Below are 57,671 nucleotides of genomic sequence, written 5' to 3'. Positions count from 1 at the left end.
TATTGGTGCACTGCTGATATAGGATGGATAACAGGACATAGTTATATTGTTTATGGTCCTCTATGCAACGGAGCTACTACGGTGATGTTTGAAGGCGTGCCAAGCTATCCTGATTTTGGTCGATTTTGGAATATAGTAGAAAAACACAAAGTCAATCAGTTTTATACGGCTCCAACAGCGATAAGAGCCCTAGCTAAACATGGAACTGAGCTTATTGAGAAATATGATTTATCATCACTAAAAGTTCTTGGTTCAGTTGGAGAGCCTATAAATGAAGAGGCTTGGCATTGGTATAACGATAATGTTGGTAAAAAGAAAAGTCCAATTGTAGACACATGGTGGCAAACCGAAACTGGAGGTATTATGATTACGCCAATACCTTTTTCAACACCCACAAAACCAACCTATGCAACCCTGCCATTCATAGGCATTCAGCCAGCTTTAATGGATGAGAATGGTGAAGAAATCAGAGGTAATCAAGTGGACGGTCGTTTGTGTATTAAATTTCCTTGGCCATCCATGGCTCGAACTATTTGGGGCAATCACCAACGTTATAAGGATACATATTTTTCAGCTTTTGAAAATATGTACTTTACAGGTGATGGTGCTCTGCGAGATGAGGTAGGCTATTATCGTATTACAGGCCGTGTAGACGATGTTATAATCGTCTCTGGCCATAACCTAGGTACAGCACCAATTGAGGATGCTATAAATGAGCATAATGCCGTTGCGGAATCGGCTATTGTCGGATTCCCGCATGATGTTAAGGGTAATGCGCTTTATGGCTATATAACCCTTAAGGATGTTGGTGAAACAAGGATGCACGATAATGTGCGGAAAGAAATTAATCAGTTGATTACAGACCGTATCGGTCCAATTGCTAAGCTTGATAAAATACAATTTACATCTGGCTTGCCTAAAACACGATCAGGTAAAATAATGCGACGGATTCTTAGAAAAATAGCATCTCACGAAACGGATAATTTAGGCGATACAAGTACTTTGCTCAATCCAGAAGTTGTTCAAGAAATCATGGATAATGTCCAATAGCTCTTTTGATTAGTAGTGTAAATCCGGATTCAACTCGCATTGTGAGAGTCTAGAATTCGGATTTTTTAATTTTAAAACTTATAGCATTGTTGAATTAAATTTATCTTCGTCCTAAAATTAAGGCTATGCTCAAAGCTGTTTTGTTCGATATGGACGGTGTGATTGTTGATACTGAACCATTACATCACAAGGCTTACCATCTTATGTTCAAAGATGTGGGTATTAATGTCGGTGAAGCTTTGTATGATTCTTTCACTGGGCAATCCACTATAAATATTTGTCGTCGGTTAGTTAATCATTTTCAATTACGCAATCGAGCAGAGGAGCTTGTCGCGCTAAAACGACAGCACTTTAAGTATTTGTTTGATAATGACGAGGCGTTGACATTAATACCTGGAGTGTTGGATTTAATAAAAGATTTCCATGCCAACAATGTGACCTTGGTGGTGGCCTCTTCAGCATCCATGCCTAATATAAACCGAATCTTCGATAGGTTTGACTTAAATCAATATTTTAATGGTAAATTCAGCGGAGCCGATTTAAAGCAATCTAAGCCGCATCCAGAGATTTTTGTAAAGGCTGCAGCACATACAGGCTATCACAAGACTAATTGTATGGTGATAGAAGACTCCACTAATGGTATAATCGCTGCCAAATCAGCAGAAATATTTTGTGTTGGTTATAGGAGTCTCCATTCTCACGGCCAAGATTACTCAAAAGCAGATTTAGTTATCTCGGATTTTAAAGAGCTTCATTACGATAAGGCAAAATTACTGCTGTAATTACTTACTGTATTTTTTTTGGATGTCTTCAACGACCTTTGCTGTATCCATTTCTTTTTTCCGTTTTTCTAAGATAATTGGGTCAGCCTGTCTTTCACTACAATTAATTATAGAGCAGCGTTCACAAGTAACACCAACATCTACAGTTTTTAAACTTCTATGATCCAAAAAATTGGTTTTGCGTTTCAGTTGCGTATTCAATTCAATACCAATTGATATGCTACGATATTGATTGGCTTTGAAAGGGTCTGGGGTTGCCGAAGCTAATACTAAATATTGTCGTTCTTCTACAGGATAATTAGAAATCTGAATATCAAATTCATGGTCTGAGCCAGATTTACTAATTGCGTTTAAAGTTTTTAATGACACCCATCGTTGGCAATAGTGTTCATTCGTTTCCCTAGCTCGTGGCGATTGTTGTTTTGCTAAATGTAACTCTTTATTTAACACAAATTTACTGGAGTCTTTCTTGTGTGAAAACCTTAGAAAGAAAAGATTCTTTAAGCTAAAATCTTTGGGGAGAATATTAGTGAGTCGCTGGTAAACTGATTCTGGAGATGCATTGTAATGATTGAGCAGGGACTGAAATTCTTTCTCGTTAAACCGTTTTTTGGCGAAAAGTTTCTTAAGCTGCTCGACTAAACTTTGTCTTGGAATAATCAGAGCACCTGAGAAATAAGAGGCATAAAAATTGTTGAGGACTTCATCAAAGTTATCGAATGCGATCCAAGAAAAGGTGTACAGGCGATCTTTTATTTTAAGGTAGTTGTATGCTAGCTCCTTACCATAGATAAATGCGCGTTGGGCGTCGTCCATGTTTTTGGTTATTAGCAATGTTTTAGATTTCGGGATGAAAATCGACCGGAGCTTATCGAGCTCACTGTGGGTTTCTAGTTCATCATAATTTATGGTATAGCCAAACTCCTCTACAAGTACTTCTTCCAATTCTTGAGCTCTGATTTGTTGAGTTAAGTCTATTTGGTAGGTTTTTGCAAACTTTACTACCGCTTCCTCTAATTCATCAATGTAATTATTGTTAGCTTCTTGAAAGGAGCGCACAGAAGCGAGGTAGAAGTTCTCTTTACTGAAACTGTAATTTTTCGCAATTTCAATAATAGTACTTATAAATGCTGTGATTTTTTGTGGAGCATTTGCGACTATGTCGATTAAAGTGCTTTCTTGAATTCCCAGCAGCTCTAAAGGGATCTCTTTTAATAATTTAGATTGCAAAATTTCACCAATAGGCGCAAGGTTTTTATCTAGTTTTAGGGATACCAAATCATCGTATGGTACGTCTAAATGTTCTGATAGTGCGGCGATTTTATCGGGCTTAGGATATTTTTTTCCTTTTTCAATCTCATTTAAGTAAGACTTTGAGAGGCCAGATAATTTTGACAGTCCAAACAGCGAGAGGCCGCGTTCTGTGCGTATTTGCTTAAGTTTTAAGCCAAAAATCAACTTAATATAGTCCTGTTCCATAAAAACAAATATAACACTATTTGCGAACTATCATAAATAGCGAAAAATAAAAAATAGCGAACGTTCGCTTGTTTTTTTCAAAAATAGATTGTAACATTGTATCACTAAATCAGATAATTATGGAATACACTGTTGCCACACCAAACAAAATGACCTTTTCCGAAGATGTTACCAGTTACTACCCAAACATATTAACCGAGGAAGCATTAGAGTTTATAAAACAGCTTCATAAGAGGTTTGATAAACAACGCTTAGAATTATTAGAAAAGCGCAATCAACAACAAACTTTCTTTGACGCAGGTAATTATCCTTCTTTTCCAGAGGAAACAACGGCTATAAGGGAAGGAGATTGGAAAGTGGAATCAATTCCAGATGATTTGTTAGATAGACGGGTTGAAATTACTGGGCCTGTGGACCGAAAAATGGTAATCAATGCTCTCAATTCTGGGGCAAAGACATTTATGGCAGATTTTGAGGATAGCAATGCACCAAGTTGGACAAATACTTTGGAAGGACAACAAAATGTATTGGATGCTAATAAAAGAACAATTGAACTCATTGATGAAGCAAGGGGCAAACACTATAAATTAAATGATAGAACAGCGGTTCTTCTTATACGACCAAGAGGGTTACATCTCAACGAAAGACACGTATTAGTGAATGGAGAAGAAGTGTCTGGTAGTTTGTTTGACTTTGGGCTATATGTGTTTCACAACACCAAAACACTTATGGATAAGGGTTCTGCACCATATTTCTACCTGCCTAAATTAGAACATTACCTCGAGGCGAGATGGTGGAATGCAGTTTTTGAATATGCACAAGCATACTTAGGTGTACCTAACGGGACATTTAAGGCGACTCTGCTCATTGAGACCATTACAGCAAGTTTTCAATTGAATGAATTTATTTACGAGCTAAAGGACCATATAGTTGGGCTCAACTGTGGACGATGGGATTATATTTTCTCCTATATTAAGAAGTTTAGAAATCATAAGGGCTTTGTTGTTCCTAATAGAGATCAAGTAACCATGACAACACCTTTTATGGCGGCATATTCCAATTTGGTAATAAAAGTGTGCCATAAAAGGGGAATACACGCCATGGGAGGAATGGCGGCACAAATTCCAATAAAGAATAACCCAAAGGCAAATGCTGAAGCCTTAGAGAAAGTGAGAATTGATAAAGAACGTGAAGCTAAAAATGGACACGATGGTACTTGGGTAGCACATCCCGCACTGGTTGAGGTGGCTATGAAAGAATTTGATAAGTACATGCCTACACCAAATCAAATATTTAAAAAACGAGACGATATTGAAGTAACTGAAGCAGATTTGGTTGAGTTACCTATGGGTACAATTACCGAAGCTGGAATTAGAAAGAACATCAATGTAGGTATATTGTATATGGAAGCTTGGCTCAGAGGATACGGTGCAGTGGCTTTATACCACCTTATGGAAGATGCTGCTACTGCAGAAATTTCAAGAACTCAAGTTTGGCAATGGCTTAAGAATGAGGCTTTTTTAGAGGATGGTCGTCAATTTGACCAGGCACTCTTTGAAAACTTATTTTCAGATGAGGTTGAAAAACTTATTACTGAAGTAGGTGAAGATAAAATTGAATCTACAAAATTCCCTCAGGCTATTGATTTATTTAAGCGTTTGGTAACACAGGATGAGTTTGAGGAGTTTTTAACCATCTCAGCTTACAGACAATTATAAAAAACTAATCCCGCTTATGCGGCAACATAATACGGGACTAATATTTAATCAATATAACATTTCAAAATTATGAAAAATTTACAACTAAACAATTACAGCTCGGCTTTAGAAACTGTAAAAAATCTCAAGAAAAAATATGGCAATACTTGGAATGCCATACAACCAGAAAATGCTGCAAGAATGGCATTTCAAAACAAATTTAGAACAGGATTAGATATCGCTAAATACACTGCTGCCATTATGCGTAAGGATATGGCAGAGTACGATTCAAATCCCGAAAATTACACACAATCATTAGGGTGCTGGCATGGATTTGTAGCCCAGCAAAAGATGATTGCTGTTAAAAAGCATCACAAAACCACGAATAAGCGGTATCTCTACCTTTCTGGCTGGATGGTAGCAGCATTACGCTCGGAATTTGGACCATTGCCAGACCAATCAATGCACGAAAAAACAGCTGTTCCGGCTTTGATAGAGGAGATTTATGATTTCTTGCGTCAAGCAGATGCTATTGAATTAAACGACTTGTTTAGAAGACGTGCTGAAGGCGAAAATGTTCAATTTCAAATAGATAATTTTGAAACTCATATTGTTCCCATTATAGCTGATATCGATGCAGGATTTGGTAATGAAGAGGCCACGTATCTATTAGCTAAAAAGATGATACAAGCTGGAGCATGTGCTATTCAAATTGAGAACCAAGTATCAGATGCCAAGCAATGCGGACATCAGGATGGAAAAGTAACCGTTCCGCACGAAGACTTTATTGCTAAGCTAAATGCGGTGCGTTATGCCTTTTTAGAATTAGGTGTTGAGGATGGAATTATAGTCGCTAGAACAGATTCTGAAGGCGCTGGGCTCACACAAAAATTACCGGTTAGCCAAGAGCCTGGAGACTTAGCTTCTCAATATTTAGCCTTTGTTGATGCTGAAGAAATAACTATTAAAGAAGCCAAGGAAGATGATGTGCTATTGAAGCGTGACGGTAAATTAATGCGACCAAAACGATTACCTAATGGACTTTACAAATTTAAGGAAGGTTCCAACATAGATAGGGTAGTGCTGGATTGTATTACAAGTCTTCAGAATGGTGCCGATTTACTTTGGATAGAAACACCGACACCTAATGTTAAGCAAATTGCACACATGGTAAATCGTGTGAAAGAAGCCGTGCCAAATGCTAAATTGGTATACAATAATTCGCCTTCATTTAATTGGACGTTGAATTTCCGCAATCAGGTTTTTGAAGAAATGGTATTAAATGGTGAAGATGTATCGGCATATGACAAGGATAATCTTATGGATGTTAAATATGATACATCAGATTTAAGTGTGCGTGCAGATGAGAAAATTAAAACATTTCAATTAGATGGTGCTAAAGAAGCTGGTATCTTCCACCACCTTATTACTTTACCGACTTATCATACTACTGCTTTGCACATGAATGATTTATCTGAAGGCTATTTTGGTGAAGAGGGAATGCTGGCTTATGTAAGAGGTGTTCAACGTCAGGAAATAAGAAAAGGCGTGTCTTGTGTGAAGCACCAGAGAATGGCCGGTTCTGATTTAGGAGATGACCACAAAACTTTCTTTGCAGGCGAAAAAGCGCTCAAAGCAGGCGGTGCTAAAAATACCTCAAACCAGTTTGAATTAAAGTCAGGGCCTAAGAAAAAACAGAAATTAGCTGTAGTAGCATAAAGTAGAAAAAGAAGAATTTAGTATTCGTAATCTGTTATAATTGTTTATTAGTTTTGTTAGTAAAAACACACCCAAAAAGGGTGTGTTTTACTTTAAAATCTATAGTTAAAAACAAATCGACCATAAATATGCCTTACACGTTGATTGACTTTACCGAATGTAAAAATATGGTCAAAACTGGCAGAAAAGCGATTGCCAGAATAAAAAACACCATGACTCATTGATGTATGAAAATGGCTTAAATCATCAATGCGATAGGCATAGTCAGTGCTAAAAATATTTCCCTGTGCGGTGCCATCAAATAACGATGCAGTTGCCGAAAACGAGCTCCTTAAGTAGAGTTCCTTTACTTTTCGCGGTGCTACAAGTCCATTACCGAATACATTTGATTCGCCCAATGATGCAAACTTACCTAGCCTAACGCCTATGCCTGGTGTAGCGTCAATATATAAATTTCCAAATCTTGCCTGGCCGTCTGCATATAGTTCAAACCACTTGTTATTTGAATAAAGAACCTGAGCAGCTGAAAAGTTGAAATTGATAATGGCTTGATCAGGGATTTGAAACTCCCATCCATTAATTAGGTCATCGTCAGTAATGTTTTCATGGATCCAGTCTTGTATCTCGCGACTATAGGCCGAAGGCCCCATTATTCCGAGATATAATTCTGCTTTTGCAAAAGCGTTTTTAAATAAATAATTGACATTAAAAGTCCCAAACAAAAGTCCTGCAAAGGGTCTTTCAAAATTAAAACCCTCTTCAGAGAATTCTTGAACCGTAAAGGTTTCTTTCGTGGGAGTGTAGCCTTCGCTTCTAATTCCTGCACTGAAGAAATAAGCAGACTTATCCTGAAATAGGTTTTCTAATCCTAATAGTCTTTTCGCCTTAAAATTGAGTTTAAACCCAGCTCCATAGGTGTAATAGCGGTCAAAATTTTCCCAGATTATAAAGGCATCATTATCGGTAGATATTTCTAGTTGGAATTTAAAATCTTTATCCTCCTGTGCGAACCCATATGATTGGCAGAATAAAAAAAGAATGGTATAATAGACAAGATGATTTATTTTCAAAATAAATTGGTTTAGAGAAGTCCTATACGTTTTATGTTTCTTAATAAATCCTTTAATTGAATGGTGTTGTTTTTATTTAATTCAGATACAAGTTTAAGAAATAATAAACTAGTAATAAAGGCATCTCCTGAGGCTGTATGTCTATCGTGCAAAGGAATATTAAAGCGATTGGCCAATTCATCGAGACTAAAATGTGGTTTTGATAGGTCTAATTTGGTTTTCTGAAACAAAACACCTGTGTCTAAGACTTTATTTTTGAGTTTTGGAAGTCCCATTCTTTTTAATCCTGCATTTATCATTCCTACGTCAAATGCAGCGTGATGCGCTACTAAAACTGCATTTTCAATGTAACCTAAGAAGTTTTGTAAGGCTTCTGCCTCTGTAATTTTATTTAGTGACCCTTCCTTTAAAAGCCCATGAATTTTTACGGTGCTAGAATCGAATAGGTCTTGGGTTACATACGATTCAAGTTGATCTGATATTTTAATTCTTAAGTTCTGAATCCCAACACAACCAATGGATAAGATTCTATCGTTCTTAGTACTAAGACCTGTTGTTTCCGTATCAAAAACTACAAAACGAATAGCCCTTAAATCTTGATCTTGGGAATATTTAAAATGGGCAATATAATCTTCCCAGAATTTTGAATACACTTTTCGCTTAAACCACTGCATTACAATAATTGTGTAAGTTTGAATCTTGTTTGAAGCAATTCTTGGACTAATTTAACAGCTTTAAAACTGCGCTTTAATTTTAAGCGATCACCTTTTGAAAGCGACTTTAAGTCTATAAAACGACCAGAGTCATTTTTTGAAATGCCCTGTTCGGTTCTAAAACGTAGCAAGTCTTTATAAGACTCAATACAAAAAAGGTAAGTGTCCTTATTTTGAGGTTCAATCTCTACGAGCTTTTCAAAACGTTCAATAGTATTGTTGATGGATTTAATGTTATGAGACAAAATCAATAATCGTGCGGCATCAACTAGTGGCATCATAGCTCTTGCCTTAATGTCAAAATGGTCTTTGTGCTCTCCGCTTTCTTCGACTAAAAATTGCCTAAAAAAGCTTAAGGGTGGCGGATTTTGTAGTGCATTTCTGCCCAGGTAGGTGAGAAAAATATCATGTTTATTTATGCTTTTAAAAATTCCATCGGACAATTCTTCAACCAAGGCCTTGTGTCCATAAACATATTCGTAATCAAAGAATATGGTACAGAGCATTAAATTGTCTTGGTCTGGAGTAGCAATCCATCTGTGAAATTGTTGTTTCCATTGATTTATAGATAGGCACCATTTTGGATTATTGCCCATCATTTCAGCAGGGCAAAGTTCAAAGCCTACAATCGCTAATCCCTGATTTATTTTATTCGCTAAACGCAGAAAATAGGATTTAGTTTCTTCATAAAGAGTATCCGAAACTGGTTCAAAGACTAAGGCATTGTCTTGGTCAGTAAGAAGTAGCTGCTCCTGTCTGCCTTGGCTACCAATGGATAACCAAGCGAATTTACAAGGTGGCTTATGATTCATCTCGTCAATAGAGCTAACAATAATTTTTTGAGTGATAGCATCATTTATTGCAGATATAATCCTAGCTGTAAAATCTATTGGTATATCCTGGTCTAGATAGCCTTCAATTAATTTCTCGGCACGTTGACGTATAGACATTAATTGTTCAGTAGTCTTAGAGCGTTTTATTTCTTTTAATAGGCTAGAGGCATTATTTTCCCTTAAAACTATAATATCATGTTCTGATAATAAACCTGTTAATTCAGTTTCAGAAGTGCCATCCTTGGTTATACATAAGTGGGTTATCCTATTTTTAAGCATCGCAATTTGTGCTTCTGCGACGGTTAAGGATTCTGGGTAGGTAATCACAGGAGATGACATTATTTTTGTGACCTTATCTGAAATTGCATGCTCACCAGTTGCTATTTTTGTTCTTAAATCCTTATCCGTAATAATACCAATCGGCTTTTTATTTTCAACAATAACTATTGAGCCTACATGTTTGGCGGTCATTTTCGTGGCTGCGTCTTGTATAGTAGTAGTTTTGCTGCAGGTTACTGGATTTTTTGAGTAGTCTGCGGATTGAAGCTCTGAAAGGTCTTTGCTTAATTCTATAGTACTAATAGACTCCCTATCATTTATTTGTGAAGGTCTGGTATTGGAGATGAAACTAGACATTAAAAACTGACTGGCTTCTGTATTGCTAGTAATATAGTTGTCAAATACTTCTGAAGAAATGCTATAGACAATGCTTTCTTCAATGGCTCTTGCGTGCAGCTTATAGTCACCTTTTCGCAATAAGGCCCTTAAGCCAAAAATGTCACCTTCATCACATTCATCTACCAAGACCTCATTAGCTCTAAAGAGGCCAACAGCACCATCCTTAACTACGTAAAAGTGATTACCAATAGGCTTACCAATATCAAAAATGGACGTGTTTTTTTCTAAATAAATTACTTCAACAGTTTTTGCTACCTCAAAGAGTTGCTCACGTGTTAACACATTGAAAGGAGGGAAGTGCTTTAGGAAATCATAAATGCGTTCTGCAATTGTGTTCATTTTTTAAAAGTACAGTTTCTTTAAAAATGGAATTATGAGAAATGTCATGATCTTGGTCTAGGTGAGATTTAGTAACTTTAATAAAAATTTAAAATATGATACGAAACGCTTTTATTCTCGTACTGCTTTGTTTTTTTGGATGTAATCAGAACCAATCACCATCTAAAGATACAGAATCTACTTCGGTTATTAACACTGACTATTTAGATTATTCTGGAAAGGATGATCAATTTACAGGTGGAATTAAAATGATACCAATTGAAACTCCAAAAGGGGAATTTAATGTATGGACCAAGCGGGTAGGGAATAACCCAAAAATAAAGGTCTTGCTCTTACATGGAGGACCTGGATTTACGCATGAGATATATGAGTGTTTCGACGGTTATTTTCCGCAAGAAGGTATAGAATATTATTATTATGATCAGTTAGGTTCTTATTACAGTGACCAACCAAAGGATTTGTCCTTATGGAAATTAGATCGGTTTGTAGAAGAGGTAGAGCAGGTAAGGGTAGCCTTAGGGTTGAATAAGGATAATTTCTATTTGATGGGGCAGTCTTGGGGTGGAATTTTAGGAATGCAATACGCATTAAAATATCAAGATAATTTAAAGGGACTAATTATTTCTAACATGGTAGCATCTATAGAAGATTACAACACCTATTCTTCCGAAGTGCTTGCCCCAAAATTACCCAAAGAAGTACTTGAAACAATTATGGAGTACGAAGAAAAAGAGGATTATACAAATGAAGAATACCTTACTCTTGTTATGGAGCATTATTATCCCAAACATGTTTTGAGGATGCCATTAGAAGAATGGCCAGAACCGGTGAATAGGTCTGTGAAGCATATGAATCCAGATGTTTACATAACTATGCAAGGACCAAGTGAATTTGGTATTAAGGGTAACGCTAATCTGTTACAGTGGAATGTAAAAGACCGTTTGAAGGCAATAAAAGTGCCAACATTAACTATTGGTGCAACGCACGATACAATGGATCCAGAGCACATGAAATGGATTTCGACTGAGGTGCAAAATGGACGCTTTTTACTTTGTCCGGATGGCAGTCACTTATCTCAATTCGATGACCAAAAGGTTTACTTTGAAGGGGTAATTGATTTTATAAAAGATGTAGATGCTGGCGAAATCTAAACAGTGCTTTCTAGATATGAATAGCATGGTGTAGATTCACCTAAAAATTTATAATTAAAAAAATCCCTTTATTTAGAAGGGATTTCTCTATTATTATGATTTCTTCTTTTTCTTCTTCTTTTTCATGGCTTTTACAGCCGCCTTCTCATCAAATTTGCCATTGACAAATTCCTTGATTTTTTTCATGTCGTTTTCAGAAATGATATCTTCCAAATCTTTGAAATGCGTATCGTCTAAGTTTTTAATGGCGCTTTCACGTTCAATACTGTGTTCATACTGTGATGTAAAAATCACTTTTTTGGCATCATAGTAGGTGTAAAGACGCTGTTTAACTAATACTTTCTGAAATTCGTCACCTTCAAGCGTAAATAAAAAGTTGTTGACATATTCTTCTTTGCGCTCTTCCATTTTTTCATCTCTTCTTTCCAATTCTTGTTCTGTAGGGTCTCTATAGTTATTAGGAACGCCATTGGGATTTCTAATGACCTGACTAAAGGAACTCAGTCCTATAAAAAGCAGAAGTAAGGTTACTAGTGTTTTCATTCTTACTAAATTATTTAATTATACTTAAAATTAACTCTGAGGGTCTTCCCACCACAGCTTTGTTCTTATGGATTACAATAGGTCGCTCAATTAACTTAGGATGCTCAACCATTGCTGTAATCAATTCATCATCTGACATTGTCTTACTCTTGTAATTTTCTTTCCAGATGGCTTCCGATTTTCTGATAAGGGCTTTTGGGTTAATATCAAGTTTGGAAATTATTGTTTTGAGCTCATCTTCACTTAATTTATCATCTAGATATTTTCTAATTTCAAATTCCTTTCCTAAATTCTCTAAAACAGAAAGGCCTTCTCTAGATTTTCTACATCTTGGGTTATGGAGTATTGTTATCATAGTTCTGTCGTTTCAAATATTATGCCGTATCTTTTTGACCCATCATCATAAGATAAGATTTTAAAAAAGGCTCTATATCACCATCCATAACAGCATCAACATTACCGGTTTCATGGTTGGATCTAACATCTTTTACTAATTTATAAGGGTGCATCACATAATTTCTAATTTGACTTCCCCATTCAATTTTCATTTTTCCAGCTTCGATATCTTCACGTTGCGCCATTCGTTTTTGAAGTTCAATCTCATAGAGCTGTGATTTCAACATTTGTAAAGCTCTTGACCTGTTATCGTGTTGGGAGCGTGTTTCTGAACACTGAATTTGGATACCGCTTGGTTTATGCAATAGTTGAACCTTAGTCTCCACCTTATTTACATTCTGCCCTCCAGCACCACTTGAACGTGCGGTGGTTATTTCGATATCTGCTGGATTTATTTCTATTTCAATAGAATCATCTACCAAAGGATAGACATAAACCGAAGCGAAACTAGTATGCCGCTTGGCGTTACTATCAAAAGGTGAAATACGAACTAATCGATGCACGCCGTTTTCTCCTTTTAACCATCCAAAAGCATAATCACCTTCTATCTCTAAAGTTACCGTTTTTATACCAGCTACATCGCCTTCTTGGAAGTTGAGTTCTTTTACTTTAAAACCACTTTTTTCAGCATACATTAAATACATGCGCATTAACATACTCGCCCAATCGCAGCTTTCGGTGCCACCAGCTCCCGCAGTAATTTGTAAGACCGCACTTAAGCTGTCACCCTCCTCAGATAACATGTTCTTAAATTCTAGCTTTTCTATGGCATTAAGGGCCTTGTCAAAACGTGCCTCAAGATTTTCTATTGGAGCTTCACCTTCTTTAAAGAACTCATAAATGACTTCTAAATCTTCGTAAAAGGTTTTGGCAGCATCAAAATCATTGACCCAACTTTTCTTTTCTCTTAGAGATCGCATAACCTGTTCTGCCTTTTTGGAGTCGTTCCAAAAATTTGGATCAAATGTCTGCTCTTCCTCGTTAGAGATTTCTATAAGTTTGGCATCTAAGTCAAAGATATTGCCTTAGCTTCCCTAGGCGTGTATTAAGATTTTTTATTTGATCTGATGTTATCATTAAAATTGAATTTTTACAAAGATAATGTGATGCAATGAAGCAGATAAAATTTAGGCTACTTTTTTTTATTTTCCGTAGCTTTAGCATTCAAATTTAAAAAATGAAAAAACTAACACTCCTTTTAGGTCTAATCCTTATTTCTAATTATAATTTTTCTCAAGTACTAGACAAAAAAAACCTTAAGACTTACAATGGTTACTTCAATTTTCACTACGATGATTCTTCGGGTAAAATCTATTTGGAAGTAGAAGAGTTGAATGAGGATTTTCTATACATCAATTCTTTAGCAACCGGTGTGGGAAGTAACGATATAGGTTTAGATCGTGGCAAATTAGGACAGAAGCGTTTGGTTCACTTTATAAAGGCAGGTAATAAGTTGTTACTGATTCAACCAAATTTAAAATATCGGGCTAATACAACGAATGACCTAGAGCGAAAGAGTATTGAACAGGCCTTTGCAAAGTCGGTTCTGTTTGGATTTAAAATATTATCAATTGAGGGTGGGAAATATGTCATTGATTTCACACCTTTTTTAATGCAAGATACCCAAGGCGTTGCCAATACCTTAAAACAAAAAAAAGAAGGCAGTTATAGTGTTGATGCCTCTAAAAGTGCCCTTTCATTAGATCGTACCAAGGCATTTCCGGAAAATGTAGAGTTTGAAGTGTTACTCACATTTAAGGGGCAGCCAACAGGACGTAATCTTAGGTCAGTAACACCAACAGCATCCTTGGTTTCCGTAATCCAACATCATTCATTTATAAAATTACCAGATGATAATTACGAGCCGCGAAAATTCGACACAAGAAGTGGTGCTATTTCAATGTCATATATGGACTATGCTACACCAATTCAAGAACCTATTAAAAAACAATTTATAATTAGACATCGGTTAAAAAAGAAAAATCCAAATGTACCAAAAAGTGAGGCCGAAGATCCCATAATCTATTATTTAGACCCTGGTACACCAGAACCTGTTAAATCTGCTTTATTGGAGGGTGCAAGTTGGTGGAACCAAGCTTTTGAGTCTATTGGCTATGAAAATGCGTTTCAGGTTAAAATCTTACCTAAAGATGCGGACCCAATGGATTGCAGGTATAATGTGATTCAGTGGGTGCATCGTAGTACAAGAGGATGGAGTTATGGCGCAAGTGTTGTTGACCCAAGAACAGGTGAGATAATTAAAGGGCATGTAAGTCTTGGGAGTTTGAGGGTGCGACAAGATTTTTTAATTGCTCAGGCTTTAATGAACAAGCCTTACGCAGAACGAGATGACGCTTATCAACCCATGCTAGAAATGGCTTTAGCAAGGATTCGGCAGCTAAGTGCCCACGAAGTTGGGCATACGCTGGGATTCACACATAATTTCGCTGCTAGTTCTAATAATAGAGCTTCCGTTATGGATTATCCGCATCCTAAGTTAGACTTTAAGAATGGCCAATTGGATATTAGTGAAGCTTATGACGAAGGAATTGGTGCGTGGGACAAAGTTTCGGTGGCTTATAGTTACTCTGATTTTGAAGAAGGTGTGGAGGAAGAAGAAGCACTGCAGTCTATTTTAGATGATGCATTTTCTCAAGGATTGCGCTTTATTTCAGATTCAGATGCTCGTGCATCTGGTGGCGCACACATGTTTGCACATTTATGGGATAACGGAAAGTATCCGAACGAAGAGTTGGAAACGGTTTTAAAATTGAGAAAACAGGCCATTTCAAATTTTTCAGAAGATAATATTAAATCATCCGAAACGTATTCAACCCTGGAGGATGTTTTTGTGCCCTTATATTTCTTCCATAGATATCAAACTGAGGCTGCTACAAAAGTTATTGGCGGTTTAAATTATGCCTATAAAACAAAAGGAGATAACCAAATCGCTACCATGCCTGTTGCCCCTGATATTCAGCGGCAGACCTTATCATCTATTCTAAAAACCTTGTCGGCAGAAACAATAGCCATACCTAAAGATAAGCTAAACTTATTTCCTCCAAGGGCTTATGGCTTTAATCGCACAAGAGAATCGTTCAAGGGACTTACAGGTGTCGCTTTTGACCCTTTAAGTGCAGCATCAACGGCGAGTGATCTAACGCTGAACTTTTTACTTCATCCAGAGCGTGCAAATCGTATGGTCCTTCAGAAGAGTTTAGATTCTGAGCAAATTGGATTTCAAGAGATGCTTAACGAGATTATAGAAACATCATTTAAGGAAGAACAAAAGGATGCTTACTTAACCGAAGTACAAGCCCAAATAAATGCCAACATACTAAAGCATATTATGAATTTAGCGGTTAATGAAAAATCATATTTTCAGGTAAAGGCCATAGCTAATAAAACCTTGTCAGATATTGTAAAATCAATAGAATCTACAAATCTACCTGAAGCTTATACGATACAGTATAAATTGATGATCAAAGAGTTTTTTGAAAATCAAGAGAAGTTTAAAGTTATACCTTCACCAAAGATACCAGATGGTTCGCCAATTGGAAGTGATGTTTGTAACTATAATCCAAATTACTAATGACAATAGATTTAAGAAGCGACACTGTTACCAAGCCTACTAAAGGCATGTTAGATGCAATGCTTAATGCAGAAGTTGGTGATGATGTGTATAAAGAAGACCCGAGTATTAATGCCTTGGAGAAAAGATTGGCGGATATGTTTGGCATGGATGAGGCTTTATTTTTTCCCACCGGAAGTATGGCTAATCAAGCCGCTTTAAAACTGCATACCAATCCAGGAGAGCAAGTAATTTGTGACAAATACGCCCATATTTATAATTATGAAGGTGGTGGTGCATCATTTAATAGTGGTATTTCTTGTAAGTTGGTTGATGGGCATCGAGGTATGTTCACTGCAGAACAAGCTGAGGCGTCTGTAAACCCTCCAGATTTTTACCATAGTCCTTTAACTTCTTTAATTGCAGTGGAGAATACTACCAACAAAGGTGGCGGTGCTTGCTGGGATTTTGAGGAATTAAAAAAGTTAAGACAGATTGCAACTAAACATAATTTAGGCTATCACTTGGATGGTGCAAGACTATGGAATGCGCTCATATCTAAAGGTGAATCTCCAAAACAATATGGCGAATTATTTGACACTATTTCTGTATGTCTCAGTAAAGGGTTGGGTTGCCCAATGGGTTCTGTTTTGATAGGCAATAAAGAATTAATGCAAAAAGCTGTTAGAGTGCGTAAAATTTTAGGTGGTGGTATGCGTCAAGTTGGTTTTGCAGCTGCGGCTGGTCTGTATGCTTTGGATAATCATTTTGAAAGATTGGCTGATGACCATAAGAAAGCAACGGAAATAGGTCAATTATTATCTAAACATTCAGCTATTGAAAAAGTTGAACCCATCGAAACAAACATCATTATTTTTGAGCTAAAAAAGCATATTGATGAATCTCAATTTTTAGATAGTTTAACAGAGAAAGGGATTAAGATTATTGGAATGGGCAGCAATAAATTGCGTATGGTTACGCATTTAGATTATACAGATAAGTTGCATGACCGATTCCTAGAGATTATAGAAAATCTTTAAACGAAATGGTCATTCTAATAACAACTAGGAGCCTATATAATCCAGAAAACAAGTTCTTTGCCGCTTTCAGAAGAATCAAACCCTTTTGATTTCGGGGAATTGAAAGAATACTAAAGCCCGGGGATATTAGGCATACCTTCTTTGGCAACTGCACCTATCTCTGCCTCATGAACGTTAGTTGCTTTTTCTATAGCTTTATTAAGCGTTAATATTAGGTAATCCTCTAACATTTCTTTATCCGCTAATAACTCCTCACTAATATCAATTGATTTTATTGTTCTATTTGCTGTAATAGTCACTTTGAGTTTGCCATCATTACTAGCTTCATCCAATAAAACAGTATGTAAACGCTCTTTTGTTTGCTCAACTTTTTTTTGGGCTTCTTTCAATTTATTCATCATACCCATCATATCTCCAAACATAATCTTTCTTTTTAAAATTAATACGTTTCAAAATTAGTAAATTGCGCAACTTTTTTAGATTAATATTTTCATAAATCTCATGAATAAATCCTCCAACATAAATTCACCAATTGCCAAGAAAATCCCTCATCGCTTAGAAAAACATGATGATATTAGGATTGATAACTATTTTTGGATGAAGGATAGAAGCCATCCCGAAGTTATTGCTTACCTAAACGAGGAAAACACCTTTTACGAATCAAAGACCCAACACACTAAAGCCTTTCAGGATGATTTATTTGAGGAAATGAAATCCCGAATCAAAGAGGATGATTCTTCAGTACCTTATAAATACAATGGATATTGGTACATTACAAAATTTGAGAAGGGAAAAGATTATCCGATTTATACGAGGAAGAAGGATAGTCTAAATGCTCCGGAGGAACTACTATTTGACTGTAACGAAATGGCAGAGGACCTACCTTATTTTAAGTTAGTTGGAATAAGTATTAGTCCAGATAATAAGAAAGTATCATTTGGAACTGATACAACAGGAAGGCGGCAGTACACCTTACAAATAAAGTGTCTAGAAACAAATGAGATATATAAAGACCTCATAGAAAATACTACGGGGTCATCGGCTTGGGCCAATGATAGCCGCACCATATTCTACACTAAAAAGGACGAAGTAACACTTAGGGCGAATCAAGTTTTTAAACATGTCGTAGGTGAACAAAATAACACCTTAGTTTTTGAAGAAGGTGATGATACGTTTGGGGTAACGGTTTATAAGTCTAAATCTAAAAAATATATCATAATAGCCTGCTATAGTACGCTTACCAATGAATATCACATACTTAACGCAAACAACCCGACACAAAATTTTGAAGTGTTCCATCCAAGAGTAAGAGGTATAGAATACAGTATATCCCACTTCGAAAATCACTTCTACATTTTAACCAATAAGGATAAAGCCACTAATTTTAAGTTAATGCGAACAGGTGAGGTTAACAGGGATATGAAAAATTGGGAACCTGTTGTAGAACATAGGAAGGATGTTCTAATCGAGGCTATAGATATCTTTAAGGACTATTTAGTAATTAGCGAAAGAGAAAACGGATTAAACCAAATAAGAATTAAAAGTTGGGACAATTCTGAAGACTATTATTTACCATTTAACAGTGAAACCTATACGTGTTATACAACAATTAATGTAGAATTTAGAACCAAACTTTTAAGGTATAGTTATAATTCCCTTACAACTCCACCTTCGGTCATTGAGTATAATATGGAAACTAGAACAAAAAAAGTTTTAAAGGAGAAAGAAGTGCTCGGCGGTAAGTTTGATAAATCTAATTATATTTCTGAACGTATTTGGGCTGAAGCGCGAGATGGTGAAAAAATTCCAATGTCTGTTGTTTATAGAAAAGGAATGAAACGAGATGGGTCTAATCCATTACTTCAGTATGCTTATGGTAGCTATGGCTCCACTGTTGACCCTCATTTTTCAAGTATAAGATTGAGTTTGTTAGATAGAGGGTTTATTTATGTAATTACTCATGTAAGGGGTGGGGAGTACCTTGGAAGAAGTTGGTATGATAATGGTAAGCTGCTTAACAAAAAAAATACATTTACCGACTTTATTGATTGTTCTATTCACTTAATTAGGGAACGTTATACAAGCTCAAAGCATCTATATGCTATGGGAGGAAGTGCTGGAGGATTACTTATGGGTGCAGTTATTAATGAGGCGCCGGAATTATACCATGGTATTGTTGCAGCAGTACCTTTTGTAGATGTAATAACCACAATGTTAGATGATTCCATTCCGTTAACTACTGGAGAATATGACGAATGGGGCAATCCTAACGATAAGTTATACTATAACTACATGAAATCCTATTCGCCTTATGACAATTTAGAGGCTAAAGCATACCCGAATATGTTGGTTACAGCTGGTTTACATGATTCTCAGGTACAATATTGGGAACCTGCAAAATGGGTGGCAAAAATACGGGAGTATAAAACAGATAATAACCAATTATTTCTTAAAACAAACATGGACGCAGGTCATGGAGGAGCCTCTGGTAGATTTGAGAGTATAAGGGAAGATGCAGGGGAGTTTGCGTTCCTTTTAGCGCTCGAAGATATAACCCAATAAAAAAAAATTGTTACTTTTGCGAGGTTTTTGGTGTCAAATAATTAAATTGGATACCTATAAATAGCATTTATGGACAAAGCAAAGCACGTATTTGATAATGTATTGCAGCTTATAGGCAGTACACCCTTGATCAAATTAAATCGAATGGCAGCTGATATCAAAGGTGAGTTTTACGCTAAGGTAGAAGCATTTAATCCAGGCCACTCTTCGAAAGACCGAATTGCATTACACATTATAGAAGAAGCTGAAAGACAAGGTATTTTAACTCCAGGAGACACCATTATCGAGACTACATCAGGTAATACTGGTTTTAGTATAGCTATGGTGAGTATTATCAAAGGCTATGAGTGCATTTTAGCTGTAAGTTCTAAATCATCTGCAGACAAAATAGACATGCTTAAATCAATGGGAGCAAAAGTTTATGTTTGCCCAGCACATGTAAATGCTGATGATCCAAGATCATATTATCAAGTGGCCAAACGCTTACATGAAGAAATTAAAGGTTCCATTTATATCAATCAATATTTCAATCAATTAAATATTGATGCGCATTATAACAGTACAGGTCCAGAGATTTGGGAACAAACGGAAGGTAAGATTACCCATTTGGTGGCTTGTAGCGGAACAGGTGGAACTATATCTGGTATTGCAAAATATCTTAAAGAGCAAAATCCGGATGTTAAGGTTATAGGAGTAGATGCTTACGGTTCTGTCTTAAAAAAATACCACGAAACGAGAGAGTTTGATGATAAGGAAATTTACCCATATCGCATAGAAGGATTAGGTAAGAACCTTATTCCAACCGCAACAGATTTTGATTTAATAGATAAGTTTATCAAAGTCACTGACGAAGAAAGTGCCCATTGTGCAAGAGAGATTTCTAATACAGAAGGGCTTTTTGTTGGTTATACGAGTGGTGCGGCAATGCAAGCAGTAAAGCAACTGAGTGAAGAAGGAGAATTTAATAAAACCGATAAGGTCGTAGTTGTATTTCCAGACCATGGTTCACGTTATATGAGCAAGGTATACAGTGATAAGTGGATGGAAGACCAAGGCTTTTTTGACAGTAAAAACGAAGTACATACTCCAATAGAATATATAAAATAGTATTTAAAATAATACAGCTAAAGCCTGCTTCACCAAATGCGAAGCAGGCTTTTTTATAGCTAGAAAATATGGAAATGACTTCAAATAAATAAATTATGAGGTCATAATATATTTGCCTAATTTTGCACTTACTAAAAGAGTTAAATTAACATAGAATTAATAGTTTGTAAGACTGTGAGAAACATCACTTTTACAACGGTTAATAGTATTAAGATTGATGAAGGATTTATTCGAAAAGATTTACAGAGATAAGGGACCGCTAGGAAAATGGGCTTCTCAAGCTGAAGGTTATTTTGTTTTTCCAAAATTAGAGGGTCAAATTTCTAATCGTATGAAATTTCAAGGCAAAGAGGTTATTACATGGAGTATAAATGATTATTTAGGTCTTGCTAATCACCCTGAAGTTCGAAAAGTGGATGCTGAGGCTGCGGCACAATATGGTTCTGCATATCCAATGGGTGCAAGAATGATGTCTGGTCATACGGATTTACACGAAAAATTACAAAAAGAACTTGCGGCATTTGTTAATAAGGAGGCAGCTTACCTTCTTAACTTTGGGTATCAAGGGATAATGTCTACTATTGATGCATTAGTTTCTAAAGATGATATTATTGTGTATGATGTAGATTCTCATGCTTGTATAATTGATGGTGTTCGCTTACATATGGGTAAACGTTTTACTTACAAACACAACGATATAGAAAGTCTTGAAAAGAATCTAGAGCGTGCCACAAAAATGGCAGAGCAAACTGGAGGGGGTATATTGGTTATTTCTGAAGGTGTGTTTGGAATGCGAGGCGAGCAAGGACGATTAAAAGAGATTGTTGAACTTAAGAAAAAGTTCAATTTTAGGTTCTTAGTTGATGATGCTCATGGTTTTGGTACACTTGGCAAAACTGGTGCTGGAGCAGGTGAGGAGCAAGGTATACAAGACGATATAGATGTTTATTTTGCAACGTTTGCAAAATCAATGGCTAGCACAGGGGCTTTTATTGCAGGTGACCAAGAGATTATTGATTACCTTAAATACAATTTGCGTTCTCAAATGTTTGCAAAATCTTTACAGATGCAGTTAACTGTTGGGGCTTTGAAGCGTTTGGATATGCTAAAAACAATGCCACAACTTAAAGAGAATCTATGGAAAATAGTTAATGCACTGCAATCTGGATTAAAAGACCGAGGGTTCGATATAGGTACTACACAGAGTTGTGTGACTCCTGTATATTTAAAAGGAAGTATCCCTGAGGCTATGGCTCTTGTTAGAGATTTAAGAGAGAATCATGGTATTTTCTGTTCTATTGTAGTTTATCCTGTTATACCAAAAGGTTTAATTTTATTAAGAATGATTCCTACGGCCACTCATACACTTCAAGATGTTGAAGATACTCTAGATGCCTTTGATGCTATTAGAGAGCGTTTGGATAATGGAACATATAAGCGCATGTCAGCTGCGTTAATGGCTGCAATGGGTGAATAAGAATGTAAAAGAATACCGTTGTCATAAAAAAAAAGCTGCTCTAACGAAGCAGCTTTTTTTAATTTAAATTTTTTCTGTAGGTTTTACGTCTCTTATACACTTCAGGGCTGAAGTGTTTCCATATTTTTTTAATGGCTTCATTATCCTCTAGTTCAGCCGTTCTATAACACGTTTGTACGTCCTTTGATTTAAAGATATCATAATACTCATTAAAAATAACAGCATGTACGCCTTTATTTTGATAGTCTGGATGTACACCGATTAAATAGAAAATAACATCTTTGCTGTTCTTTTTCGCTCTTAAAATATGTTTGAATCCAAAAGGAAATAATTTGCCTTTAGTTTTTTGTATTGCCTCTGCAAATCTTGGCATCACTATAGCAAATGCCACAAGATTATCATTTTTATCAATTACAAATTTTATGTATTCTGGATTAACAAAACTTATAAACTTTTTCTTAAAATACGCTTTTTGTATATCCGTTATTTCAACAAAAGAAGAGAGCGATGCATATGTTGTGTTAAACAAATCAAACATTCTGTCTGCATAGGGCATTACCTCGTTAGTTTTCGTGAATTTTAATGCAGTAAGTTGGTATCGTCTTTTTATAAGAGCTTGTGCTTTTTTAAATGTTTCTGGGTCAACGTTAGAAAACGGAAACCTACTCTCAGAGTATTCCTTTTCAATAACATAACCATGTGCCTCATAATGCTTTACATAATAAGGGTGATTGTACCAACTCACCATTAAGCCAAGACTATCAAAACCTTCGGTTAAAACGCCAACCTTATCTAAATTTGAAAATCCAACGGGACCTTCTGTATACTCTAAATTTTTATCTCTACCAATCTTCTCAACTTCAGCTAATAACGCTTTGCTCACGTTAAGATCATCAATAAAATCAAACCACCCAAAACGCATTTTTTTAATGTTTTGATTATTGATTTCTAAATGATTTATAATTGCAGCAACACGGCCAACAATAACGTTATCCTTATAAGCAAGCAAAAAATGAGCTTCAGCATCTTTAAAAATAGGATTCTTATCCTTATTAAAAGTTTCAAGCTCCTGCTTAATTATTGGTGGTACCCAATACTTTGAATCCTTATAGATTGTAAAAGGAAACTTAACAAATGCCTTGATTTGTTTTTTGGTTACAGCTTCTTTAATAGTGATCATATGCTAAATAGACGTATTAAAAATTGTTGAAAAGGTTTTTTCAGCAAACTCAACACTTTGCTTAATCTCTGGCTTAGTTACCATTATCTATTTTTTTGTCTTTATGAAAATCTAAACGGTAAGAAGCGCCAAATGCAATATTAAAAATAGATGGCGTGTCTTTAGTATTAAAGGCAATATTCGTATCAAGTTGAAAATCCTTGTTCCAGAGGTAAGCACCACCAACTCTAAATATATTATCCGCATAGAAATCACTTTTTATCCCTTGTGTCTCTCCAAATATCACCCATTGATTAGTAAAAGAATGTGTTAATGTAAGGACATACTGAAATTCAGAAAAATCAGAACCTATACGGTTTTGACTAAAATTCATGACAAACACCCATCCTCCATTAAAATTATGCTGTGTTAAAACCATTATTTTAGGACTAATACCTTCTACATCAGGGGCAGTAAAAGGATTGTCTTTCGTGTCAAAATTTGCCCCAGCGTAAACCGCCACCGCAGGAATTAATGATTTCCATTGGAATTTTCTATTGGCGTGGTAACTGTATAAATTGGGCTTGGCCTCGTCTTCCGATTTAAACGGGTCGTATATGAGGTATTTTGCCCCAATGGTGAGATTTGTGAAATTAGCACGATCCCTTTCAAATGGTAATGCTCCACTATTAAATGTCTGAGTATCGTTTTGATATACTCCATTTAGTTGTAGCTCTAGCTGTTCAAAAAATAAACCATAGCGGACGGCAAAGTCTAGTCCAAATCCTGAGACATCGTACTCCAAAGGCGTATGTTCTTCTTTAATCGAAAACGCTCCTGCTTCAAATTGCAATACGTTGGTACCAACCGAAAAAGCACTTTCAGAAGCTCCTGGTCTATTGGAATTAATAACTTCTGTATATTGCGCATGCAACTCAACGATAGATAATGCTAGAAATACAAAAAGGTAGGATTTTGTAGCTTTCATACAAATAGGTTTAGCCTCAAATATAGATATTTTATACTTTTTTTAGGCTTAATAATCCGATTATAAACATCGAGAATTGTATTTTTGATATGAATAAGAATTTATGATTTACGAAGCTTCAGCTATGGGTTTTTTAAGGACCATTTTAATATTACTGCTTATTTACTTTGGTGTTAAGATTCTCTCACGTCTTTTTGCGCCCTTAATTTTGAGGTTTGTTGCCAAAAAAGCAGAACAAAAATTCGGCCAACAATTTGGTGGATTTCAAAACCAAAAACAATCCAACCAAAAACGTGCAAAAGAGGGTGAAACAGTTATTGATAAAATGCCTGAGAATCATAAATCTTCGAATGATGACGTAGGTGAATATATAGATTACGAAGAGGTGGACTAGTTGAAATAAAAATCCTAGCGTCTTATAAAAAAAGTAGTAACTTTCCTTTGAAATAATTAAGCTTTTTAATGTCCGATTCCATCAAACGCATAATTCCCCACATCTCAGTAATTATTGGCTTTGTCATCGTGTCTTTAGTATACTTTAGTCCTGTATTACAAGGAAAAAAAATATTCCAAAGTGATATTATGCATTACATTGGTATGGCACAACAGCAAAAGGAATTTGCCAAAAATACAGGCGAAGAGACCTACTGGACAAATAGTGCTTTTGGAGGAATGCCCACATATCAATTGGGAGCAAAGTATCCACATAATTACATAAAGAAACTAGACCTTTCACTACGTTTTCTGCCGCGTCCTGCTGATTATTTATTTCTATATTTTTTAGGCTTTTATATTTTACTCTTATGCTTAAAAGTAGATTTTAAGTTAGCGGCTTTAGGAGCGTTGGCCTTTGGCTTTTCTACCTATCTTATAATTATTCTAGGTGTAGGGCATAACTCTAAAGCGCACGCCATTGCTTATATGCCATTGGTACTTTCTGGTATTGTACTCACCTTTAGAAAGAAATATATAATAGGGTTTCTTATAACGGCAGTAGCCCTTGGTCTAGAACTTGTTGCCAATCACTATCAGATGACCTATTATTTATTTTTGTTGGTTATTGTACTAGGAATAAGTTATTTAGTCGATGCCTACAAAAAGAAGCAGTTACCAGATTTTTTAAAATCAATCGGGATTTTGAGTATCGCTGCTATTTTGGCCGTAGGGTTGAATGCTACAAATATTCTAGCTACCCAAGAATATGTAAAGGAAAGTACACGAGGAAAAAGTGAACTGACCATTAATTCGGATGGCTCGCCTAAGGAAACTACATCAGGTTTGAGCAGAGAATACATTACAGAGTATAGTTATGGATTGGTAGAAACTTTTAATCTATTTATACCCAAATTTATGGGTGGTGGCAACTATGAAGATGTTGGTAAGGATTCAGAAACTTACAAGGCTTATATAAATCTTGGGGCTTCACCTATAGAAGCTTTAGAAGCGAGTAGAAATGCGCCAATGTATTGGGGCGACCAACCAATTGTCGAAGCACCGGCTTATGTCGGAGCAGTTGCGATTTTTCTTTTCGTGCTGGGACTATTTTTGGTAAAGGGTAAAATGAAATGGTGGCTATTAGGAGGTACGGTTTTGTCCTTATTATTATCTTATGGCAAAAACCTAGAGTTTTTAACAGATTTCTTTATAGACTACATCCCCCTTTATAATAAGTTCCGTGCGGTTAGTTCTATTCAAGTAATTTTGGAGCTGTGTGTTCCTGTCCTTGGCATTTTAGGCTTGGTTCAATTCTTTGGAAAAACTGAAAGTAAGAACGAAAAACTAATAGCCTTAAAATATACTGTAATACTTACATCTGGTTTGTGTGTTTTGTTTTTACTTTTTAAATCTACCTTATTTGATTTTGAAGGTTTAAGGGACGATAGATATGTGCAAGCCTATGGACAGCCTTTTGTTGACGCATTAATTGCAGACAGGAAAGTACTTCTTACATCTGATACAATTAGGACATTGATACTCGTTGTATTGTCAGCTGGTACACTCTATTTATTCTTTAATAAAAAGGTTAAGAAAAACAGTGCTATTGTCTGTTTGGGTTTTTTAATAGTTTTCGACTTAGTTGCAATCAATAAGCAATATGTAAATAATGACGATTTCATATCTGCAATTCAAGTAGATAGACCTTATAGGGCCACTGAAGCCGATAAAGAAATTCTAAAGGATAAAAGTCATTTTAGAGTTTTTGACATATCCAATGAAGGTCAGGGAAGACCAGGACGTGCTGCCTATTTCCATAATTCACTTATGGGCTACCATGCTGCAAAATTAGGACGTTACAATGAACTTCTTGAGTTTTATGTTTATGACAATAATATGAATGTCTTAAATATGCTCAATACCAAATACATTATCGTTGAAGAGCAAGGTAAAATTTTACCCTATACCAATACTGAAGCTAACGGTAATGCATGGTTTGTAAAAAATCTTAAGCAGGTAAATACAGCAAATGAAGAAATAAAAATGCTTGACAGTTTAAATACAAAAGTAAAAGCTGTTAGTACTTTAATAGAAGCTTCTAAAACATTTACCTTGGACTCTTTGGCAACTATTGAGCTTAAGGAGTTTAAGCCAAATTATCTTAAATATGACTCAAAAAACAATAATAATGGTTTTGCCGTATTTTCGGAGGTTTATTATAGTAAAGGTTGGAATGCTTATATAGATGGTAATGTAGTTCCTCATACCCGTGTTAATTATGTCCTTAGAGGGTTGAGTATTCCCCAAGGACATCACACTATAGAATTTAAGTTTGAACCAAAAGTGGTTGAAATAGGTAGTAGAATTGCCTTGGCAAGTTCTGCGATTCTTGGATTGCTAATAATTTTTGGATTGTATTTTCAATTTAAACCAAAAAGACCAGAAGCGTAATTTATTTAAATGGCTTCCAAAAAAGTACTTATAATCACTTATTATTGGCCACCTGCCGGAGGACCTGGAGTTCAACGTTGGCTGAAATTTGCAAAGTATCTTCCAGAATTTGGGGTTGAGCCAATTATATACTCTCCAGAAAATCCAAGCTACCCTATTTTGGATGAAAGTCTATTAGCCGAAATCCCAAACAATTTAGAAATTCTTAAAACACCAATTAAAGAGCCATATAATTTAGCAGGATTATTTTCTAAAAAGCAAACTAAAACTATAAGCTCTGGAGTAATTCCAAAGCGAGAAAAACAATCTCTTTTACAACAATTAATGTTATTTGTAAGAGGAAACTTCTTTATACCTGATGCACGTAAGAATTGGGTAAAGCCTTCGGTAGGTTTCCTTTCAGACTACATCCGTAAACATCAAATAAATACCATAATTACAACTGGGCCACCGCATAGTCTTCATCTAATAGGTTTGGGCCTAAAGGAAAAACTCCAAGTAAAATGGATTGCAGATTTTAGAGATCCTTGGACAACCATAGGATACCATAAATTATTAAAGCTTACATCTAGTTCTAAAGCGAAACATCTAGAACTCGAATCTGAAGTTCTTAATAAGGCTGATCAGATTACTGTAACAAGCAATCATACCAAACAGGAGTTTGAAAGGAAGACAAATCAATCTGTAACACTTATTACTAACGGTTACGACACTCATTCTGTTAAAATTAACGACAAGGATTCATTGTTTACAATGTCGCACATTGGTTCGCTGTTATCAGAACGAAATCCTATTGTTTTATGGGAGGTGCTATCAGAACTAATAGATGAAAACAAAGCGTTTTCAGAGTTGTTTCGATTGCGTTTCATAGGTGTAGTGAGTGCTGATGTTATAACTAGTATAGAGAGTTTCAATTTAAACGACCATTTAGAAGTAGTTGGATATGTTAGCCACGCTGAAGCTATTAAATATCAGATGCGGTCACAGGTATTATTACTTGTAGAAATTGATTCTGAAGAAACAAAAGCAATTATTCCTGGTAAAGTTTTTGAATATCTTATTTCTGAAACTCCTATATTGGCTATAGGTCCTGAGAATTCTGACATTGAACAAATAATAAAATCTACTAATACAGGGTCCTATTTTACATATAACCAAAAATCACAACTTAAAAATCACGTTTTAAGTGTATTTGAGAGTTTTCAGAATGGAACACTTCAAGTCAATGCCATTGGTCTAAATCCATACGGCAGAAAAGAACTAACGCGTAAATTAGCGGCTCTTATTTAATTAGAGTTTGATTTTGGATTCTAGTGCTAATTGGTTGTACTTTGTCATTCTATGGGAATGGTTTTTACGCAATCTTTTAAGAATACCATAAGCACCTATATTGGATTTGGAATAGGGGCTATTAACACCTTATTTCTTTATACCAATTTCTTAAGCGATGAGTATTACGGGCTAGTAGCTTTTGTACTGTCCGCTGCCAATATAATGATGCCGTTTATGGCATTTGGTGTTCATAATGCCATTGTTAAGTTTTATTCAGGTTATAAATCAAAGAATAGTATCAATAGTTTCTTAACCTTAATGTTGTTTTTACCATTCCTTATTGTTCTACCTGTTGGATTAATAGGATTTGTTTCTTACGAGACTATTTCTAGTGTTTTAGCATCAGAGAATACTATTGTTAAAAACTACATATGGCACATATTTGTAATAGCTATTGCCATGGCGTATTTCGAAATTTTTTATGCTTGGACAAAGGTTCAGCTGCAAACGGTATTCGGAAACATTATGAAGGAGATTTTCCATCGAATTTTAATAATGATATTATTATACGGCGTTTATCTAGAATGGCTTACGGCAGATGAATTTATTTTAGGTTTAGTAGCTGTTTATGTAGTTAGGATGATGCTGATGAAGCTATATGCCTATGCCATAAGACTACCAAAATTTAGATTTCAAAAACTTGATAACATAAGTAATGTGCTAAACTATGCCTTGCTTATGATTGTTGCAGGTTCGATAGCCATGGTAATTTTAGATATTGATAAGTTTATGATTGGCTTAATGTTAGAACACATTGAAAATGTTGCCTATTATAGTGTCGCTATTTTTATTGCCACTGTAATCGCTGTTCCTCAGCGTGCTATGCATCAAATAATGATGCCATTAACAGCACAATATTTGAATAAAAACGATTTTAAGGCACTTAAAGATTTATATAAACGCAGCTCTCTAAATCTTTTGGTAGTTAGTGGTTTTATATTTTTACTCATTATCCTTAACATCAATCAGTTGTATCAAATATTACCTAAAGAATTTACGGGAGGTCTAATTGTGGTTATTATTATTAGTATAGCTAAATTGTATGACAATGCTTTAGGTAATAACAATGCCATATTGTTTAATAGTGATTACTATAGGATGGTTCTGGTTTTTGGTGTTTTATTGACAATAGTAGCTGTACTTTTCAATCTAATTTTTATTCCATTATTTGGCATCAATGGCTCTGCAATAGCTACGTTTCTTGCAATTGCTGTTTACAATACTGTAAAGTTGATTTATGTTAAACGCAAGTTTAACATGCAGCCCTTTACTTTGGCATCGTTAAAAGTAGTTATAAGTGTAATAATATTGTCTTTTGTATTTTACTTTTGGGATTTCCCATTTTATCCTGTAATTAATATTGTACTGAAGTCCTTAGTTGTAGGACTTGCTTATTTCATTATAATTTATAAATGGAATATATCGGAAGATATTTCAATTCAAATAAAAAAGCATCTAAAATTATAATAAATACTTTTTAAAATGAGAAGTCCCGTAAGGTGCTCTGAGGCATACATCAAACGGGACTTCTACTAACCAACCAAAAAAATCATATTTTAGAATCGACTTCGTCTTGAGCTTGTCTTGGCCGAGCTTCTACTGTTATTTCTACTTGTGTTCGGCTTCGTCCTTGCTGACGAGGATTTTCTTTTATTCTGAACAACACTTCGCTGTTTACTGTTTTGCGATGACGTTCTATTATAACTACGTGTCTGAGTCGCTTTTGGTTTTCTTACCGAGGCTGTTCTATTATTGGACACGTTAGTACGCGATTTGGTCACATTATATCTTGTTCCTCTGCTTGGTGCATTAACCCTTGATTTAGAACGTGTTGTTGAAGTTACTTTGCTTCGTGTTACATTAGATCTGTTATTTCCTCTGACCGAGTTATTAGAGCTTCTAGTTGTTGTCCTTGTATTAGCTACACTAGTACTACTGTTAGACCTAGATCTTACTGTACCACTATTATTAGTAATACGCGTATTTCTTGTTCTTTCAATCTCAGAATTTCTGCGCTCTATACGTCTTCTAGTATCGCGCTCAGACCGTGTTCTTGGTGTTTGGGCATAGCGTTCGTTAACTCTAGAGTTATGGCGTCTTCCATATTGTGCATTACCGCGTCTTCCATTAACATTAAAGTGTCTTACATTATTTCTATACGGTCTATACCATATGTGCCTTACAGGTGTATAATACTGTCTATAAGCCCATGTGTTTACCACATAAAATCCTACAGGTGGTAAAGCATAAAATCGATGCCAAGGTCTCCAGACATATGCTCTATTGTATATATTAATGAATCCAGAATATCTCCAAAATGCATTATTTCTATAAAAAATATTTAGTCCTCCAATTCTGTTTACTCGCCCGAACCCGTTATAGTTTATAAAGATGTTTCCAATCTGATTCACTCTACCATAGAAATCATAGAAAATCGGTGTGTTTTCAACTTGAATTATAGCACCAAAGCTATCGTACTGAACAAATGGGTTGTAATTAAATCCAGTGTTGAAGCTTAGTGAGAATCCAGGGCTATTAATTCCTAAATTAACATTAGGGCCATAATTAGGCATGTAAAAATCAAACTGACCGTCTGGGAAAACCGCGAATTCAATACCACCTTCAATAAATATGAAAGAATTACCATAACCTCTCACATAATTGTTAATGGAGGCATCTGCTCCTAATGTTGTGTTGGTTTCCGTTTTTGCCGTAGTGCTAACCGTCACTAACAGAGCAAATAGATATAGTATCCGTTTCATAGTTAAAGGGTTTTAAATTAAACTCATTAACAGAGTTGCAAACAGCGTGCCAAATCTATAAAGCTTTGATTTTCAGTAGGTAATTCTGAACTATATCTGATATAGGCTATTTGAAGAATTTAAAAAGTAAAATTTAAGTAACTTTAGAAATGTAAAACCAACCCTCATGAAAAAAAGTATTGTTATCCTTTTCTGTTATTTCCTTGTTTTATCTTCTCTCAATGCACAAGAAGAGACGAAGAATTATGATGAAGCATTTAAACTTATAGAAGTCTGGCTAGACGCTCAAAAAGATTATGAAAAATTGCCTGGTATTTCTGTAGCGGTAGTCAAAGATCAAGAGACTATTTGGAGTGCTGCCTATGGAAAGGCTAATGAAGACGCAGACGTAAGTACCAAAACCACAACATTGTGCAGTATCTGTTCAATTTCAAAATTGTTTACCTCAGTAGCTATAATGAAACTTTACGATGAAGGCAAATTGAGATTAGATGACCAATTGAAAGATATTTTGCCGAGATTTAATTTAAAACAACAATTTTCCGATAGTGGACCTATTACCATTAGGACATTACTTACACACTCTTCGGGTTTACCAAGACAAGCTGATGTCCCATATTGGACTGGTCCAGATTTTCCATTTCCAACCGTTGAGGAAATGACAGAAGCTTTAAATAATCAAGAGACGCTTTATCCTGCTTCTTATAACTTTCAATATTCTAATCTAGCTATGGGTCTTTTGGGGCAAGTTGTCAGCGAATTATCTGGAGTGTCTTACGAAGATTATGTTATTGAGAATATTCTAACCCCTTTAAATTTAAAAGATACAAGGCCAGATATGCCCATGGATTTATATGGTAAAGAATTGGCAATCGGATATTCCGCGTTAAATCGTCAGTTAGAAAGAAATCAGGTGGCATTATATGAGCCTAAAGGAGTCACACCTGCGGCAGGGTATTCTTCAAATGTTTTGGACTTAGCAAAATTTGCCTCATGGCAATTTAGACTTAGAGCGTCAAAAGAAGCAGAAATCTTAAGACCATCAACGCTAAAAAATATGCACAATGTACATTGGACAAATCCAGATTTTAATCTAACCTGGGGATTAGGCTTTTCTGTATATAAAGGATCGGATGGTAGCAAATGGGTAGGTCATGGAGGTAGTTGTCCAGGTTACCGCAGCACACTTCAACTCAATTTAAAAACTAAGATGGCTTATGCTGTTATGATTAACGCCAGCAGTACAAATCCCGGAAAATATTCCTCAACCATACATAAAGTTTTAATGAAGACAGAGAAGTTGGAAGAGCAAAAAGATAATGACGTAAATCTTAACGATTACGTAGGTTTTTATAACTCACAACCTTGGGGTAGCGAAAGCTACTGTGGTACCTGGAATGGTAAATTGGTCAGTATTTCACTACCTACAAATGATTTGTCAGAATCTATGACAATGTATAAGCATATTGAGGGTGACACGTTTAGACGCGTAAAATCTAATGGTGAGCTGGCAGAGGAAACAGTCTTTGAAAGAGATGCCAAAGGAAATGTAATTCGAAGTAAATCACACCAGAATTATTCAAATAAAATGAATTAAATAACTGATTGATTAGTTTGACTGAAACAAATTAATGAGTAATTCTTCTATAAATTAGAAGAAGTCCCTAATGTCTGAAAAAATGGAACCAAATAAAGTGAAATGTCAAAATTGCGAACAACCTTATGAAGAAGGGTTTCAATTTTGTCCTCATTGTGGTCAAAAAACAAATGACGAACTAACAATAGGCGTATTGTTTTATAATACCATAAGCAACTACTTTTCATTTGATGCTAGATTTTTAAAGAGTTTTGTTCCTTTAATGTTTAGGCCAGGTTATTTAGCTAAGGAGTTTGTTAAAGGTAAACGTTTGTTATACCTGCATCCTGCCCAGATGTATCTCTTCGTTGCGGTTATATTTTTCTTTATTTTTAATTTTTACGTTAGGGAAGGGCGTGAAAAATTAGACAAAACCATGGAGGAGGTTGTAGCCAGCAGAGAAAATAAGGGTAAAGTGAGTAAAGAAAAGCTTTCTGATAGTATTTATATGGATTCCTTGCGACAAATGGCTCTTAAGCCCATAAAGTTGAAAAAAGATGCCTTAGGTTTAAAGGAAGAAGATTTACGACGCCTAGATTCCATCACGACGGTTGAGATAGGATCCGAAGAAATCAATACAGATTTTGGATTTAATGAATCTGAGATTGATTCCCTTATACAGTCTGGTGCATCTAATGAGACTATCTATAGGGCCATGGGAATGGCTGAAGACGCGGGATATTTTCAACGAAAAATATTTGTACAGGGACTTAAGTTTTATAAAACGATGGGACTAGGTCAGATATATCAAACCTTTATTGATAGTATTCCGTTGGCTATGTTTTTCCTTATGCCTTTGTTTGCACTGTTTTTTAAGGTATTCTTTTTTAAACGAGGTCGCTATGCACATCATTTAGTATTCAGTTTCTACTATTTTTCGTTTTTATTTTTGTTGTTCAGTCTAATCTTTGCTATTAATAGATGGATTTGGGATATACCGGACTGGATAGATTGGCTTTTGGCATTTTCAACCTTCTTTTATTTGGTTGCTTCAGTTATACGATTTTATGAACAAAATTGGATTTTGAGTTTTATTAAAAGTGGAATAATTAGTTTCTTCTTTTTATTACTTGTTGTGCCAGTGTCTTTTGTGATGCTAGGTTTTATTGCATTTCTGTTTTACTAATTTCTTTAGATTTTGCGTGCCAGATAGGGACGTCTAAAAACTCACTGAGTGATTGGGCATCATTGATTATAGATTTTAGATTACCGTGATCAACAATATTCTTTCTTTTGCCATTTTTTAAAACCATATTTAGTTCAAAACTATTAAAGGTGTTTTTATCCCCTTTAACCCGTTCGCCAATAATCTGAAATGCAATAATTTCAATTAGTCTAATTTTTTGGGCAGATTTGAATACGTTTTCAGCCCGCTTTTTAGTGTTATATCCTTTACGGTATAGGCCTTTGGACTTATCAAAAACAATGGGTTTGTAAAAACTATAGAACATGTAGGCTCCAACCGAGGTAAAGATCAGTCCGATGCCTACTAACAGAAGCACTGGAAACTTCACCTCACTTATGCCTACTAAAATTTCTCTTACACCGAAAAATAGCAGACTCAAACCAATAGAAACAAAAACCCAACAAAAAATAGCTGTTCCATAGCTAGGTTTATAAGAAAAGATATCATCGGAGACTCTTATTAAAACATGGGTCTTAAAACTTGAGCCTCCATGTTTCAGAGGGGTAAGAGCAATATTGGTTTTAAGTGTTTCAGTTGAGAAATTAACATCACTACCATCAACGTCTGTATTGTGTTGGTGTGGATTTGTTAGCGTACTCATTTCAGTTTAAACTTTGTCCTTAAGATATTGGCCTGTTATAGAATTAGGATTGGCGGTAATCTCTTCTGGCGTACCACAAGCTACTAAATTTCCTCCATATTTACCTCCATCAGGACCTAAATCGATAATGTAGTCTGCGCATTTAATTAAATCAATATTGTGTTCAATAACAATGATTGAATGTCCTTTATCGATTAAAGCTTTAAACGATTTTAGAAGTTTTTGAATATCGTGAAAATGTAAACCTGTAGTAGGCTCATCGAAAATGAATAAAGCATTATTTGCATTAGCTCCTTTACCTAAAAACGTCGCTAATTTTATTCTTTGGGCTTCTCCACCCGACAGGGTAGAAGAAGATTGACCAAGGGTGACATAACCCAATCCAACATCTTTTAGAGGTTGAAGCTTATTTTTAATTTTTGTTTGTTTGTGACTTTCAAAGAAATCCACTGCATCATCAATGGTAAGGTTTAAAATGTCATCAATTGATTTACTCTCAAATTTTACTTCTAAAACTTCTTTTTTAAAGCGTTTGCCACCACAAGTCTCACATGTTAAATGCACATCTGCCATAAATTGCATTTCTATAGTCACTTCCCCTTCACCTTTGCAGGTTTCACAACGACCACCATCTACATTGAAGCTAAAGTGTTTGGCTTGGTAATTTCTTATCTTACTTAATTTCTGTGACGCGAATAGTGCTCTAATGTCATCATAAGCTTTAATGTATGTCACTGGATTAGAACGAGAAGAACGCCCTATTGGATTTTGGTCTACAAATTCAACTTGTTTTATATTATTAAAATCACCTTTTAGTTCTGTAAACTGGCCTGGTTTATCACTGAACCCAGTTAATTTCTTTTGTATAGAAGGATATAAAATCTTCTTAACCAAGGTGCTTTTTCCGCTCCCTGAAACTCCTGTAATTACCGTAAGCATCTGGAGCGGGAAATTGACATCGATATTTTTGAGATTATGTTCTCGAGCCCCTATGATTTCTACGTTGTATTTAGAAGTTTTACGTTTATTAGGAACTTCAATTTTCAATGCGCCGTTTAAGTACTTTGCTGTAAGTGAGTTCGAGGCTAAAATATCTTTGAAATCTCCGCTAGCAACAACCTCACCTCCAAAAGTACCCGCTTCTGGTCCTATATCTATTATAGTATCGGCTGCTTTCATTATATCCTCATCGTGTTCAACAACAATAACGGTATTGCCTAAATCTCTCAATGATTTTAAAACATCGATTAGCCGTTTCGTATCCTTAGGATGTAATCCTATGCTAGGTTCATCTAAAATATACATAGAGCCCACAAGGCTGCTACCAAGTGAGGTTGCAAGATTTATACGTTGGCTTTCTCCACCAGAAAGTGTGTTTGATTTACGGTTTAAGGTGAGATAGCCCAGTCCTACGTTACTTAGGAATTCTAGCCTTGTGTTAATTTCGGTTAGTAGACGTTTGGCGATAGTTCTATCATGTTCTGAAAGTGCTAAATTCTCGAAAAACTTCGTAAGTTCTCCAATAGGCAGATCTACTAAATCTGTAATGGTAGAGCCATTTATTTTTACATAATTAGCTTCTTTACGAAGACGTTTACCTTTGCAAACGCTGCATTTGGTTTTGCCTCTATAACGTGACAGCATTACGCGATTTTGAATCTTATAAGCTTTAGACTCAAGTTCAGCAAAAAAGCTATCTAAACCTTCAAAATACTTATTACCCGACCATATAAGTGCCTTATGGGCTTCGCTTAATTCAAAGTAGGGCTTGTGAATAGGGAAATCGAAAAGATGAGAATTATTGACTAATTGATCTCTATACCAACTCATACTCTCGCCGCGCCACGGAAAAATAGCATTTTCATAAATGGACAATGCTGTATTTGGAACCACAAGGTCTTCGTCAATTCCAATAACATCGCCGTAACCTTCGCATTTAGGACAGGCGCCGTAAGGATTATTGAAACTAAATAGATGAGCATTAGGTTCTAGAAAGCTCATGCCGTCAAGCTCAAATTTATTATTGAATTCCGATTGTTTGTTATCAGTTAATGATTCAATAATACATGTTCCAACACCTTCAAAAAAAGCAGTTTCAATGGCATCTGCAAGACGGTTTAAAAAGTCCTCATCATTTTTAAAAATGATACGGTCTACGACAAGGTGCAAGTTGGTATCAGGAGAAATAGTTTTCTTTAAGACATCATCTATTCTTACTACACTATCCTTAATTTTTATCCTAGCATAACCCTGCTGTTGAAGGGTTTGAAGCTTGTTTTCTATAGTTCTGCCTTCTTCCAACTGAATAGGAGAAAGCAATAGCAATTTGGTCCCTTCCTTAAATGTTAAGACGTAGTCTATAACGTCCTTAACCCTATGTTTTTTAACTAAATCTCCTGAAATAGGAGAGTAGGTCTTTCCTATTCTGGCAAAGAGTAATTTTAAATAATCGTAGATTTCTGTTGTTGTACCAACGGTAGACCTTGGGTTTGTTGAATTTACTTTCTGTTCAATAGCTATTGCAGGAGCAATACCTTTTATATAATCAACTTTTGGTTTATTTAAGCGTCCTAAGAATTGCCTAGCATAACTCGATAAGCTTTCTACATATCGTCGTTGGCCCTCTGCATACAACGTATCAAAGGCTAAACTAGATTTTCCAGATCCTGATAACCCTGTTATGACTACTAGTTCATTTCTAGGTATAACAACATCAATATCTTTAAGATTATGAAGTTTAGCACCTTTTATAATGATGTTATCCTTAGGGTTTGCATCTAATATGTTAGTATTCATAAGTTGATTTTGAACAAGATTTTGCAAAGATACCACTTCTATTTGTCTCGGTAAAACGTTGAAATATGGGATAAAATGTTAAATTTTAGAGGCAAATTTTGTTTTTTCGGAATGATTGTTGTTATATTTGGTTCCTATTCATATATAAAACAGCTGCGTATAGCATAATATTACTTTAAAGAAAATTTTAAACCCCAGACCTAATCATTTAGGTTTTAAAGTAATTATTATGAAGACAGAACTTATCCAAGACGCAGCTTTGGTTTCAAGATACATTAACGGCGATGAAAATGCACTTTCAGTTTTGATTGGGAGACATAAGCAAAAAATATACAGTTTCATTTACTCCAAAGTCTACGACAAAGATGTAACTGAAGATATTTTTCAGGATACTTTTATCAAAGTCATCAGGACTTTAAAATTGGGTAAATACAACGAGGAAGGTAAGTTTTTACCTTGGGTTATGCGTATTGCTCATAATTTGGTAATTGATTATTTCAGAAAAAATAATCGGATGCCAAAATTTGATAATGCTGGAGAATTTAGTATTTTTTCTGTATTAAGTGATTCTAGTCTTAATGCGGAGAAATCCTTAATTAAGGATCAAGTAGAATCTGATGTTAGAAGGATTATTGAAGAGCTACCTGAAGATCAAAAGCAGGTGCTTAAAATGCGAATCTATCAAGACATGAGTTTTAAAGAAATCTCTGAACGCACAGGAGTTAGTATTAATACAGCATTAGGTAGAATGCGATACGCCCTAATTAATATGAGAAAGGTTATAGAGCAGAATAATATTGTTTTAACAAATTGATACAATAAACATAATTCTGTTGCGTTCTTGTCATATAATAAATCCTAAATTATTAATATGGCAAAAATTTACTCACAACAAACCTCAAAAAAAATCAACCTACAACCAAAAGATGAAACCATAAGTTTCCTTTTGAATTACTCTAAGGCTTTAAGTGTTATAAATTATAATAAATTGAAGTTTGAAGCACTTCTAAATTAAGTTGGTAAAGAATCCTGATCATGTATCAGGATTTTTTGTTTTTGTGATAAGCATTAATGACGGACCTTCTACCGATGGTTTTTGTAATAATATCTTTATCCAAGTCCCAACCCCTTGCAGGAGAGTATTCCCTCCCGTACCAGATAATTTGAAGATGTAAGTCGTTCCAAAGTTCTTTTGGAAATAACCGTTTTGCATCTCTTTCTGTTTGTACCACATTTTTCCCTGTACTTAGATTCCATCTGTACATTAACCTATGGATGTGTGTGTCTACTGGAAAAGCAGGTATGCCGAACGCTTGTGATAAGACAACAGCTGCAGTTTTATGGCCAACAGCGGGTAAAGCCTCTAAATCCTCATAAGTCTGAGGTACTTTTCCGTTATGTTTTTCAATTAATATTTTAGACAAGCCATAGATTCCTTTACTTTTCATTGGAGATAAGCCTACGGGTTTTATGATGTCTCTAATTTCTTCAACACTCAGTTTCACCATATCGTATGGATTGTCTGCTTTTTTAAAAAGTAGAGGTGTAATTTGATTTACTCTTACATCTGTACTTTGTGCAGACATTAATACTGCAATAAGTAGGGTGTAAGGGTCCTTGTGCTCCAAAGGAATGGGAATTTTTGGATAAAGCTTGCTTAAAGTCTCTATAACAAATTCTACCTTTTGTTGCTTAGTCATACGAAGAATACAAGTTTTAAATGGTGTTAATCTCTTTTATGTGCTATTAAACAAATAAACAAATTAAACGGGTATGAATAAAAATTGATTGTATTAATTTTAAATTCTAATCTTATTTAATTGGACCTAGAAATGCGCATAGTTTATATTGCAAATAAAATTAATGGTACCACAGGCCTAGAACGAATGATTAGTGTACAGTCTAATTATTTCGTTCGTAATTTCGGTTATGATGTGCAATTAGTATTAATTGAACAGAACGAAAACAACCTGGAAAGAACCTTCTTCGAAGTAGATAATAAGATTCCTTTTCATTTCATTAATGCCAAAAAAGGACCAAAAAAGAGTTATTTTAAATTAGTAAAATCCCTAAATAACCTGTTACCAGGTTTAGAGCCTGATATTGTAATGGTTTGTATTGATGATATTGCTTGGCTTTACGTCCCGTATTTTTTAAAAAAGAATTATAAAATTGTCTATCAAAGACATAGTACAAAGGATATTAATCTTAACAGATATTATAAAGGGCTTAAAACAAAAATCAGTAACGTAATAAAATCTAAACTTGTGCTTTTTGGTGGTAATTGCTATGACCGTTTTGTAATTTTAACCAATGACCATAGACAAGATTGGAAATTTGTTAAGCGACTTAGCGTTATAGGCAATCCAATAATCTTAGATGCCGAAGGAAATAGAGCAGAACTTAATAACAAAGTGGTACTTGCAGTAGGACGGCACGACCCTGTAAAGGGGTTTGATATGCTTATTGATAGTTGGGCCGCGGTTCTAGAACATTTTCCAGAATGGACTCTGAGAATTGTTGGTCAAAGAATAACTGTTATTGATTTACGAAAGCAAGCCAAGGATTTAGGGATATCTGATAATGTGGAATTCTTAGAACATACTAAGGAGATCTCAAAGGAATATCTAAATGCCTCGATTTTAGTTTGTAGCTCGGTTATAGAGGGATTCCCTTTAACAATTGTAGAAGCGATGTCTTTTGGGATTCCGGTAGTTTCTTTTGATTGCCCTTATGGTCCGAGAGCAATTATTAAAAATGGAGAGGATGGTATTTTGGTCCCTCCAAAAGATGTATTGGCTTTGTCAGAATCTATCCAGCACTTAATAAAGGACAACAATCTCAGGAAAGAGATGGGTGAAAAGGCTCAAATAAACATACAGAGATTTGCGAAGGAAAAAATTATGAAGCTTTGGCAAGACTTATTTGAAGAACTGCATCCGAATTAATGCGCATTTAACGTATTTATAACAAGGCCTGCCTTTTGTAGCTTGCTGATACATCGTATTTTTACTTAAACATAAAATCAAAGATCATGACGCACTTAAAAATAGGTGATAAGGCACCAAATTTCAAGGGATTAGATGAACAAGGTAATACTGTTTCATTGTCCGATTACAAGGGAAAAAAATTGGTAGTTTTCTTCTACCCAAAAGCAAGTACGCCTGGTTGTACTGCAGAAGCTTGTAACCTCAATGATAATATTGACCGCTTTAAAGATGCAGGGTACGACATATTGGGCGTAAGTGCAGATAGTGCTAAGCGCCAGTCTAACTTTAAAGATAAATATGGTTTTAAATATCCTTTAATAGCTGATGAAGATAAATCTGTCATCAATGCTTTTGGTGTTTGGGGTCCGAAGAAGTTTATGGGCAAAGAATATGAAGGTATTCATAGAACTACATTTGTTATCGATGAGAATGGTGTCTTGGAAAATGTAATTACTAAAGTAAAAACCAAAGCACACGCTGAACAAATTTTAGGCTAAATTAACCAAGACCTTACAAAAAAAATAAAGCGGCCAATTACAGATAGACTGTTACTAAGCCGCTTTATTTTTTTGTTGTGAATTGTCTAGTGCATTACTTCCTCTGCTTCGTATCCAAATAAACTTTTTTCTTTAATTAATTTGGCAACACCCTCTGGGAGCATACTTTCCCAACCATCCTCACCACTAGCTATCATTTTTAGCACTTCCCTAGAGAAAATGCGCAGAATGGAATTATCGTAATCTGTAATATCTACAACTTTACCATTGTATTTAAAGAATTTATAGAGTTCTTTCATTCTTGGGTGAACCTTCAGATTTTCGCTATTCGTTACGCTATTATCTTTATTCTTCATAGGATATAAATAAACACGTAAATCTTTGTAGAATAGCTTACCAAAGGCTTCAAGAATTCCACCGCTTAAATGACGGTAGTATTTTTCGTCAAAAATATCTACTAGGTTATTAACACCCATGGCAAGACCCATTCTGCTTCTCGTATATTGCGAGAAGTATTCAACAAGCTTATAAAATTCTTGAAAATTCGAAATCAATACTGTCTGACCGAGCGAACATAATAAACGTGCTCTGTCCATGAAATCTTGCTCATCTATTTCACCTTCAGCTCTTAGATTGGATAAGGTTATTTCAAAAATGACCTGAGTTTTTTCTTTATCTACCTTATTTTCCTTGATAAACATTTCGTATGATTTTTCAAACATATCCATATTTACCTTGGTAACAGGTCTAAAACTACCTCTAAGGGCCAAAATATTCTTTTTGTAAAGTACTGCTGCTGGGAGAACGTTGTTGCCATCTGGAGCAAACATTACGGCATCAGTCATACCATTCTTAACAAGTTGAAGGCTCATGAGCCTATTATCTATATTTTGATATACAGGACCAGCAAAGTTAATGGTGTCTATTTCTAGTTGATCTTTGTCTAGATGATCATATAAGTAGCGTAATAACTTTTTAGGTTGATTGTATTTATAGAAAGCACCATAAATGAGATTGGTACCTAGTTTACCTAATGTTTCTTGTTGTAACCGTGCATCATTTTCCTTAAATCTAATATGGAGAACGATGTCATTGTACTCTTGGTCTGGTGCAACTTGGTACTTTATACCAACCCAACCGTGACCTTTATATTTTTTAGCAAAATCAATAGTGGCAACCGTATTAGCATAGGCAAAAAATATCTTGTTAGGATGTTTTTCTCTAACAATACGTCGTTCAATGAGATCAACCTCATGATTAAGCATTTTTCTTAGCCGAGCCTCAGTGACATAGCGCCTGTCGTTCTCAATACCATAAATGGCATCGCTAAAGTCTTTATCGTAGGCCGACATGGTTTTTGCAATTGTACCCGAAGCACCTCCTGCTCTAAAAAACTGGCGCACCGTTTCTTGACCAGCTCCAATTTCGGCAAAAGTACCATAGATGTCTTTATTGAGGTTTATCCTTAAGGCCTTGTCTTTTAGCGAAGGAATATTCTCAAAATTAGAATCGCCATCATACGTGATTTCTTCCATAGATTTCGGGATTACAACGTTTTAGCAAAGGTACTCAATTACCTAAGTAAACAAAAAAATAACAGTATTTTTGTCATAAATTTAAATCGTGTGAAGGTAACTTTTCTTGGTACAGGAACATCGCAAGGCATACCAATAATAGGGAGTAAACACCCTGTCTGTTTAAGCGATAACCCTAAGGACAAGAGGCTACGTGTATCTATCTTGGTAGAATGGGATGAATACGCTTACGTGGTGGATTGTGGTCCGGATTTTAGGCAACAGATGCTCAATGCTAATGTCTCTAAAATTGACGGTATTTTGTTTACTCACGAGCATGCGGATCATACTATGGGCTTAGATGACATTAGGCCTTTTTTCTTTAGGCAAGGTGATATTCCATTATATGCTCACAAACGAGTGTTTAAAGCTTTAAGAAAAAGATTTGATTACATTTTTACATCAGAAGACAAATATCCAGGAGTACCTAGTGTAAAGCGCATTAAAATTAAAAATAGGCCTTTTAAGTTAGGTAATATTAAAGTATTGCCAATAGATGGTTTACACCATAAACTCCAAGTTTTTGGCTTTAGGTTTAATCGGTTTGCTTATCTCACTGACATGAAAACAGTTCCTCAGGAAGAAATAGAAAAGCTTAAGGGCACAGACGTTCTTGTCATAAATGCCTTAAGAGAAGAACCTCATATGTCTCACTTTAACCTTGCAGAAGCTATAGAATTTATTAGCAAAGTTAATCCAAAACGAGCCTATTTAACCCATATAAGTCATCACCTCGGATTTCATGATGAGGTGCAACAAAAATTGCCTAAGAACGTTTTTTTAGCATACGATAACCTTCAAATAACCATATAACAATGAAACAAAGAGTTTTTATGTATTTGTTCATCTTTTCTCTATTGTTAATCATATTTCAATATGTGAATTCAAAAAACATTATAGATAAATATGAAAAGGATATTAATTCCTATAATGCATCTGTACAAGAGAATACAAAGATTATTGAAGCTTTAGAGGAGGAGAATTTTGAGTTGAGTTATTTCAATATTGATAGAAATCAGGATGCGATAGATTACTTTGAATCCCAGGGTTATGATACCGATGAACTCATACCTGCCATTAAAGAAGGCCTTTATAATATGAACGATTATAAGGGTGATGATCATCCCATTGTACCTTTTGTATCCCTAACAGGAACAAAATTAGTTATCAATAAAATTAGGATTCTTAACCATAAATGGGTTGTCGCTAATTTTACGGACGGACAGTATTGGGGAGAAATATTTCTCACCTATGAAATTGATGCAAATAACGAATTAAAATATAAGTTGGTAGAGTACTTTATGTATCCGAAACTAAACTAGATTCGCTCCGATAACCACCTTTTAAAATCAAAGAAATTCTGTGGTGCTACACCGTGACCTACGGGATATTCGAAATAGACGTGGTTAATTTTAAGTGCCTTTAAAAATTCTGGTGCTTTCCGCGCCCATTCTACAGGTATAACTTGGTCTGCACTACCATGGGAACAATAAAAATTAAGGTGACTAACCTCTGACGGATTAACGCTTTCCGGTAGAATATCCTCATTAATATAACCGCTTAGTGCAATGATATTAGTGACTATCTCAGGATAGTTCAGTGCTACGGCATAACTTAAAATAGTACCTTGACTAAATCCTAAAAGGGTTACATTTTTGGGATTCACAGGATAAGTTTCACAGGCGTAGTTAATAAATTTGGCGATAATATTTACAGAACGCCTTGCTTGCTCATTATCGCTCCATTTGCCTTTTTCTGCATCGAAATTAATTGCGTACCAAGCATTACCGTATGGCTGCATGGCATAAGGTGCGCGTAGGGAGATAATAAATAGCTCTTCTGGTAACTCTGAAGCAAAAGAAAACAAATCGTTTTCATCACTACCATAACCATGAGCCATAATTAATAATGGAGCATTTTCTTTTAGGGTAGAAGGTCTTTTAATGTAAAACAGTTTCGAAGACATAATTTATCCCATAGATTTAAAAAGTTTCTGAAATACATCACCTAGGATTGGCACGCTATTGGCTTTTCCAGAAAATGCACCAAAAATACCATAGATAAAAAGTAAAGCAAAAACAATCCAAAATGAATAAGATATTGTCCAATCATCAAAACCGCTTACAACGTAACCGAATATGAAATATAAGAGCCATAATCCAAGACTTTGTCTCACATGAAACGCCGTAAAATTGTTCTTTTTTTCTTGATTCATAAAATAAGCAATGAGCACACCAATAATGGTCAAGTATGCTACTACTGCGTAGGTTTTACCCTCCTGTACAGTTTTATTATTCATTACTTAGACTAATTTTGTTGTTTGCGACTATACCATAGACCTTTCCTTTTAGTCTGTGACCTAAGAAAATACTGTTATTGGATTTTGATAAAATATCGGATGACGTGAAGTTGTAGTTTACATCTGGATTGAATAGCGTCAATTCTGCACGTTCACCTTCATTGATAGGATTTAATTCTATCCCAAATCGTTCTTTACCCTTAGTAAGCAAAGCAATCGCTTTTTTTGTTGTAAAAACTGTTTGTAAAGCCCCAAATGCAGATTCTAAACCTATAGTCCCGTATTTAGCGTATTCAAATTCTACTTTTTTTCCTTCTATGTCAATTGGGTTATGGTCAGAGGTTACCATATCTATAGTGCCGTCCTTCAATCCTTCTATCAAGGCTTCTAGGTCTTCATTGGTTCTTAGTGGCGGTAACACTTTAAAGTTGGTATTGAAATCAGCAAGCTCGTCATCAGTTAGAACCAAATTGTGTATAGCAACACTACAGGTGACATCCATCTTTTTAGATTTTGCTTCTCTAATTAATTGTACCGATTTTGCTGTTGAGATAGTTGGTATATGTAGTTTACCTTCAGTGTATTCCAAAAGAAATAAATCTCTCGCTACTTGCAATTCTTCGGCGAGCGCAGGGTTGCCCTTAAGGCCTAATTTAGTACTATTAATATGCTCATTTACCACACCCAGACCTGAAATTTTATTTTCTTGCGGAAAAGAAAGAACTAACCCATTAAAATTGCTTGCATACTGCAAAGCAATTTTCAATAAATTAGGATTTTCAATGGGTTGCTTGTAATCATAAAACGCAACAGCACCAGCTGATTGCATATCAAAGAGTTCTGCCAAATCAACACCATTTCCTGCTCTAGTTAAAGCTCCAATAGGGTATAGGTTAGTGGCATGTCCAGCACTTTTTGATTGAATAAATGTAATGTCTGGATTGCTATCTACTACAGGATGTGTATTAGAATTTAAGGCTACAGCCGTAAAACCAGATCGTGCAGCAGTTTTTAAACCGTTAGATATAGTTTCTCGTTCCTCAAAGCCTGGTTCTCCAAATGAAACACTACTATCAAACCAACCTCGCGATACATGCAGATTATCTAGACGTATTTCACGATAATTATTTTGATTGGTTATGCGTTTAGAAATTTTAGAAATACGACCTCTTTCTATTAAGATGTCGACTTTTTCGTTGTGAAAATCACTTTTAGAATCAACAATTGTAGCAGATTTTATCAGTGTGTTCATTTAAGATACTTTAGTAGAAACATTTCTATCATTAAAAATGCCAGTGCAAAAATAACAAACCATTTCCATAGAGCATTAACATTTGTATTACTTTTTATACTGTCAATGGCCTCAATCAAACTATTATCAATATTGACATTTGGCATATCCTCTAGATTAAAATAAGCCAATTGGCTTTCATGTCTTGGATAGTTAAAGCTCAGGTTTTGCAAACTTAAATCATTGTTTTTAACCGTTAATATTCCAGCTTCTTTAGGAAATTCGTCTACTTGTAAAACAACCGAGGTACTGTAGGTCTTTTGCAAAGGAATTACTGATGAATTAGTAGACTCTAAGGTTAGGATATCGTCTTGGCCTAACGTGGTCTTTATGGCGATATCGTTTTTAGTACCCAATTGGTAATAGAGTTTTGCCAAAGGCAGACTCTGTAATCCCATATTATATAAAACGGGCACGATTAATTGAGAATTGATGAAGTTTGAATTTGTCTTATTAATTGGAGCAGCAAATGTATATACCTCATTTCTACCTGTTAAAAAAGGCGTGTCGTCTTCAAAACTTAGAATAGGATTATTTTGACCAGAAAATGTAAAGCTCATTTCTGCCTTAGGATATTGAAAGTTAGTAACCTGCGAGTAGAAGGTATTCTCTAGTAAAGGATGATTGAAATTAATTTTTGTGATGCGCTTAGCGCTGTTATTTGCGTCTGTGAACAAAACTGCATTCAACTGTTTCAGCAATCCATTATAAGAGTCTAAATCTGCATCAATACTGGGTATAATTACAATTGAACCACCATCCTTTTTAAACTCTACGAGTGCTAACTTTAAGGCGTCAGATATATTTCTAACTTCGTTAAGTATCAGTAAATTCTGATTCGGAATAAGATTAAAATTGAGTTTATCCAAATCAAAGTTTAAAAATTCAAATTCGTCACTGGTATAGATTCGATTTAAGAAACCATTATCGGTTTCATCAGAAATGGAAAGTACCTTTATTTTTGGTTTTTCGTTAATATTAAAATAAAAGGTATTGTCATAATTTAACCCACCATCTTCAATGGTTAGCTTCCCATTAATTATAGCATTGTTTGGTACTGAAAATACAACTTCAGATGTATTGCTAACAAAAGATGCCATATTCTTGGCTAAGAGTTCTTCGTTATTAAAAAGAGAAACTGAAACATCGTTTTTTATGTCTCCAAAAGTTCGAATAACAGCGGCCAATTCTAAGGTCTCTCCGTTTGTTGATTTCACATAAACACTGTCAACGCTAATGTTAGAATTTATATTAGGTTTCTGTTGTACCAATTTCAAATTAATAATACTATCAGTAGGTATATTAAACCCTTCATTTTGTTGCTGAAAATCAGAAACTAACACTAAATTTTTTGTAGATGAATTATCATCCGAAAACAACTGCTTTCCCTTCAGGTAAGCCGATTGATAACCGATTTGACTATGTGAAAACGATAACGCGATAAGATCATTTTTAATAGCTTTTATTGAGGTGTTTTTAAAGACATTGTCATTTGTAAATACACTTAATTTTTCATCATTTGGTAATGAGGTCAACAAATTTTGAATGGCTTCATTTAACAAGGAACCATTTTTACCAATAGCCTGCATACTGAAGGAATTATCTAAATAAATAACAGTCTCTTGCGCCTTGTTATAATTTGAAGTGTTTGGAATAAATGGTTGTGCGAATGCCAAAACCACAAACCCAATTATTGAAAGCCTAGTAAATAAAACTAGCCATTTTTTTAGTTTAGAACTTTTACGGGTTTGTAAGTTGATTTGCTTTAGAAGCTTAACGTTAGTGAACTTAACCTTTTGAAATCGCCTTAGCTGAAAGAGATGAATGAGAATAGGAATGATAAGCAATAAAAGTGCATAAAGTAATTCAGGGTGTTTAAATTGCATTCCTAGAGTTTCAGTTATGCCTCAAAGATAGAAAATGAAAAGGGATCGAAAATATCTGCTTTTGAGAAATTTAACAGAAAAAGAAATAGTCAGTCATTGGTTTCATATCTTGACTCTCAAAGTAGAGCTTTATTTCTTGCTGAGCAGTTTCATTGGCAACGGTGACAATACTTTGTGGATGTGATAGTTTTGAAAGGAAATCGAAATTAAATAACGATTGATTGTAAATCTGCTTACCAATTTTTTTTGGGTTATCACAAATCCAATAAAACTGCACATTGGCCTTAATCAATAATTTGGCGATAGTCTTACCCTTATAACCAGCTCCCCAAATTGTAAGCGGCCTTTTTTCGTCATAATCCAATTTTAAAAAGAAATGTGTTTTTATGTCAAGAAAATAGTTTTGAGCATAATGCTCATGAGTTCTGGAGGTTCGAGTTGCATAATCTCGCCAATGCAATAGCACTTGATCACATGGAATACACTTCAATTGATTTTGATAAAACCTAAAAGTGAGGTCATAGTCTTCAGGATATCTATCGGGTAAGAATGCATCACAGGCTTCAAAATCGTCTCTATAAGCCATCCAACAGGGTGAAGGGATAACACATTCTTTATAGATTTGAGAATAATTTGAACCTGTTTCGGTTAAACTATTGATCCATGTTTCATAACGTGCGTATCCATCACTTACACCATCTGACCTGAAATATTTTACTTGACCTACTGCTATATGGCCTTTACCGTGCGTATGAAGTTGAGATACCATCCATTGAAGTCGATCTGAAGTCATAATATCATCACTGTCCATTCGCGTAATAAATACACCTTTGGATACACCGTATGCCGTTCTCAAAGCATCTATGATGCCTTTACCATTGTTTTTTACTAGTTTGATTCGAGACTCGTTATTGGCATACGCTTCTATAATACTGTATGAATTATCTGTGGAAAAGTCATCAACAAAAATGGCTTCCCAGGAAGCATAAGACTGTGATAAAATAGAAAGCAGGCACTCCTCAATAAATAAAGAGGTGTTTTTAAATGGAATAAGAATACTTACTAATGCCTTCATGCTGCGAATATAATAATCTCATTTTAACATAAACTTTGGACATTGGCTTGTAACAGATTGTAGATTTGTGCGACTTGTTAAAAAATTAAAATTAGAATATGAAGAATTACATTGCCATACTTAGTTTAAGCCTAATATTGGTTGGCTGTGGATCTGCAAAACCGAAAGCAGATGATTTAGCTACCAGCAATCCCATTGAAACATCACTAGATTTAACTGCAGTGAAAAATGATAAAGTTCCTGTAGTGGTAAACCCAGGGCGATTTACTGTAGAGACTGTAACCTACAGAATTCCAAGAGTTGTACAGGGTACTTATTCCGTTAGTGATTTTGGAAAATATATAGATGATTTTAAAGCATTGGATTACAATGGAAATGAATTGGCTTATGAAAAAATAGACACCAATAGTTGGGCTATTGAAAACGCCACTCAGTTAGATAAGATCGAGTATTTTGTCAATGATACTTTTGATATTGAGACTTCAGGAGGAATTGGAGGTGAGCAGCCGTTCTCTCCCGCAGGTACTAACATAGAACCAGAGAATTATGTGCTTAATTTACATGGTTTCATTGGTTATTTCGATTCTTTAAAATCTAATCAATACACGCTAGATGTGACTGCACCTGCTAGGTTTGATAGAACTTCTGCCTTGGTCAGTACAGGTTCTAAAAATGTTTCAGAGGACGTTATAACAACAACTTATTTTGCACCGCGTTACTTTGATATTACTGATAATCCCATGATGTATGGTAATCTTGATGTAGAGGAGTTTATGGTTGGTGATATTAAAATTGTATTGAGCTTGTATTCTCCAAACAAAGTGCATACCGCTGCAAGTCTTAAAGAAACAGCTTTTGAAATGATGAAAGCACAAAAAGCCTATTTGGGAGATATTAATACTACAGCGAGGTACGACATCTTCTTGTACCTTTCTGAGGGTAAAGAAAATTCACCTAAAGGATTTGGTGCACTCGAGCATCACACATCAACAGTTGCGGTATTTCCAGAAAGTACACCTTTAGAAGGTCTAAAGAGTTCTTTCATAGATGTTGTGGCACATGAGTTTTTTCATATTGTAACACCATTATCGGTTCATTCTGAAGATATTCACTATTTCGATTACAATCAGCCAACCTTTTCTAAGCATTTGTGGATGTATGAGGGAGTTACGGAATATTTTGCCCAGCATTTCCAGGTATATAAAGGATTGGTCTCTAATGAGGAGTTTTACGGTACAATAAACCAGAAGATTGGAATATCTAGAATGATGGATGATGCCATGAGTTTTACTATTATGAGTGAAAATGTGCTTGACGAGCCTTATGCGTCCAATTATGGAAATGTCTATATGAAAGGGGCCTTAATTGGTATGTGCATTGATATTTTAATGCGAAAAGAAAGTAATGGTCAGCGTAGCATGTTGTCTCTAATGAAAGAGCTTTCCATGAAATATGGTAAGAACAAACCTTTTGAGGATGATAAAATCATTACTGAAATTACCGCAATGACCTATCCAAGTGTTGGAGAATTTCTTAAAACGCATGTCCAAGGTGACGTACCGATTAATTACGACGAGTTTTTTGAAATGGTTGGTTTAACTAAAGGGCAAACCGAAGTTGAGACCAATTATATTTTTGCAGGAGGACAAAACGTAATTTTTGATGGCGATCAACAGGCAGGGACTATTTTCTTTTCGGATATGGCTTTGAAGAATTCCTTTTGGGCCTCACAAGACGTTAAGTCAGGAGATATTATTAAAAAAGTCAATGGTCAAGAATTGACACTTCAGAATGTGCAACAGGTTATAGGTGGTATGTTTATGTGGCAAGAAGGACAGGAGATAACTATGGACTTAGAACGCGACGGAGAACCGATACTTATAAAGGCAACATTGACAAAGCCAATGGCCATTGATGAGAGCATAATTGAAAATACAGAAGCAACTAACGATCAAATAGAATTACGGAAGGCTTGGTTAAAAGGTTGATTCTAATTTTATATGTTTAAAAAAAGGCTGCCGATTAGGCAGCCTTTTTTAATTATAAATAACTAGTATTTAGCTGATTTGCCATTTGGCAGTGCACTCTTAATAAAGTCTCTTAAATCATCATTTGCTTTTATAAGGTCTTCGTTTCGTAAATACATCATGTGCCCACTGCGGTAACCTTTAAAAGAAAAGCGGTCTTTTAGTTTTCCGCTCGGGTCAATTTGCCATTGCGAATATTTAGCTGAAAAGTAAGTTGTAGCACCATCGTAGTATCCAGATTGGGTTAATACTTTAAGATATGGATTCTGGGCCATAGCCTGCCTTAAATTATCTCTAGTATTGTCGTTGCTTCTATCCCAATTACCAACATTACCAAATACATTGTATTTAACATCTGTACTAAACCCAAGTTCATTTTTCATATAGTAATTAATAGCTGGTGTAAACGAGTGTAACCATGATGTTATTTCGGAATTATAGTCAGGGCTAGAACCTGTCTCCACCTTATCAATGCCCAAATACCTAGAATCCAATCTTCCAATGGTCATTGCAGAGGTATTGCGCAATAATTCTTTCCAGAAAAAACTATTTGGGACATCTAAATTTTGTTGAAGTATAACTTTTTTAGAGAGCCCAGAAAAATAGCTCATTTTTTCGGCTATGGCGTTTTTTTCGATATCTGAAATGAATCCACCTTTAGCAATGGCAGGCATAAGGTCATTTATGGCAAAGGCTTCTGCATCTGGAAGTATTTCCAATAGGTCCTTAGATTGTAATTCTTGTGGAAGCTGTTTGTGGTACCAGGCAGCGGCAGTATAATAGGGGAGGTTTAAACTTGAGGATAAAGGTCCACCTACACGCAGAACTTTATAATCTGCTGGCGACACCATTATTACACCGTTAAGGTACATCCATTGACGGTTCTGTAATTCTAAGGACAATCCCATAACCCTCGTACCTCCATAGCTTTCACCGATTATGAATTTAGGTGATTCCCAACGGTTATGCCGTGTTACAAAAGTGTTCATCCAACCGGCTAGGTATTTGGTATCTGCATTTATACCAAAAAAGAGCTCGTCATCTGGCATTTTACCTTCTGCATCAGCAATTTTCCTCGAGTACCCTGTATTTACAGGATTGATATAAACAATATCAGTAAGGTCTAATATAGAATTAGGATTATCCTTAACACCATAAGGCTGCACAGGGTAACCCTCGTCATCAATCTTTAAGATTTTAGGGCCTGTGTAAGCTAAATGCATCCAAACCGATGCAGAACCTGGACCACCATTAAATGAAAACAACAATGGTCTTTGATTATTCTGGCTGTCATTGGTGCGTTTGTAATAGGTATAATTTAATGAGGCAATAAGTTTTCCGTTGTCATCCCAAACAGGTTGAAAGCCCGTTTCAGCATTATATTCGATAGCTTTCCCTTTAATTTTTACCGTATTGGTAGTAATATATGCTGTATCTACAGGGATTTGCAAATCTTGGGACATACAAACATTAATAGTCAATAGGGTAAGAAGCGTAAGTATTTTTTTCATAGTTAATTAGTTTAGGTTTAAAGATACTATTCATCATTTAAAATCCCTCGAAAACACCCAAGCCAAATAAGGCAAAATCATACTTTACTGGGTCGTTTGGGTCGAGTTTACGTAGATTTTTATCCAGTTCGGCTAAGGCTTTGGCATCATTTTGTTTGCGTTTCAATAAGCCTAATTGTCGTGCCACGTTCCCAGAATGTACATCCAAAGGACAGCTGAGTTGTGCCGGAGAAAGGCTTTTCCATATACCGAAGTCAACACCAGCATTATCTTGCCTAACCATCCAACGTAAATACATGTTAATACGTTTGGCTGCCGAATTTTTTAAGGGGTCAGAAACATGCTTTTGAGTCCGTTTTAAATGGTCAATTTCAAAAAAAATAGATTTAAAATGATGAATGCTTTGTTGTAGGGAGTGCTGTTTTGCATTTTTAGCAAAAACATTTTCAAGTCCACCATGAAGCTTGTAAATATGATTTAAACTTTTTACAAATTGCGCAAAGTCTTGTCCATTAAAGGTTCTGTGCACAAAGTTTTTAAGCTGCCCTAAATCCTTAACTTTATGATGCATTACAAAATCGTAAGGTGCATTATCCAAAAGTTGCATCATCTTTTGTGCATTATTAATAATACTCTTACGATTTCCCCACGCAATCGTTGCTGTTAGAAACCCTGAGATTTCAATATCTTCTTTCTTTGAATAATTATGAGGTATTTGTATAGGGTCGCTCTCAAGAAATTTGGTATTGTTGTAAAGTGAAACTTTACTATCTAGAAAAATTTTAAGTTCGGATTTTTTAAGTTTCAAAAAAAGAAAATTGATTAATAGCTAGCTAAAATTTATATTATAGCAATCATACTAATTTCTACATTCACATATTTGGGCAGGTTTGCCACTTCTACAGTCTCTCTAGCTGGTGCGGTTTCTTCATCGAAGTATTTGGCATAGACAGTGTTGATTTTAGAAAAGTTTTCCATATCACTAATAAAAATGGAGGTTTTTACAACATTTTCAAAGGTCATTCCAGCCTCAAACAAAACAGCTTTTAAGTTTTCCATCACCTGCTCGGTTTCCATTTCAATAGTGTCTTTAACTAATTCTCCTGTTTCAGGGTGTAATGCAATTTGTCCAGAGGTATACAGGGTATTACCTGTTAAAACAGCTTGGTTGTATGGGCCAATAGGAATTGGAGCTTTCGATGTACTTATAATTCGTTTCATAAGAATACAGTCTTTTTATGCTATCAAAAATAACTAAAAAGAAGCATAGACTTAACACTTAAAAATAAAATCTAGTTGCCTAATTCTAAGTCTGGTTGACGACGTTGGTCGTATTTTAAATCTTTGAGGAGGTTCGATTTTATACCAATAAAAAAGTTCCATGAGGTACGCGTACCAATAGGTATCCAAGTAAAGTTCATTCGCCAACTCAAGAGGTCGCGTTCAAAGCGCAACTGGGTAAAAGTAAATCCTCTGTTTAAAAAATCATATCCAGAAGACACACCAACAGTCCATCGCGGCGACAGGTCAATATCACCGGAGAACATTAATGAGTGTGACGATATCTGATCTTGCCTTCTCGTATTTGCGTAATTAACCGCGTAGGCTAACCTCAGACTCCAAGGGATTTTGTAATTGTAAAGTTCTGAATCTACTTCTTCTTTATCACTGTCTCTGTCCAAGTCTGATAGTCGTTTATCTGCAAAGTCCTCGGTTTTTCCAAATAACCCATCTACTCTTCCATTAGCTAAGGCTGCACGTTCCTGGTTAACACCATCATCAATATCATCTCCTTTACCCGAAAAACTATCGTTAGATAAGGAATAACTAATATTTAAATTGGCAGAAGTTAGTCTAAAAAGACTACCGCCATTATTAATGTTAAAAGTATTTGTAATGTTATTGTTGCTATCTAGAGCATAAGGATTTAAGCTCATCCCAAAATTGACATTCATTTTTTTATTCAAAATCTGGGTTCCACCATTAATACTTAATGGACTCCAATTTAAGGAGTCGGCCGCAATATCATATGCTGTATTAAGGTTGAGGTTGTTTAGAATGAAAATCTTCTTATCTTCAGTGGCGGTAGAGTCTTTTGGTCTAACTTTGGCCTCTATATTATTACCGATTCCAATCCCAACACTACTCGAAAACCGGTTGCTAGGCGTACCGAAAATCGAATTTTCAAATCGCGTATATTCTTGGGTGGTTGTGCCATCAGCATCTATAATTTCAAAGGTTTCGTAATATTGGTCAAATGCAGGAGTGATTGTATAACTTAAATTAGGTCTAATAACATGCCTAATCGCTTTAATTTTTGGGTCTTTCCCTTCTTTTTCAAAATTAAATAACCCATACAAGGTTGTACCGATGCTGGCACTTGCATTATAAGTTAAAAATCGGTCAAAACCGTTTTGGTCAAGCGTAATGACGTCTTCGGTACCTTGGTCAAAAAAACGGTTTATGGTCTTAAACGTCCAAGTTTCCTGCAAGTTTGCACTTGCACTTACACTAAAATTGTTAAACACTTTAAAATTAGTGGTTATGGGTATGCTGTGCTGCATGCCTGCAAGGGCATCATCAAACATTTCACTTTTGCCAAAAAGAGAATCCGTTGTTTGGATGCGATATTCGCCTCTTGTGTTAACTTGGAAGTTTATATTTTGTATAGCTCCTTTTTTTATACCAGACTTTGGTGCAAAAGGAAAAACCCTAGTCATAGATGCTTGCAAAGTAGGCAGGGTTAAGTTAATAGCTTCTGTATTTGTATTCTGAGAATGTGTGGCCGTTAAATTTAGGTTAACCTGTGGTTCGCCTTGAAATGTTTTAGAGTATGATACTGAAGACTGAAACGTATTGTTTAAAATATTAGCCTGATTGACTTGATTTACAGATTGTCTAAAGAACTGACTGCTACCTATATTAACAGACGCTGAAAATCTCGAGTTTGGATTTGATTTTGCATCTTGCGTATGAGACCATTGGATATTATAATTTGTGGTCTGAAAAAAATCAGGAAATCCACGTTCACTGTTGAGCAAGTTTTCATACCTGAAATTGACACGACCTCTATATTTATAACGTTTGGCATAATTGCTTTCTACACGTAGTCCATAACTTCCATTGGTGTAATAATCTCCCAGAATGGCTAAATCTACATAATCATTAATGGCAAAATAATAGCCGCCATTCTGTAAAAAGTATCCCCTATCATTTCCTGTGTCCTCGCCAAAGGATGGAAAAATAATTCCAGATGTTTGTTTTTTAGTCAATGGAAAAAACGCGAAAGGCAAGGCAATAGGAGTTGGTACGCCGTAGATTTCCATGTATGTGGACCCAACGACTATTTTTTTGTCCGGAACCATTTTTAACTTAGAAGTGATAAACTGATATTCTGGGTCATCCATATTTTCAGCAGTTGTAAAACGTGCGTTTGCCATAAAATATGTAGAGTCGTTTTCTCGTTTTGTATCTGGGGCAAAAACATTAAAGCCTTGTTGCTCTGTTCTTGAGTTAAATACTTTAGCCTTTTGAGTATCGGTATTAAAAATTATTGAGTCTGGCTCAATAACATTGGCACCTTGTGTAAACACTGGTGCTTGAGAGTAACCTGTAGAGTCCTTTATGCGGCCAGCATATATAAGATTATTACTATAGTCAATTGTTATTTTACCAGCTTTAATCTCCATGTCTTGGTATTTCACAACAGCTTCATTGTACAAAAAGATTTTTTGTTTTTTCTGATTAATTGAGACATAGTCTTTAGCCTTATAGCTTACAACATCTTCTAAAAATTCCTTTTTTTGAAGGGAGTCTGTTTTTACTGTATCTATAACCTTGTTGTTAACAGGCTCTGCTAGCATAGAGTCAACAGCAATAGACACAGAATCTTTAGCTTTATTGGCAGGAATGGGTTTGGACTGCTTTGGGAGTTCTTGTGCCAAGCCAATAGTGTTGATAAACATGGTAAAACTCAACGCAAAAAGTATGTGTAGGCTGTTTGTACGCAATCCTATTAAATGTATTTTTGTAAATGTATGGCTCGGTTTTTGAAACGCCAAAAGTACAGATATTTTTTTGTGTTTAATTGAATTATAATTCAAAGTTCAAAATAACAAATCGTCATTATCGTTATATAAAAATAATGCTTTTCAAACCTTTAAAACTTCTATGCAAACGAAGGTAAATTACATAATAGTATTTTGGTTATTTCTATTTATAGGATATTTAACACCTATGAATTACCTGCATGGGCAAAATGATAAGTTTGTAGTGGTTCTTGATGCTGGGCATGGTGGAGGTGACCCAGGTAATGTTGGCAACGGACATAAAGAAAAGCACATTGCTTTAAAAGTTGCGCTGCAAGTAGGGAAGGAATTAGAGAAGAATCCAGATATTAAAGTTATTTATACAAGGAAAACAGATGTTTTCATTGAGTTATATAAACGTGCAGATATAGCTAATAAAGCCGATGCCGATTTATTTGTGTCCATACATTGTAATTCCGTGGGTAATCCAAATCCACACGGAACCGAAACTTGGGTATTAGGAGAGCGCAATACGTCACGGAATTTTGAGGTTGCAAAAAGAGAAAACGAAGTTATATTTTTAGAGGAAAATTACGAGGAAAATTATGCAGGATTCGATCCAAGCTCACCTGAGTCCACCATTGCTATTGGAATTGAACAAGAAGTGTATGTAGAACAGAGCATTATATTAGCAAGAAAAATTGAAGATAATTTTATCAAAAGGGCAAAACGAAAAAGTAGAGGTCTTAAGCAAGAGAGTCTACTTGTTATAAGAAACACCTATATGCCCAGTGTTCTTGTTGAACTTGGCTTTTTAACTAATAAACGAGAAGGAGCTTACTTAAATTCTGGTAAGGGCCAATCTACCATGGCAAAAGCAATACGAGATGCCATTTTAGATTACAAAAAAGAACTCGATTTAAATGTAGGAGCAAATATT

The 57,671-nt window shown here is 35.3% G+C and carries 47 protein-coding genes (2 of these 47 cut by a window edge); 23 read left to right on the top strand and 24 right to left on the bottom strand.

Annotated features, from left to right (window positions below):
- A protein-coding gene (gene acs / locus J4050_RS12485; protein WP_208154925.1) for an acetate--CoA ligase crosses the window boundary here: on the top strand, positions 1–1,050 show its 3' portion. It extends 858 nt beyond the left edge of the window; the window shows 1,050 of its 1,908 coding nt (coding positions 859–1,908); its start codon lies beyond the left edge, outside the window; its stop codon occupies positions 1,048–1,050.
- Between the two features lie 125 nt (positions 1,051–1,175).
- Entirely contained in the window at positions 1,176–1,832 is a 657-nt protein-coding gene (locus J4050_RS12480; RefSeq protein WP_208154924.1) for an HAD family hydrolase, read from the top strand.
- On the opposite strand, the gene J4050_RS12475 is transcribed toward J4050_RS12480, so the two are convergent.
- Positions 1,833–3,311: a helix-turn-helix domain-containing protein gene (locus tag J4050_RS12475; protein ID WP_208154923.1), complete on the bottom strand. Its 1,479-nt coding sequence runs from the start codon at positions 3,309–3,311 to the stop codon at positions 1,833–1,835.
- 119 nt (positions 3,312–3,430) lie between these two features.
- On the opposite strand from J4050_RS12475, the gene aceB reads away from it, so the two are divergent.
- Positions 3,431–5,029 carry a malate synthase A gene (gene aceB / locus J4050_RS12470; protein WP_208154922.1) on the top strand — a complete coding sequence of 533 codons (1,599 nt, stop codon included), beginning with the start codon at positions 3,431–3,433 and terminating at the stop codon, positions 5,027–5,029.
- 69 nt (positions 5,030–5,098) lie between these two features.
- A complete protein-coding gene (locus tag J4050_RS12465) occupies positions 5,099–6,727 on the top strand; it encodes an isocitrate lyase (protein ID WP_208154921.1) in 1,629 nt (542 codons plus the stop codon).
- 92 nt (positions 6,728–6,819) lie between these two features.
- Here J4050_RS12465 and J4050_RS12460 read toward each other — a convergent pair whose 3' ends face one another.
- The 3 genes from J4050_RS12460 to J4050_RS12450 are packed head-to-tail and all read right to left on the bottom strand — an operon-like array spanning position 6,820 to position 10,360.
- Positions 6,820–7,797, bottom strand: a complete 978-nt coding sequence (locus J4050_RS12460; RefSeq protein ID WP_208154920.1) for a lipid A-modifier LpxR family protein — start codon at positions 7,795–7,797, stop codon at positions 6,820–6,822.
- A gap of 11 nt (positions 7,798–7,808) precedes the next feature.
- Positions 7,809–8,471, bottom strand: a complete 663-nt coding sequence (locus J4050_RS12455; RefSeq protein ID WP_208154919.1) for a 3'-5' exonuclease — start codon at positions 8,469–8,471, stop codon at positions 7,809–7,811.
- On the bottom strand, positions 8,471–10,360 hold the full coding sequence (locus J4050_RS12450) for a DUF294 nucleotidyltransferase-like domain-containing protein (protein WP_208154918.1): 1,890 nt from the start codon (positions 10,358–10,360) through the stop codon (positions 8,471–8,473). Before J4050_RS12450 ends, J4050_RS12455 begins: the two co-directional genes overlap by 1 nt.
- 95 nt (positions 10,361–10,455) lie before the next feature.
- Here J4050_RS12450 and J4050_RS12445 point away from each other — a divergent pair, with 95 nt between their 5' ends.
- On the top strand, positions 10,456–11,511 hold the full coding sequence (locus J4050_RS12445; RefSeq protein ID WP_208154917.1) for a proline iminopeptidase-family hydrolase: 1,056 nt from the start codon (positions 10,456–10,458) through the stop codon (positions 11,509–11,511).
- Between the two features lie 93 nt (positions 11,512–11,604).
- On the opposite strand, the gene J4050_RS12440 is transcribed toward J4050_RS12445, so the two are convergent.
- From J4050_RS12440 to prfB, 3 genes are all read right to left on the bottom strand, one after another.
- Positions 11,605–12,054 carry a hypothetical protein gene (locus tag J4050_RS12440; protein WP_208154916.1) on the bottom strand — a complete coding sequence of 150 codons (450 nt, stop codon included), beginning with the start codon at positions 12,052–12,054 and terminating at the stop codon, positions 11,605–11,607.
- A 10-nt stretch (positions 12,055–12,064) separates the two neighbouring features.
- Positions 12,065–12,409 (bottom strand): arsenate reductase (glutaredoxin), encoded by a 345-nt coding sequence (arsC, locus tag J4050_RS12435; RefSeq protein WP_208154915.1) that lies wholly within the window; start codon positions 12,407–12,409, stop codon positions 12,065–12,067.
- 19 nt (positions 12,410–12,428) lie between these two features.
- A protein-coding gene (prfB, locus tag J4050_RS12430; protein WP_208154914.1) for a peptide chain release factor 2 occupies positions 12,429–13,527 on the bottom strand; the annotation gives its coding sequence in 2 pieces (ribosomal slippage) (positions 12,429–13,463 and positions 13,465–13,527; 1,098 coding nt in all).
- Positions 13,528–13,627: 100 nt separating this feature from the next.
- Here prfB and J4050_RS12425 point away from each other — a divergent pair.
- Positions 13,628–16,042, top strand: coding sequence for a zinc-dependent metalloprotease (locus tag J4050_RS12425; RefSeq protein WP_208154913.1), 2,415 nt, complete (start codon positions 13,628–13,630; stop codon positions 16,040–16,042).
- Positions 16,042–17,061, top strand: a complete 1,020-nt coding sequence (locus J4050_RS12420; RefSeq protein WP_208154912.1) for a threonine aldolase family protein — start codon at positions 16,042–16,044, stop codon at positions 17,059–17,061. Before J4050_RS12425 ends, J4050_RS12420 begins: the two co-directional genes overlap by 1 nt.
- Positions 17,062–17,171: 110 nt before the next feature.
- Here the strand turns inward: J4050_RS12420 and J4050_RS12415 are convergent, their stop codons facing one another.
- Entirely contained in the window at positions 17,172–17,483 is a 312-nt protein-coding gene (locus tag J4050_RS12415; RefSeq protein ID WP_208154911.1) for a YbaB/EbfC family nucleoid-associated protein, read from the bottom strand.
- 79 nt (positions 17,484–17,562) lie between these two features.
- On the opposite strand from J4050_RS12415, the gene J4050_RS12410 reads away from it, so the two are divergent.
- The 3 genes from J4050_RS12410 to capB all read left to right on the top strand — a co-directional run bounded on the left by J4050_RS12410 (position 17,563) and on the right by capB (position 22,207).
- Entirely contained in the window at positions 17,563–19,623 is a 2,061-nt protein-coding gene (locus J4050_RS12410) for a S9 family peptidase (RefSeq protein ID WP_208154910.1), read from the top strand.
- 69 nt (positions 19,624–19,692) lie between these two features.
- A complete protein-coding gene (gene capA / locus J4050_RS12405; protein ID WP_208154909.1) occupies positions 19,693–20,730 on the top strand; it encodes a cysteate synthase in 1,038 nt (345 codons plus the stop codon).
- Between the two features lie 217 nt (positions 20,731–20,947).
- A complete protein-coding gene (capB, locus tag J4050_RS12400) occupies positions 20,948–22,207 on the top strand; it encodes a cysteate-C-fatty acyltransferase (RefSeq protein WP_208154908.1) in 1,260 nt (419 codons plus the stop codon).
- Between the two features lie 58 nt (positions 22,208–22,265).
- Here capB and J4050_RS12395 read toward each other — a convergent pair whose 3' ends face one another.
- Together J4050_RS12395 and J4050_RS12390 are read right to left on the bottom strand one after the other, a co-directional pair.
- Positions 22,266–23,387 carry a GTP cyclohydrolase gene (locus J4050_RS12395; protein WP_208154907.1) on the bottom strand — a complete coding sequence of 374 codons (1,122 nt, stop codon included), beginning with the start codon at positions 23,385–23,387 and terminating at the stop codon, positions 22,266–22,268.
- Between the two features lie 73 nt (positions 23,388–23,460).
- A complete protein-coding gene (locus J4050_RS12390) occupies positions 23,461–24,354 on the bottom strand; it encodes a transporter (RefSeq protein WP_208154906.1) in 894 nt (297 codons plus the stop codon).
- A gap of 103 nt (positions 24,355–24,457) precedes the next feature.
- Here J4050_RS12390 and J4050_RS12385 point away from each other — a divergent pair, with 103 nt between their 5' ends.
- From J4050_RS12385 to J4050_RS12370, 4 genes are all read left to right on the top strand, one after another.
- Positions 24,458–24,748, top strand: coding sequence for a DUF4834 family protein (locus tag J4050_RS12385; protein WP_208154905.1), 291 nt, complete (start codon positions 24,458–24,460; stop codon positions 24,746–24,748).
- Between the two features lie 68 nt (positions 24,749–24,816).
- Complete coding sequence (locus tag J4050_RS12380) at positions 24,817–27,240, top strand: YfhO family protein (protein WP_208154904.1); 2,424 nt, start codon at positions 24,817–24,819, stop codon at positions 27,238–27,240.
- Positions 27,241–27,249: 9 nt separating this feature from the next.
- Positions 27,250–28,530 (top strand): glycosyltransferase family protein, encoded by a 1,281-nt coding sequence (locus J4050_RS12375; protein WP_208154903.1) that lies wholly within the window; start codon positions 27,250–27,252, stop codon positions 28,528–28,530.
- Between the two features lie 57 nt (positions 28,531–28,587).
- Positions 28,588–30,039, top strand: a complete 1,452-nt coding sequence (locus tag J4050_RS12370; RefSeq protein WP_347879118.1) for an oligosaccharide flippase family protein — start codon at positions 28,588–28,590, stop codon at positions 30,037–30,039.
- An 89-nt stretch (positions 30,040–30,128) separates the two neighbouring features.
- Here the strand turns inward: J4050_RS12370 and J4050_RS12365 are convergent, their stop codons facing one another.
- Positions 30,129–31,334 (bottom strand): hypothetical protein, encoded by a 1,206-nt coding sequence (locus J4050_RS12365; RefSeq protein WP_208154901.1) that lies wholly within the window; start codon positions 31,332–31,334, stop codon positions 30,129–30,131.
- Between the two features lie 166 nt (positions 31,335–31,500).
- Here J4050_RS12365 and J4050_RS12360 point away from each other — a divergent pair, with 166 nt between their 5' ends.
- Together J4050_RS12360 and J4050_RS12355 are read left to right on the top strand one after the other, a co-directional pair.
- Positions 31,501–32,931 carry a serine hydrolase domain-containing protein gene (locus J4050_RS12360; protein WP_208154900.1) on the top strand — a complete coding sequence of 477 codons (1,431 nt, stop codon included), beginning with the start codon at positions 31,501–31,503 and terminating at the stop codon, positions 32,929–32,931.
- An 82-nt stretch (positions 32,932–33,013) separates the two neighbouring features.
- A complete protein-coding gene (locus J4050_RS12355) occupies positions 33,014–34,096 on the top strand; it encodes a DUF3667 domain-containing protein (RefSeq protein ID WP_208154899.1) in 1,083 nt (360 codons plus the stop codon).
- Here the strand turns inward: J4050_RS12355 and J4050_RS12350 are convergent.
- Both J4050_RS12350 and uvrA read right to left on the bottom strand, forming a co-directional pair.
- Positions 34,074–34,757, bottom strand: a complete 684-nt coding sequence (locus tag J4050_RS12350; protein ID WP_208154898.1) for a hypothetical protein — start codon at positions 34,755–34,757, stop codon at positions 34,074–34,076. The genes J4050_RS12355 and J4050_RS12350 overlap by 23 nt on opposite strands.
- Before the next feature lie 6 nt (positions 34,758–34,763).
- On the bottom strand, positions 34,764–37,553 hold the full coding sequence (uvrA, locus tag J4050_RS12345; protein WP_208154897.1) for an excinuclease ABC subunit UvrA: 2,790 nt from the start codon (positions 37,551–37,553) through the stop codon (positions 34,764–34,766).
- Positions 37,554–37,782: 229 nt separating this feature from the next.
- Between uvrA and J4050_RS12340 the strand changes: the two genes are divergently transcribed.
- A complete protein-coding gene (locus J4050_RS12340; protein WP_208154896.1) occupies positions 37,783–38,367 on the top strand; it encodes an RNA polymerase sigma factor in 585 nt (194 codons plus the stop codon).
- 226 nt (positions 38,368–38,593) lie between these two features.
- Here J4050_RS12340 and J4050_RS12335 read toward each other — a convergent pair whose 3' ends face one another.
- Positions 38,594–39,253, bottom strand: a complete 660-nt coding sequence (locus J4050_RS12335) for an endonuclease III domain-containing protein (RefSeq protein ID WP_208154895.1) — start codon at positions 39,251–39,253, stop codon at positions 38,594–38,596.
- 132 nt (positions 39,254–39,385) lie between these two features.
- Here J4050_RS12335 and J4050_RS12330 point away from each other — a divergent pair, with 132 nt between their 5' ends.
- Positions 39,386–40,501 (top strand): glycosyltransferase family 4 protein, encoded by a 1,116-nt coding sequence (locus tag J4050_RS12330; protein ID WP_208154894.1) that lies wholly within the window; start codon positions 39,386–39,388, stop codon positions 40,499–40,501.
- An 86-nt stretch (positions 40,502–40,587) separates the two neighbouring features.
- On the top strand, positions 40,588–41,040 hold the full coding sequence (gene bcp, locus J4050_RS12325) for a thioredoxin-dependent thiol peroxidase (protein ID WP_208154893.1): 453 nt from the start codon (positions 40,588–40,590) through the stop codon (positions 41,038–41,040).
- Positions 41,041–41,126: 86 nt separating this feature from the next.
- On the opposite strand, the gene J4050_RS12320 is transcribed toward bcp, so the two are convergent.
- On the bottom strand, positions 41,127–42,575 hold the full coding sequence (locus tag J4050_RS12320) for a TonB-dependent receptor (protein WP_208154892.1): 1,449 nt from the start codon (positions 42,573–42,575) through the stop codon (positions 41,127–41,129).
- A gap of 90 nt (positions 42,576–42,665) precedes the next feature.
- Here J4050_RS12320 and J4050_RS12315 point away from each other — a divergent pair, with 90 nt between their 5' ends.
- Positions 42,666–43,427 (top strand): MBL fold metallo-hydrolase, encoded by a 762-nt coding sequence (locus tag J4050_RS12315; protein WP_208154891.1) that lies wholly within the window; start codon positions 42,666–42,668, stop codon positions 43,425–43,427.
- Between the two features lie 2 nt (positions 43,428–43,429).
- Positions 43,430–43,936, top strand: coding sequence for a thioredoxin domain-containing protein (locus J4050_RS12310; protein ID WP_243878634.1), 507 nt, complete (start codon positions 43,430–43,432; stop codon positions 43,934–43,936).
- Here J4050_RS12310 and J4050_RS12305 read toward each other — a convergent pair.
- The 5 genes from J4050_RS12305 to J4050_RS12285 form a co-directional block, all read right to left on the bottom strand.
- On the bottom strand, positions 43,933–44,580 hold the full coding sequence (locus tag J4050_RS12305; protein WP_208154890.1) for an alpha/beta hydrolase: 648 nt from the start codon (positions 44,578–44,580) through the stop codon (positions 43,933–43,935). The two genes, J4050_RS12310 and J4050_RS12305, sit on opposite strands and share 4 nt — an antisense overlap.
- 3 nt (positions 44,581–44,583) lie before the next feature.
- Positions 44,584–44,913, bottom strand: coding sequence for a magnetosome magnetite crystal formation protein family (locus J4050_RS12300; RefSeq protein ID WP_208154889.1), 330 nt, complete (start codon positions 44,911–44,913; stop codon positions 44,584–44,586).
- The gene (locus J4050_RS12295) at positions 44,906–46,165 is read right to left on the bottom strand and encodes a dihydroorotase (RefSeq protein WP_208154888.1); all 1,260 of its coding nucleotides are present in this window, start codon (positions 46,163–46,165) and stop codon (positions 44,906–44,908) included. The genes J4050_RS12300 and J4050_RS12295 overlap by 8 nt, the downstream gene beginning before the upstream one ends.
- Positions 46,162–48,090 carry a BatA domain-containing protein gene (locus J4050_RS12290; protein ID WP_208154887.1) on the bottom strand — a complete coding sequence of 643 codons (1,929 nt, stop codon included), beginning with the start codon at positions 48,088–48,090 and terminating at the stop codon, positions 46,162–46,164. The genes J4050_RS12295 and J4050_RS12290 overlap by 4 nt, the downstream gene beginning before the upstream one ends.
- Positions 48,091–48,160: 70 nt before the next feature.
- Entirely contained in the window at positions 48,161–49,165 is a 1,005-nt protein-coding gene (locus tag J4050_RS12285) for a glycosyltransferase family 2 protein (RefSeq protein ID WP_208154886.1), read from the bottom strand.
- Between the two features lie 98 nt (positions 49,166–49,263).
- Here J4050_RS12285 and J4050_RS12280 point away from each other — a divergent pair, with 98 nt between their 5' ends.
- Positions 49,264–51,153 (top strand): M61 family metallopeptidase, encoded by a 1,890-nt coding sequence (locus tag J4050_RS12280; protein WP_208154885.1) that lies wholly within the window; start codon positions 49,264–49,266, stop codon positions 51,151–51,153.
- Positions 51,154–51,215: 62 nt separating this feature from the next.
- Here the strand turns inward: J4050_RS12280 and J4050_RS12275 are convergent, their stop codons facing one another.
- The 4 genes from J4050_RS12275 to J4050_RS12260 form a co-directional block, all read right to left on the bottom strand.
- Positions 51,216–52,703: a S10 family peptidase gene (locus J4050_RS12275; protein WP_208154884.1), complete on the bottom strand. Its 1,488-nt coding sequence runs from the start codon at positions 52,701–52,703 to the stop codon at positions 51,216–51,218.
- 37 nt (positions 52,704–52,740) lie between these two features.
- Positions 52,741–53,511 (bottom strand): TIGR02757 family protein, encoded by a 771-nt coding sequence (locus J4050_RS12270; protein ID WP_208154883.1) that lies wholly within the window; start codon positions 53,509–53,511, stop codon positions 52,741–52,743.
- 32 nt (positions 53,512–53,543) lie between these two features.
- Positions 53,544–53,924 carry a RidA family protein gene (locus J4050_RS12265; protein WP_208154882.1) on the bottom strand — a complete coding sequence of 127 codons (381 nt, stop codon included), beginning with the start codon at positions 53,922–53,924 and terminating at the stop codon, positions 53,544–53,546.
- 71 nt (positions 53,925–53,995) lie between these two features.
- Entirely contained in the window at positions 53,996–56,764 is a 2,769-nt protein-coding gene (locus J4050_RS12260; RefSeq protein ID WP_208154881.1) for a putative LPS assembly protein LptD, read from the bottom strand.
- Positions 56,765–56,873: 109 nt separating this feature from the next.
- On the opposite strand from J4050_RS12260, the gene J4050_RS12255 reads away from it, so the two are divergent.
- Positions 56,874–57,671: the 5' portion of an N-acetylmuramoyl-L-alanine amidase gene (locus tag J4050_RS12255; RefSeq protein WP_208154880.1), read on the top strand. It continues 324 nt past the right edge of the window; only the first 798 of its 1,122 coding nucleotides appear in the window; the start codon lies at positions 56,874–56,876; the stop codon falls past the right edge of the window.

It is taken from the genome of Winogradskyella pelagia (assembly GCF_017581965.1).
GTDB lineage: Bacteria > Bacteroidota > Bacteroidia > Flavobacteriales > Flavobacteriaceae > Winogradskyella > Winogradskyella pelagia.
Note: the sequence above shows the minus strand (reverse complement) of the source record. Positions and strands in the feature narration are given on the sequence as shown.

Excerpts from the sequence above, each read along its gene's own strand:
- aceB (WP_208154922.1), top strand. The coding sequence starts at position 3,431 with ATGGAATACACTGTTGCCACACCAAACAAAATGACCTTTTCCGAAGAT.
- J4050_RS12275 (WP_208154884.1), bottom strand. The coding sequence starts at position 52,703 with ATGAAAAAAATACTTACGCTTCTTACCCTATTGACTATTAATGTTTGT.
- J4050_RS12330 (WP_208154894.1), top strand. The coding sequence starts at position 39,386 with ATGCGCATAGTTTATATTGCAAATAAAATTAATGGTACCACAGGCCTA.
- J4050_RS12335 (WP_208154895.1), bottom strand. The coding sequence starts at position 39,253 with ATGACTAAGCAACAAAAGGTAGAATTTGTTATAGAGACTTTAAGCAAG.
- J4050_RS12380 (WP_208154904.1), top strand. The coding sequence starts at position 24,817 with ATGTCCGATTCCATCAAACGCATAATTCCCCACATCTCAGTAATTATT.
- J4050_RS12395 (WP_208154907.1), bottom strand. The coding sequence starts at position 23,387 with ATGATCACTATTAAAGAAGCTGTAACCAAAAAACAAATCAAGGCATTT.
- capB (WP_208154908.1), top strand. The coding sequence starts at position 20,948 with ATGAAGGATTTATTCGAAAAGATTTACAGAGATAAGGGACCGCTAGGA.
- J4050_RS12310 (WP_243878634.1), top strand. The coding sequence starts at position 43,430 with ATGAAACAAAGAGTTTTTATGTATTTGTTCATCTTTTCTCTATTGTTA.
- J4050_RS12340 (WP_208154896.1), top strand. The coding sequence starts at position 37,783 with ATGAAGACAGAACTTATCCAAGACGCAGCTTTGGTTTCAAGATACATT.
- J4050_RS12320 (WP_208154892.1), bottom strand. The coding sequence starts at position 42,575 with ATGGAAGAAATCACGTATGATGGCGATTCTAATTTTGAGAATATTCCT.
- J4050_RS12465 (WP_208154921.1), top strand. The coding sequence starts at position 5,099 with ATGAAAAATTTACAACTAAACAATTACAGCTCGGCTTTAGAAACTGTA.
- J4050_RS12360 (WP_208154900.1), top strand. The coding sequence starts at position 31,501 with ATGAAAAAAAGTATTGTTATCCTTTTCTGTTATTTCCTTGTTTTATCT.
- J4050_RS12305 (WP_208154890.1), bottom strand. The coding sequence starts at position 44,580 with ATGTCTTCGAAACTGTTTTACATTAAAAGACCTTCTACCCTAAAAGAA.
- J4050_RS12300 (WP_208154889.1), bottom strand. The coding sequence starts at position 44,913 with ATGAATAATAAAACTGTACAGGAGGGTAAAACCTACGCAGTAGTAGCA.
- J4050_RS12425 (WP_208154913.1), top strand. The coding sequence starts at position 13,628 with ATGAAAAAACTAACACTCCTTTTAGGTCTAATCCTTATTTCTAATTAT.
- J4050_RS12450 (WP_208154918.1), bottom strand. The coding sequence starts at position 10,360 with ATGAACACAATTGCAGAACGCATTTATGATTTCCTAAAGCACTTCCCT.
- J4050_RS12445 (WP_208154917.1), top strand. The coding sequence starts at position 10,456 with ATGATACGAAACGCTTTTATTCTCGTACTGCTTTGTTTTTTTGGATGT.
- arsC (WP_208154915.1), bottom strand. The coding sequence starts at position 12,409 with ATGATAACAATACTCCATAACCCAAGATGTAGAAAATCTAGAGAAGGC.
- uvrA (WP_208154897.1), bottom strand. The coding sequence starts at position 37,553 with ATGAATACTAACATATTAGATGCAAACCCTAAGGATAACATCATTATA.
- J4050_RS12350 (WP_208154898.1), bottom strand. The coding sequence starts at position 34,757 with ATGAGTACGCTAACAAATCCACACCAACACAATACAGACGTTGATGGT.
- capA (WP_208154909.1), top strand. The coding sequence starts at position 19,693 with ATGGACAAAGCAAAGCACGTATTTGATAATGTATTGCAGCTTATAGGC.
- J4050_RS12265 (WP_208154882.1), bottom strand. The coding sequence starts at position 53,924 with ATGAAACGAATTATAAGTACATCGAAAGCTCCAATTCCTATTGGCCCA.
- J4050_RS12370 (WP_347879118.1), top strand. The coding sequence starts at position 28,588 with ATGGTTTTTACGCAATCTTTTAAGAATACCATAAGCACCTATATTGGA.
- J4050_RS12365 (WP_208154901.1), bottom strand. The coding sequence starts at position 31,334 with ATGAAACGGATACTATATCTATTTGCTCTGTTAGTGACGGTTAGCACT.
- bcp (WP_208154893.1), top strand. The coding sequence starts at position 40,588 with ATGACGCACTTAAAAATAGGTGATAAGGCACCAAATTTCAAGGGATTA.
- J4050_RS12375 (WP_208154903.1), top strand. The coding sequence starts at position 27,250 with ATGGCTTCCAAAAAAGTACTTATAATCACTTATTATTGGCCACCTGCC.
- J4050_RS12285 (WP_208154886.1), bottom strand. The coding sequence starts at position 49,165 with ATGAAGGCATTAGTAAGTATTCTTATTCCATTTAAAAACACCTCTTTA.
- J4050_RS12475 (WP_208154923.1), bottom strand. The coding sequence starts at position 3,311 with ATGGAACAGGACTATATTAAGTTGATTTTTGGCTTAAAACTTAAGCAA.
- J4050_RS12440 (WP_208154916.1), bottom strand. The coding sequence starts at position 12,054 with ATGAAAACACTAGTAACCTTACTTCTGCTTTTTATAGGACTGAGTTCC.
- J4050_RS12290 (WP_208154887.1), bottom strand. The coding sequence starts at position 48,090 with ATGCAATTTAAACACCCTGAATTACTTTATGCACTTTTATTGCTTATC.
- J4050_RS12455 (WP_208154919.1), bottom strand. The coding sequence starts at position 8,471 with ATGCAGTGGTTTAAGCGAAAAGTGTATTCAAAATTCTGGGAAGATTAT.
- J4050_RS12355 (WP_208154899.1), top strand. The coding sequence starts at position 33,014 with ATGGAACCAAATAAAGTGAAATGTCAAAATTGCGAACAACCTTATGAA.
- J4050_RS12390 (WP_208154906.1), bottom strand. The coding sequence starts at position 24,354 with ATGAAAGCTACAAAATCCTACCTTTTTGTATTTCTAGCATTATCTATC.
- J4050_RS12295 (WP_208154888.1), bottom strand. The coding sequence starts at position 46,165 with ATGAACACACTGATAAAATCTGCTACAATTGTTGATTCTAAAAGTGAT.
- J4050_RS12480 (WP_208154924.1), top strand. The coding sequence starts at position 1,176 with ATGCTCAAAGCTGTTTTGTTCGATATGGACGGTGTGATTGTTGATACT.
- J4050_RS12410 (WP_208154910.1), top strand. The coding sequence starts at position 17,563 with ATGAATAAATCCTCCAACATAAATTCACCAATTGCCAAGAAAATCCCT.
- J4050_RS12280 (WP_208154885.1), top strand. The coding sequence starts at position 49,264 with ATGAAGAATTACATTGCCATACTTAGTTTAAGCCTAATATTGGTTGGC.
- J4050_RS12420 (WP_208154912.1), top strand. The coding sequence starts at position 16,042 with ATGACAATAGATTTAAGAAGCGACACTGTTACCAAGCCTACTAAAGGC.
- J4050_RS12385 (WP_208154905.1), top strand. The coding sequence starts at position 24,458 with ATGATTTACGAAGCTTCAGCTATGGGTTTTTTAAGGACCATTTTAATA.
- J4050_RS12415 (WP_208154911.1), bottom strand. The coding sequence starts at position 17,483 with ATGTTTGGAGATATGATGGGTATGATGAATAAATTGAAAGAAGCCCAA.